This is a genomic window from Halioglobus maricola, from assembly GCF_009388985.1.
Classification (GTDB): Bacteria; Pseudomonadota; Gammaproteobacteria; order Pseudomonadales; family Halieaceae; genus Halioglobus; species Halioglobus maricola.
Map to the genome: position 1 here is coordinate 115343 of NZ_CP036422.1, position 56823 is coordinate 172165.

At 58.2% G+C, this 56823-nt stretch carries 55 protein-coding genes and 1 tRNA gene (2 of these 56 only partly in view); 20 read left to right on the forward strand and 36 right to left on the reverse strand.

Annotation, left to right across the window (positions count from 1 at the left end; all coding sequences use genetic code 11):
* Nucleotides 1–1240, forward strand: partial view of an FAD-binding oxidoreductase gene (locus EY643_RS00510; RefSeq protein WP_153240845.1) — the 3' portion only. Its footprint begins 137 nt before the window's first position; only the last 1240 of its 1377 coding nucleotides appear in the window; its start codon lies off the left edge, out of view; its stop codon occupies nt 1238–1240.
* Here the strand turns inward: EY643_RS00510 and EY643_RS00515 are convergent.
* From EY643_RS00515 to EY643_RS00535, 5 genes are read right to left on the reverse strand one after another with little or no spacing between them, the layout of a single operon-like run.
* The gene (locus EY643_RS00515; RefSeq protein WP_152660361.1) at nt 1235–2224 is read right to left on the reverse strand and encodes a serine/threonine protein kinase; all 990 of its coding nucleotides are present in this window, start codon (nt 2222–2224) and stop codon (nt 1235–1237) included. The two genes, EY643_RS00510 and EY643_RS00515, sit on opposite strands and share 6 nt — an antisense overlap.
* On the reverse strand, nt 2221–3300 hold the full coding sequence (gene modC / locus EY643_RS00520) for a molybdenum ABC transporter ATP-binding protein (protein WP_152660362.1): 1080 nt from the start codon (nt 3298–3300) through the stop codon (nt 2221–2223). Before modC ends, EY643_RS00515 begins: the two co-directional genes overlap by 4 nt.
* Nucleotides 3300–3980: a molybdate ABC transporter permease subunit gene (modB, locus tag EY643_RS00525; RefSeq protein ID WP_152660363.1), complete on the reverse strand. Its 681-nt coding sequence runs from the start codon at nt 3978–3980 to the stop codon at nt 3300–3302. The genes modC and modB overlap by 1 nt, the downstream gene beginning before the upstream one ends.
* Complete coding sequence (modA, locus tag EY643_RS00530) at nt 3971–4651, reverse strand: molybdate ABC transporter substrate-binding protein (RefSeq protein WP_152660364.1); 681 nt, start codon at nt 4649–4651, stop codon at nt 3971–3973. The genes modB and modA overlap by 10 nt, the downstream gene beginning before the upstream one ends.
* 14 nt (nt 4652–4665) lie before the next feature.
* Nucleotides 4666–5388 carry a ComF family protein gene (locus EY643_RS00535; RefSeq protein ID WP_152660365.1) on the reverse strand — a complete coding sequence of 241 codons (723 nt, stop codon included), beginning with the start codon at nt 5386–5388 and terminating at the stop codon, nt 4666–4668.
* Nucleotides 5389–5472: 84 nt separating this feature from the next.
* Between EY643_RS00535 and bioB the strand changes: the two genes are divergently transcribed.
* The 7 genes from bioB (at nt 5473) to EY643_RS00570 (ending at nt 12382) form a co-directional block, all read left to right on the forward strand.
* Nucleotides 5473–6513 carry a biotin synthase BioB gene (gene bioB, locus EY643_RS00540; RefSeq protein WP_152660366.1) on the forward strand — a complete coding sequence of 347 codons (1041 nt, stop codon included), beginning with the start codon at nt 5473–5475 and terminating at the stop codon, nt 6511–6513.
* A gap of 8 nt (nt 6514–6521) precedes the next feature.
* The gene (gene bioF / locus EY643_RS00545) at nt 6522–7694 is read left to right on the forward strand and encodes an 8-amino-7-oxononanoate synthase (RefSeq protein WP_152660367.1); all 1173 of its coding nucleotides are present in this window, start codon (nt 6522–6524) and stop codon (nt 7692–7694) included.
* Nucleotides 7691–9262, forward strand: coding sequence for a malonyl-ACP O-methyltransferase BioC (gene bioC, locus EY643_RS00550; RefSeq protein ID WP_152660368.1), 1572 nt, complete (start codon nt 7691–7693; stop codon nt 9260–9262). Before bioF ends, bioC begins: the two co-directional genes overlap by 4 nt.
* Nucleotides 9259–9936: a dethiobiotin synthase gene (bioD, locus tag EY643_RS00555; protein WP_152660369.1), complete on the forward strand. Its 678-nt coding sequence runs from the start codon at nt 9259–9261 to the stop codon at nt 9934–9936. Before bioC ends, bioD begins: the two co-directional genes overlap by 4 nt.
* A 209-nt stretch (nt 9937–10145) precedes the next feature.
* Nucleotides 10146–11939 carry an acyl-CoA dehydrogenase C-terminal domain-containing protein gene (locus EY643_RS00560; RefSeq protein ID WP_152660370.1) on the forward strand — a complete coding sequence of 598 codons (1794 nt, stop codon included), beginning with the start codon at nt 10146–10148 and terminating at the stop codon, nt 11937–11939.
* 92 nt (nt 11940–12031) lie between these two features.
* Nucleotides 12032–12244 carry a DUF3094 family protein gene (locus EY643_RS00565; RefSeq protein WP_152660371.1) on the forward strand — a complete coding sequence of 71 codons (213 nt, stop codon included), beginning with the start codon at nt 12032–12034 and terminating at the stop codon, nt 12242–12244.
* 61 nt (nt 12245–12305) lie between these two features.
* Nucleotides 12306–12382 (forward strand) — tRNA-Pro (locus EY643_RS00570).
* A gap of 12 nt (nt 12383–12394) precedes the next feature.
* On the opposite strand, the gene EY643_RS00575 is transcribed toward EY643_RS00570, so the two are convergent.
* From EY643_RS00575 to EY643_RS00585, 3 genes are all read right to left on the reverse strand, one after another.
* Entirely contained in the window at nt 12395–13417 is a 1023-nt protein-coding gene (locus tag EY643_RS00575) for a hypothetical protein (protein WP_152660372.1), read from the reverse strand.
* Between the two features lie 99 nt (nt 13418–13516).
* Nucleotides 13517–13900 carry a VOC family protein gene (locus EY643_RS00580; protein WP_152660373.1) on the reverse strand — a complete coding sequence of 128 codons (384 nt, stop codon included), beginning with the start codon at nt 13898–13900 and terminating at the stop codon, nt 13517–13519.
* A 12-nt stretch (nt 13901–13912) separates the two neighbouring features.
* Nucleotides 13913–14275 (reverse strand): hypothetical protein, encoded by a 363-nt coding sequence (locus EY643_RS00585; RefSeq protein ID WP_205743111.1) that lies wholly within the window; start codon nt 14273–14275, stop codon nt 13913–13915.
* A 149-nt stretch (nt 14276–14424) separates the two neighbouring features.
* Between EY643_RS00585 and EY643_RS00590 the strand changes: the two genes are divergently transcribed.
* On the forward strand, nt 14425–16059 hold the full coding sequence (locus tag EY643_RS00590) for an AMP-binding protein (RefSeq protein ID WP_152660375.1): 1635 nt from the start codon (nt 14425–14427) through the stop codon (nt 16057–16059).
* On the opposite strand, the gene epmB is transcribed toward EY643_RS00590, so the two are convergent.
* Entirely contained in the window at nt 16060–17094 is a 1035-nt protein-coding gene (epmB, locus tag EY643_RS00595; protein ID WP_152660376.1) for an EF-P beta-lysylation protein EpmB, read from the reverse strand. It lies immediately after the preceding gene.
* 55 nt (nt 17095–17149) lie between these two features.
* On the reverse strand, nt 17150–18433 hold the full coding sequence (locus EY643_RS00600; RefSeq protein ID WP_152660377.1) for an NAD(P)/FAD-dependent oxidoreductase: 1284 nt from the start codon (nt 18431–18433) through the stop codon (nt 17150–17152).
* Nucleotides 18434–18557: 124 nt separating this feature from the next.
* Between EY643_RS00600 and EY643_RS00605 the strand changes: the two genes are divergently transcribed.
* The 3 genes from EY643_RS00605 to mtnA are packed head-to-tail and all read left to right on the forward strand — an operon-like array spanning nt 18558 to nt 21867.
* Nucleotides 18558–19907, forward strand: a complete 1350-nt coding sequence (locus EY643_RS00605; protein ID WP_152660378.1) for a glutamine synthetase family protein — start codon at nt 18558–18560, stop codon at nt 19905–19907.
* 8 nt (nt 19908–19915) lie between these two features.
* Entirely contained in the window at nt 19916–20785 is an 870-nt protein-coding gene (locus EY643_RS00610; RefSeq protein ID WP_152660379.1) for a hypothetical protein, read from the forward strand.
* Between the two features lie 2 nt (nt 20786–20787).
* Nucleotides 20788–21867, forward strand: a complete 1080-nt coding sequence (gene mtnA / locus EY643_RS00615) for an S-methyl-5-thioribose-1-phosphate isomerase (protein WP_152660380.1) — start codon at nt 20788–20790, stop codon at nt 21865–21867.
* A 97-nt stretch (nt 21868–21964) separates the two neighbouring features.
* On the opposite strand, the gene EY643_RS00620 is transcribed toward mtnA, so the two are convergent.
* Together EY643_RS00620 and EY643_RS00625 are read right to left on the reverse strand one after the other, a co-directional pair.
* Nucleotides 21965–22186, reverse strand: coding sequence for a PA3496 family putative envelope integrity protein (locus EY643_RS00620; RefSeq protein ID WP_152660381.1), 222 nt, complete (start codon nt 22184–22186; stop codon nt 21965–21967).
* Nucleotides 22187–22479: 293 nt separating this feature from the next.
* Nucleotides 22480–23007 carry a shikimate kinase gene (locus EY643_RS00625; protein WP_152660382.1) on the reverse strand — a complete coding sequence of 176 codons (528 nt, stop codon included), beginning with the start codon at nt 23005–23007 and terminating at the stop codon, nt 22480–22482.
* 114 nt (nt 23008–23121) lie between these two features.
* Between EY643_RS00625 and gcvT the strand changes: the two genes are divergently transcribed.
* Nucleotides 23122–24231 carry a glycine cleavage system aminomethyltransferase GcvT gene (gcvT, locus tag EY643_RS00630; RefSeq protein ID WP_152660383.1) on the forward strand — a complete coding sequence of 370 codons (1110 nt, stop codon included), beginning with the start codon at nt 23122–23124 and terminating at the stop codon, nt 24229–24231.
* On the opposite strand, the gene EY643_RS00635 is transcribed toward gcvT, so the two are convergent.
* The 10 genes from EY643_RS00635 to EY643_RS00680 form a co-directional block, all read right to left on the reverse strand.
* Nucleotides 24203–25294, reverse strand: a complete 1092-nt coding sequence (locus EY643_RS00635; RefSeq protein WP_170287212.1) for a BatD family protein — start codon at nt 25292–25294, stop codon at nt 24203–24205. The two genes, gcvT and EY643_RS00635, sit on opposite strands and share 29 nt — an antisense overlap.
* Nucleotides 25291–26928 (reverse strand): vWA domain-containing protein, encoded by a 1638-nt coding sequence (locus EY643_RS00640; protein WP_152660385.1) that lies wholly within the window; start codon nt 26926–26928, stop codon nt 25291–25293. Before EY643_RS00640 ends, EY643_RS00635 begins: the two co-directional genes overlap by 4 nt.
* Entirely contained in the window at nt 26918–27910 is a 993-nt protein-coding gene (locus tag EY643_RS00645; RefSeq protein ID WP_170287213.1) for a vWA domain-containing protein, read from the reverse strand. The genes EY643_RS00640 and EY643_RS00645 overlap by 11 nt, the downstream gene beginning before the upstream one ends.
* A complete protein-coding gene (locus tag EY643_RS00650; RefSeq protein WP_152660386.1) occupies nt 27903–28403 on the reverse strand; it encodes a DUF4381 domain-containing protein in 501 nt (166 codons plus the stop codon). The genes EY643_RS00645 and EY643_RS00650 overlap by 8 nt, the downstream gene beginning before the upstream one ends.
* Entirely contained in the window at nt 28400–29332 is a 933-nt protein-coding gene (locus tag EY643_RS00655; protein WP_240732782.1) for a DUF58 domain-containing protein, read from the reverse strand. Before EY643_RS00655 ends, EY643_RS00650 begins: the two co-directional genes overlap by 4 nt.
* A gap of 4 nt (nt 29333–29336) precedes the next feature.
* Complete coding sequence (locus EY643_RS00660) at nt 29337–30305, reverse strand: AAA family ATPase (RefSeq protein ID WP_420841632.1); 969 nt, start codon at nt 30303–30305, stop codon at nt 29337–29339.
* 79 nt (nt 30306–30384) lie between these two features.
* Nucleotides 30385–30936, reverse strand: a complete 552-nt coding sequence (locus EY643_RS00665) for an HNH endonuclease (protein WP_152660387.1) — start codon at nt 30934–30936, stop codon at nt 30385–30387.
* A gap of 75 nt (nt 30937–31011) precedes the next feature.
* A complete protein-coding gene (locus tag EY643_RS00670; RefSeq protein ID WP_152660388.1) occupies nt 31012–32241 on the reverse strand; it encodes a putative bifunctional diguanylate cyclase/phosphodiesterase in 1230 nt (409 codons plus the stop codon).
* A complete protein-coding gene (locus EY643_RS00675) occupies nt 32241–33413 on the reverse strand; it encodes an HD-GYP domain-containing protein (RefSeq protein ID WP_152660389.1) in 1173 nt (390 codons plus the stop codon). Before EY643_RS00675 ends, EY643_RS00670 begins: the two co-directional genes overlap by 1 nt.
* Before the next feature lie 131 nt (nt 33414–33544).
* A complete protein-coding gene (locus EY643_RS00680; protein ID WP_240732783.1) occupies nt 33545–34090 on the reverse strand; it encodes a fumarylacetoacetate hydrolase family protein in 546 nt (181 codons plus the stop codon).
* 240 nt (nt 34091–34330) lie between these two features.
* Between EY643_RS00680 and EY643_RS00685 the strand changes: the two genes are divergently transcribed.
* The 3 genes from EY643_RS00685 to EY643_RS00695 are packed head-to-tail and all read left to right on the forward strand — an operon-like array spanning nt 34331 to nt 35668.
* Entirely contained in the window at nt 34331–34546 is a 216-nt protein-coding gene (locus EY643_RS00685; protein WP_152660391.1) for a DUF6316 family protein, read from the forward strand.
* 58 nt (nt 34547–34604) lie between these two features.
* Nucleotides 34605–35009 carry a DUF1761 domain-containing protein gene (locus EY643_RS00690; RefSeq protein ID WP_152660392.1) on the forward strand — a complete coding sequence of 135 codons (405 nt, stop codon included), beginning with the start codon at nt 34605–34607 and terminating at the stop codon, nt 35007–35009.
* A gap of 56 nt (nt 35010–35065) precedes the next feature.
* On the forward strand, nt 35066–35668 hold the full coding sequence (locus EY643_RS00695; RefSeq protein WP_152660393.1) for a LysE family translocator: 603 nt from the start codon (nt 35066–35068) through the stop codon (nt 35666–35668).
* Between the two features lie 3 nt (nt 35669–35671).
* Here EY643_RS00695 and EY643_RS00700 read toward each other — a convergent pair whose 3' ends face one another.
* Nucleotides 35672–36649 (reverse strand): dienelactone hydrolase family protein, encoded by a 978-nt coding sequence (locus EY643_RS00700; protein WP_152660394.1) that lies wholly within the window; start codon nt 36647–36649, stop codon nt 35672–35674.
* Between the two features lie 196 nt (nt 36650–36845).
* The gene (locus EY643_RS00705; RefSeq protein ID WP_152660395.1) at nt 36846–37448 is read right to left on the reverse strand and encodes a DUF899 family protein; all 603 of its coding nucleotides are present in this window, start codon (nt 37446–37448) and stop codon (nt 36846–36848) included.
* A 122-nt stretch (nt 37449–37570) separates the two neighbouring features.
* On the opposite strand from EY643_RS00705, the gene EY643_RS00710 reads away from it, so the two are divergent.
* On the forward strand, nt 37571–38800 hold the full coding sequence (locus EY643_RS00710; protein ID WP_152660396.1) for an alpha/beta hydrolase family protein: 1230 nt from the start codon (nt 37571–37573) through the stop codon (nt 38798–38800).
* On the opposite strand, the gene EY643_RS00715 is transcribed toward EY643_RS00710, so the two are convergent.
* From EY643_RS00715 to EY643_RS00730, 4 genes are read right to left on the reverse strand one after another with little or no spacing between them, the layout of a single operon-like run.
* Nucleotides 38787–39587 (reverse strand): thioesterase family protein, encoded by an 801-nt coding sequence (locus EY643_RS00715; RefSeq protein WP_152660397.1) that lies wholly within the window; start codon nt 39585–39587, stop codon nt 38787–38789. The genes EY643_RS00710 and EY643_RS00715 overlap by 14 nt on opposite strands.
* A 52-nt stretch (nt 39588–39639) precedes the next feature.
* On the reverse strand, nt 39640–40503 hold the full coding sequence (locus tag EY643_RS00720) for a DMT family transporter (protein WP_152660398.1): 864 nt from the start codon (nt 40501–40503) through the stop codon (nt 39640–39642).
* A gap of 2 nt (nt 40504–40505) precedes the next feature.
* A complete protein-coding gene (locus EY643_RS00725) occupies nt 40506–41066 on the reverse strand; it encodes a cupin domain-containing protein (protein WP_240732784.1) in 561 nt (186 codons plus the stop codon).
* Nucleotides 41063–42463, reverse strand: coding sequence for an amidohydrolase family protein (locus tag EY643_RS00730; RefSeq protein ID WP_152660399.1), 1401 nt, complete (start codon nt 42461–42463; stop codon nt 41063–41065). The genes EY643_RS00725 and EY643_RS00730 overlap by 4 nt, the downstream gene beginning before the upstream one ends.
* A gap of 206 nt (nt 42464–42669) precedes the next feature.
* Between EY643_RS00730 and EY643_RS00735 the strand changes: the two genes are divergently transcribed.
* Genes EY643_RS00735 through EY643_RS00745 form a run of 3 tightly spaced genes read left to right on the forward strand, consistent with a single transcriptional unit; the run spans nt 42670 to nt 46394 of the window.
* Nucleotides 42670–44820, forward strand: a complete 2151-nt coding sequence (locus EY643_RS00735) for a TonB-dependent receptor (RefSeq protein ID WP_152660400.1) — start codon at nt 42670–42672, stop codon at nt 44818–44820.
* Nucleotides 44821–44826: 6 nt separating this feature from the next.
* Nucleotides 44827–45900, forward strand: coding sequence for a purine nucleoside permease (locus EY643_RS00740; protein ID WP_152660401.1), 1074 nt, complete (start codon nt 44827–44829; stop codon nt 45898–45900).
* Nucleotides 45901–45911: 11 nt separating this feature from the next.
* Nucleotides 45912–46394: a hypothetical protein gene (locus EY643_RS00745; RefSeq protein ID WP_205743113.1), complete on the forward strand. Its 483-nt coding sequence runs from the start codon at nt 45912–45914 to the stop codon at nt 46392–46394.
* Nucleotides 46395–46421: 27 nt separating this feature from the next.
* Here EY643_RS00745 and EY643_RS00750 read toward each other — a convergent pair whose 3' ends face one another.
* The 8 genes from EY643_RS00750 to EY643_RS00785 form a co-directional block, all read right to left on the reverse strand.
* Nucleotides 46422–49046, reverse strand: a complete 2625-nt coding sequence (locus EY643_RS00750; protein ID WP_152660402.1) for a nitrate reductase — start codon at nt 49044–49046, stop codon at nt 46422–46424.
* A 21-nt stretch (nt 49047–49067) separates the two neighbouring features.
* Nucleotides 49068–50276, reverse strand: a complete 1209-nt coding sequence (locus EY643_RS00755; RefSeq protein WP_152660403.1) for an NAD(P)/FAD-dependent oxidoreductase — start codon at nt 50274–50276, stop codon at nt 49068–49070.
* Nucleotides 50277–50281: 5 nt separating this feature from the next.
* Complete coding sequence (locus EY643_RS00760; RefSeq protein ID WP_152660404.1) at nt 50282–51172, reverse strand: ABC transporter ATP-binding protein; 891 nt, start codon at nt 51170–51172, stop codon at nt 50282–50284.
* Between the two features lie 18 nt (nt 51173–51190).
* Entirely contained in the window at nt 51191–52135 is a 945-nt protein-coding gene (locus EY643_RS00765) for an ABC transporter permease (RefSeq protein ID WP_420841659.1), read from the reverse strand.
* 97 nt (nt 52136–52232) lie between these two features.
* Entirely contained in the window at nt 52233–53624 is a 1392-nt protein-coding gene (locus EY643_RS00770; RefSeq protein WP_152660406.1) for a CmpA/NrtA family ABC transporter substrate-binding protein, read from the reverse strand.
* A gap of 287 nt (nt 53625–53911) precedes the next feature.
* The gene (locus EY643_RS00775) at nt 53912–55093 is read right to left on the reverse strand and encodes a CmpA/NrtA family ABC transporter substrate-binding protein (protein WP_152660407.1); all 1182 of its coding nucleotides are present in this window, start codon (nt 55091–55093) and stop codon (nt 53912–53914) included.
* Nucleotides 55090–55710, reverse strand: a complete 621-nt coding sequence (locus tag EY643_RS00780) for an ANTAR domain-containing response regulator (protein ID WP_240732785.1) — start codon at nt 55708–55710, stop codon at nt 55090–55092. Before EY643_RS00780 ends, EY643_RS00775 begins: the two co-directional genes overlap by 4 nt.
* 57 nt (nt 55711–55767) lie before the next feature.
* On the reverse strand, nt 55768–56823 hold the 3' portion of the coding sequence (locus EY643_RS00785; protein ID WP_152660408.1) for an alginate export family protein. 180 nt of this gene lie beyond the right edge of the window; only the last 1056 of its 1236 coding nucleotides appear in the window; its start codon lies beyond the right edge, outside the window — the gene reads right to left on this strand; it ends in the stop codon at nt 55768–55770.

A 56823-nucleotide genomic window follows, 5' to 3' on the forward strand; every position in this document is an offset into this window, starting at 1 on the left:
AGTGCAGGATATCGTGCGCCTGGCCGCGAAGCACAAGCTTGCGATTGTCCCCTCTGGTGGCCGCACTGGCCTCAGTGCCGGCGCTGTTGCCGCGAACGGTGAGTTGGTGCTGGCCCTGGATCGGCTGAATACGATTTCTGACTTTAATCCGGTGGACCGCACCGTGCGCTGTGGTGCCGGAGTGATCACTGAGCAACTGCAGCAGTTTGCGGAAGAGCAGGATCTTTATTACCCGGTTGATTTTGCCTCTGCTGGCTCCAGCCAGATCGGCGGCAACATCGCCACCAATGCCGGCGGTATCAAGGTGATCAAACACGGCATGACCCGCGACTGGGTGGCCGGCCTCAAGCTGGTGACAGGAACCGGTGAGCTGCTTGACCTCAACCGTGGGCTGATGAAGAACAATGCGGGCTATGACCTGCGTCAGTTGGCTATCGGTGCAGAGGGAACTCTGGGCGTGGTGGTGGAAGCCACCATGTCACTGACGCGGACACCAAAAAACCTGGCGGTACTGGTACTTGGCGCGCCAGACATGCAGGCGATCATGCACGTACTCGCCACTTTCCAGAGCGAGATCGAACTCTCGGCCTTTGAGTTTTTCTCCGAACTTGCTCTGGAGAAAGTGGTTGCTCATCAGGATCTGCCGCGGCCGTTTGAGACCGTCTGCGACTACTACGCCCTGCTGGAGTTTGAACAGCCCGATGACCAGGCCATGGACGACGCCATGCGCCTGTTCGAACACTGCATGGAGCAGGGCTGGGTTTACGATGGCACGGTCAGCCAGAGCCTGGCACAGGCCCAGAATCTTTGGCGCCTGCGTGAAGACATCTCCGAAACGATCACGCCCTGGACGCCCTATAAGAACGACATCTCCACCCTGATTGCCAAGGTCCCCGACTTCCTGGCTGAGGTGGAGGCAGTGGTGAACAAGCACTACCCTAATTTTGAAATTGTCTGGTTCGGTCATATAGGCGATGGCAACGTGCACTTGAATATCCTTAAACCGGAAGACCTGCCCATCGACGAATTCAAAATCCAGTGCGGAGAGGTTTCTACATGGGTGTTTGAAATTGTGCAGCGCTATGGTGGCTCTGTTTCTGCCGAACACGGTGTGGGCTTGCTCAAGAAGGAGTACCTGGAGTACTCCCGATCGCCGGTGGAAATCGAAATGATGAGGGGCATCAAAAAGGTGTTCGATCCACAGGGGATTATGAACCCCGGTAAAATCTTTGACCTATAAAAGCCTCAACGGCTCCTCCTGAAGCGCCGCGAGCTGTTCCCGAAGCTCGAGGATGTGCTCTGCCCAGTAGCGCTCGCTATTGAACCAGGTGAAGGCGCGGGGAAAGGCTGGGTCGTCCCAGCGACGGGCAAGCCATGCGGCGTAGTGCACCAGGCGCAGGGTGCGCAGGGCTTCAATCCAGCGTAACTGGCGTGGGTCGAAGTCACAAAATTCGGTATAGCCTTCAATCAATTCAGAAAGCTGCAGCTCTCGCTCGTGTCGTTCGCCATTGAGAAACATCCATAAATCCTGCACGGCGGGTGCCATCACGCAGTCGTCCAGGTCGACGAAATGAGCGACATCGTCGCGCCACAGAATATTGCCCACATGGCAGTCGCCGTGAACCCGAATTTCGTCCTCGGGTTTGACGTTGTAAATTTCGGTGATCGCTTGCAGCAAATCTGCCGTCAGTGAGCTGTAGGCAGGTTCCAATTCTTTCGGGATGAAACCCTCCAGCAAGAACTCGCGACTCTGGGTGAGCATGCGGTCCACATCGATGCGCTGGCGGTGGGCAAACCTGGCGGCTCGCCCGGTGGCGTGAATGCGTCCGAGGGTGCGGCCGAGAACCAGTTGATTGTCGAGGTTGTCGAGCTCAGGGGGGTAACCTCCGCGGCGCTGGAACAACGCGATGAGAAAGCCTTCGTACTCATGCAGTGTTTGGCCGTTTTCATCGACCATCGGTGCCACCACCGAGATCTCCGCATCCTGCAGTTCCAGGCTGAAGCTGTGTTCTTCCTCGATCTGGGCGCGAGACCAGCGACCGGGGCGATAGAACTTGGCGATCAGGGGCTCACCGTCTTCAATACCAACCTGATAGACCCGGTTCTCGTAGCTGTTCAGCGCCAGTAGTCGCGCGTCTGATAGACGACCAGTGGATTCCACGGCGTCAATGACTCTATCAGGTGTCAGGCGGTCGTACGGATGGTCGTTGCAATCGTCGCTCATGGTGTGGCCTCACTGAGCAGGGCGGCGCTCTTTATCTGTGCGAAAACTTCGTCACCCACTTTGAGCTCAAGCGCTTCGGCGGATTTGCGGGTGATGCGCGCGAGCAGGAATTGCGAGCCGAGGGCGAGGCGCAGCAGCAGGCGCGCATCCGAGCAGCTTTCAATTTCGGTGACTGTAACCGGCAGGATGTTGAGAATACTGCTGTCTTGCGCTCGAGTGCGGCAGACACTGACGTCTCGTGCGGGGATGCGCACCCTGCGTTGGCTGCCGATGGCCTGGTTCAGGTGATTGACCAGCAGGCGCTGGCCCGCCACCTCAATCTCGGTGAGGCCATAGCTGCTGTCATGGCCGGAAATCTGGCCGAGCAGAATCGCGGCGGCCTTTGCTTCGTGGGAGAGCTGGTTGTCCAGCCGTGAGGCCAGTTCCAGGAAGGGCCCCTGAGCTATGGCGCGGCCGTTCTCCAGCAGCAGGACGTGATCCGCCAGGCTGCCTACTTCCTCGATATCATGGCTGACATACAGAATAGGTAATTCCAGCCGGTCTGCGATGGTCTGTAACAGGCCGAGGCATTCAAGACTGGCTGCCTGATCGAGATTGGCGAGGGGCTCATCCAGCAGTAGTAAGTCCGGCGCGCCGGATAGTGCTCTGCCGATGGCGACCCGCTGGCGCTGGCCCGCTGATAGTGTGTCCGGCATTTGTTTCAGCAATGGCCCCAGTGCGAGCCATTCAACGAGTGCAGCACGCTCGACCGAGGCCTTGCTGCGAGCGCGTTGCGCCGCGTAGTCGAGGTTGCCCTCTACGCTGAGTTGAGGAAACAGGCGCGCGTCCTGGAACACATAGCCGATGTTGCGTTGCCAGGGGGGCAAGCTGCTGTCTGAGTTCTGCCAGACCTTGTCACCAAAGCGTATTTCACTGCCAGCCTCGGCGCTGCGCAAACCAGCGATACAGTCCAACAACGTGCTTTTGCCACTGCCGCTGGGGCCATAGATCGCGGTCACACCTTCCCCGGGCAGTGCCGTCTGCAGTGCCAGTTCGAATCCGTTTTCGCCGCCGCAGCGCAGGTCCAGGAGCAACATCAGCTACTCACCTTCCAACCGGCGCCCTTGCGGTAGACCACAAACAGCAGTGCCAGCGAGAACAGCAGCAGGCCGGCGGCCAGGCGATGGGCCTCGTCGAATCGTAGCGACTCAACCTGATCGTAGAGGGCTATCGACAGAACCTGGGTCTCGCCGGGTATGTTGCCGCCGATCATCAATACCACGCCGAACTCGCCTATCGTGTGAGCAAATCCCAATACTGCCGCAGCGACGAAGCTGCGTTTGGTCAGGGGCAGGACCACGGAGCGAAACTGGTCGGCGGGCGTCGCCCCCATGGTTGCGGCGGCGTCCAGCAAGCCGTTCGGTACTCGTTGGAAAGCGGCCTGCAATGGCTGCACCACGAATGGCAGAGAGTAGATGACCGAGCCGATCACCAGGGCTGAAAAACTGAACGCCAATTGATCACCTGACACGGCCTGCCAGGCTTTTCCAACCGGCGAGTTTGGCGCCAAAGCGAGCAAGAGGTAGAACCCCAGGACGGTAGGAGGCAGTACCAGAGGCAGGGCCACCACCGCTTCGACCATGGCCGCCAGGTTGCCGCGCCGGCGCGCCAGCCACCAGGCCAGTGGGGTACCCAGTAGCAGCAAGATGACGGTAGTCGTGGTGGCCAATGCCGCAGTGAGGGCGATGGCGTCAAGCTCGGCGGCGCTCAGGGGCAAGGTTGGTAACCCGAATCCAGAATCAGTGAGCGCACGGTATCACTTCCCAGCCATGCTAGGTAGGCGGAGAGGTCTGGGTGTTGCGCCAGTACCACGGCGTGCTGCGCTAGCTCACGGTGCCAACTGGCGGGAATCGGTGCTCCCTCCGCTCCAGCGAGGGAGCGGGAGACAATCGCCATGTCGACTGTGCCGCTGCGCCAGAACTGGTAGGCCTGCAATACGTTGTTCCCCCGCACCAGTTTGCGCTGGGGGCTGAAATTCTCCCGGGCCAATACGTCTTTTGCCGCGCGGCCATAGGGGGCGGTATCCGGGTTGGCGATGGCGAGACTTCTGTCGCTTTCGGCAAGCCGTTCCGTCGGGCCACCGACCAGGGCCAGTTGGCCGACGGCGTAGCAGAACGGTTGTTGACCAATGCCTTGCGCGAACAGGCGCGCAGGGGCCTCGGCATCTGCGGCGAGCAGTAGATGGTAGGGCGCGCCATACATCGCCTGACTGGTCAGGATGCCGGTTGAGGCGCTGCTCAGGGTGACCTCGCGTCCGCTGCTCGCAGTGAATTCGGCGTTAATGCGTTCGATGGTTGGCCGAAAATTCGCCGCTGCGGCAATATTCAGCGGGCGTTCGGCAAGGCTTGCCATGGGCAGGAGCAGCAGCAGGGCGAACAGCAATGGCACGAAGAGGTCTCTCGTCAATCAATCGGGGTGCGGGCCAGGCACCAGATTTCCACGCCCGCAGCGCCCGCGTCGAGGAGGGCAGAGGCGGCGGCATCAGCCGTGGCGCCGGTGGTCATCACATCATCCACCAGGGCGATGCGCAGGCTGTCACAGCGCCGGCGCACTGTAAAGGCACCCCGCAGGTTGGTGGCTCTGGCCCGCGCATCCATGCCGGACTGGGCCGCAGTGGCGCGGTTACGTCGAAGGAGGCGCCTGTCCACTCTTACCCCGCCGAGAGCCGGCCCGTGGCTGACGAGAGCCCGGGCAAGCAGTTCCGTCTGGTTGTAGCCGCGTCGCAGTTGCCTGCTCCAGTGCATGGGTACGGGCACCAGCAGGTCGGGTCTTGTGACATGGCTTCGGTGTAGCCAGAGTGATGCCAACAAGGGTGTAAATCGCTGTTGCCCATGGTATTTCCACTGTTGGATCAGATACGCCAGATATTCGCCGTAAAGCAGGGGGACCGCTGCGCGTTCGAAGGCCGGGCGATGCTGCTGGCAGCGGCCGCAGAGTACCGCGGGTGAACCCTCTGGCAGCGGCAGGGCGCAGCATGGGCAGTGGCTGGTATTGAGAGGCATCTCCCGCTGGCAGTGTTCGCACAGTGGCAGCGGCGAGTGGCTGAACAAGCCGCAAAGAGCGCAGTACTGGGGCAGAAGCCCTTCGAGCAGGAAGTGCGATACGGCTTTTAGCTTGTTAACCATCCGGGGCCCTCCAGGTTGACAGCACTTTTGTTGGGGGTATCATTTCGGTCTCCAAACTTTGCCAGTTGAAAATCCAGGTTTGCCATGAGCATTGCTACCGTTATCGCCGAGCCCACTTCCCGGGACATTCGCCACAATTGGACCCGCGAGGAAGTTGAGGCGTTATTCGCCCTGCCGTTCAACGACCTGTTGTTCGAGGCCCAAAGTCTGCATCGCAAGTATTTTGACCCCAATAAGGTCCAGGTGAGCACATTGCTTTCCATCAAAACTGGCGCCTGCCCCGAGGACTGCGCCTATTGCCCCCAGAGCACCCGCTATGACACGGGCCTGGAAGTGGAAAAGTTGATGGAAGTGCAGAAAGTGCTAGAGCAGGCCCGCGCCGCCAAGGCCGCCGGCTCTACCCGTTTCTGTATGGGTGCCGCCTGGCGAAGCCCCAAGCAAAGGGATATGCCTCACGTTGTCGCCATGGTCAAAGGTGTGCGCGAGTTGGGTCTGGAGACCTGTATGACCCTGGGCATGCTGACCGAGGGTCAGGCTGCAGAGCTAGCTGAGGCGGGTCTGGATTACTACAACCATAATCTGGATACCTCACCGGAGTACTACGGCGACATCATTACCACTCGCACCTACCAGGACCGTCTGGATACCCTGGACCATGTGCGGGACTCGGGTATGAAAATCTGTTCCGGCGGTATCGTTGGTATGGGTGAGCAGCAGGGCGACCGCGCCGGGATGCTGCAACAGCTGGCAAATCTGTCCCAGCACCCGGAGAGTGTGCCCATCAATATGTTGGTGCGTGTAGAAGGGACACCGCTCGAGGCCGAGGACGACCTCGATTCTTTTGAATTCATCCGTGTCATTGCGGTTGCCCGCATCATGATGCCTGCTTCCCACGTGCGCCTATCCGCCGGTCGCGAAGAAATGAATGAGCAGATGCACGCACTGGCCTACTTCGCAGGGGCAAACTCCATCTTCTACGGTGAAAAGTTGCTGACGACACCCAACCCGCGAGCGAACAGCGACATGGCCCTGTTCGGCAAACTGGGAATTAATACTGAAGAGTTGGCGCTGGAGCAGCCGCCCGAGGACCCAAGCCCTCAATTCTACGACGCTGCCCGCGCCTGAGTGGTGCGGTGCCAGGCTTCAACGAGCGTATTCAAGCTGCCCTCGAGCAGCGCCGTCGCGACGACCTTTATCGCCAGCGCCTGACTCTGGAATCCAGCCAGGGCCCAACGGTGCGCGTTGAAGGGCGCGAGGTTCTTAATTTTTGCAGCAACGACTACCTGGGCCTCGCCGCCCACCCAGAGGTGGTGGCCGGCTTGTGCGAAGGAGCTGAACGCTACGGTGTGGGTAGTGGGGCATCGCATCTGGTGTGCGGCCACTCGGCGCCTCACCATGCGCTGGAAGAGGCTCTCGCTGAGCTGACGGGGCGGCCTCGGGCCTTGCTGTTTTCTTCCGGCTACTCCGCCAACACCGGCACGCTTGGCTCCCTTCTGCAAAAAGGTGATTCAGTTTTCCAGGATCGTCTCAACCACGCCTCGCTACTGGACGGCGGCCTCCATAGCGGGGCGCGTTTCCAGCGCTTCCGGCACAGCGATGTGCCACACCTCGAACACAAATTGGCCGGCGTGACCGAGGGCGAGAAGCTCGTGGTGGTCGATGGGGTGTTCAGCATGGATGGCGATGTGGCTCCGCTCACCGATCTCGCCGCTGCGTGCCGGCGTAACAATGCCTGGTTAATGGTAGATGACGCTCACGGTTTTGGTGTCATGGGCCCCGGTGGTGCCGGCAGTGTTGCCGCCGCCGGCCTGGATGTCGATGATGTGCCGGTGCTCATGGCCACACTGGGCAAAGCATTGGGCTGTGCCGGTGCTTTTGTCGCTGGCGAAGCGCCGCTGATTGAGAGCCTTGTCCAGAGTGCTCGCAATTACATCTATACCACGGCACTGCCGCCTGCTGTGGCCTCAGCTGCCCTGGCTGCAGTGCGTCTGCTGACCACAGAGGCCTGGCGCCGCGAACATCTGGAACAACTGATCCGGCGTTTCCGTGCGGGAGCAGAAGCTGTTGGCCTGCCACTCATGGCGTCTACGAGTGCTATCCAGCCCTTGTTAGTGGGTGACGCCGGCAAAGCACTCGAATTGAGCGCAAGGCTGCGCGTGGCCGGTCTTCTTGTGGGCGCGATTCGCCCACCTACCGTACCCGCTGGTACCTCTCGTTTACGCATCACATTGACGGCGGCTCACTCAGAGCAACAGGTGGATCGCCTGCTGGAAGTACTGGCTGAAGAGGCGGCTCAAGTACTGTGAAGCTGGTCCCCGAATATCTTCCTGCCAACAGTGAGCCCGGTTTGGACTTGGTCCTGTTACACGGCTGGGGCGCTAACCGAGAGGTATGGCGACCATTGCTCGCATACCTGCGCAGCTGGGCTAACGTCACCTTGCTGGACCTGCCCGGCCTCGCACCGGATTGTGATGGATTGCAACCGGAGCTCGACGCACTGTTGGACTCGATTCTTGAGGCGACCCCGCAGCGAGCTGTCTACCTGGGCTGGTCCCTCGGCGGGCAACTTGCCCTTGCTCTGGCGGAGCGAGCAGAAAACAGAGTAGAGGCAGTGATAACACTGTGCAGTAACCCCCGCTTTGTTGCCGATGAAAATTGGCCGGGCATGGCCGCTCCAGAATTGGCGGAATTCCAAGCCGCCTGCGCGGCAGATCCTCGGCGTACGCTGCGCCGTTTCGACAGTTTGCAGGTGGCCGGCGCTTTGGTGCCTCGACCCTTGTTGCGCGCGCTGCAAGCCTCGCGTCCAGCCGAGACGTCAGACGCGCTTGGCACGGGCCTGAGCTGGCTGGCAACGCTGGATCAGCGGATTGTCTTGAGCGGCCTGCAGATACCCCATTTGCATCTGCTTGCGGCTAACGATCAACTCCATCCTCCGGGTCTGGCAGAGGCATTGCGAGGTATTGCGACCGGCGAGGTCGAAGTCTTGCCAGACTGCAGCCATGCTGCGCTGCTGGAGCAACCCGCGACGATTAACACTCGCCTGCAGGCCTTTTTCCGGCGCTGCGAATTACTGCCGGGGCAGGGAGCACCAGTTGCACTGGCTAAATCTGACGTGGCTGATTCCTTCAGTCGCGCGGCTGCGCAATATGACAGTGTGGCGCAATTACAGCGAGATGTTGGCGAACGCCTGCTGCAGCAGATCGGCGATTTGCCTGAGGCTCCCGCGACGGTGCTGGACCTGGGCAGCGGTACGGGCTATTTCTGTACTGCGCTCAAGGCGGAGTTTCCCGATAGCGAATATATTGGGCTCGACCTTGCCGAAGGCATGGTGCGTTTCGCACGCGAAGCTCACCCCGCGGCTGGCCAGTGGTTGGTCGCGGATGCTGAGGCCTTGCCGCTGGCCGCCAACTCGGTGGATTTGGTTTTCAGCAGCCTCGCCATTCAGTGGTGCCTGCGCCCAGAGCTGTTGTTTGCGGAAATCGCGCGCGTTTTGCGCCCGGGCGGCCGCTGCGTATTCACTTCGCTGGGACCGGCCACATTGCACGAGCTGCGCAGCGCGTGGGCAACCGTGGACGAGCATCAGCATGTAAATGCGTTCTTGCCCCTGACCCGGCTGGAAAGCGCTGCGGTGCAAGTACCGGGTATTTCCCTTACAGCGAACGTGGAGCCGTTCCGCATGGAATATCAGCAGGTACGAGAACTATTGAATGAGCTAAAAACCCTGGGTGCACATAATGTAAACCGCGACCGCCCCGCGGGCTTGACCGGACGACGCGCCTTGCAGGGGATGTTGCAGGCTTACGAAAAATGGCGCCAGGATGGTGTGCTACCCGCCAGTTACGAGGTGTTTTTTGGCACCCTGGAGAAATTGTGAGTAAGACGTATTTTGTGACCGGTACCGACACCGAGGTCGGCAAAACGGCGGTAAGTTGCGCCATTCTCGAAGCGGCTGCGGCTGCAGGTTTAAGCACCGCCGCCGTCAAACCCGTGGCGGCAGGGTGTGATGAGCAAGGGCAGAACGAAGACGCGCTGCAGTTGATGGCGAGCATGACGGCCGAGATGGGCTACGCCCAGGTAAATCCGGTGGCGCTGGCTCCAGCGATAGCGCCGCATATTGCGGCTGCGCAAGCGGGCAGGAATCTCAAAGCTTCGCAGCTGGCTGGCTTCTGTCGCGGCGTTATGATGTCGCCGGCTGATCTCGTGCTGATCGAGGGAGCTGGTGGCTGGCGTGTGCCAATCTCGTCGCGAGAGACGCTGGCCGATCTGGCCCGAGAGCTGCAGGCAGGTGTCATCCTGGTGGTTGGCATGCGTCTGGGCTGCATCAATCACGCCGTACTTACCGCTGAGGCTGTCATCCGCGATGGCCTGCCGCTGGCGGGATGGGTGGCTAATCAGCCCGGTGAGCGCATGGGATGTCACGAGGAGAACCTGGACACATTACGGAACCTGTTACCCGCGCCGCTGCTCGGCGAGATTCCCGAAATTTCGCCATGGGACCCAAAGAAGGCATCTTCGTTTATTGATATTAGTCGTCTTACAGGTAAGTAAGTGCTTACTATGTTCGTTATCCAGCGCTAGCCATCGCACCTTGTTTGGTCGCTTTATAACCAGATTATCGCCTCCACACTGGTCTTTACCGTAAAAAGGTATTTGACTTCGGGGGCATTTTCAGCAAAATGTGTGCACTGCTTACATGGCCTCATTGGCGTGGCAACTGCCACAGCCCCGGGCCGGACTAACGAGAGAGGTAAAGGATCATGCCAGAGTATAAGGCCCCCCTGCGCGACATCGGTTTTGTTGTTAACGAAGTACTGGAAGCGGAAAAAGTTTTCCAGACCCTGCCTGGCTACGAAGAAGCCACCACCGATCTGATGGACGCTATTGCCGCCGAAGGCGCAAAGTTCTGTGAAGAGGTTTTGCAGCCCCTGAACCAGGTCGGCGATGAAGAAGGTTGCACCTGGAGTGAAGAGGGTGTGACTACCCCCACGGGATTTAAAGAAGCCTACCGGCAGTACGTTGAGAATGGCTGGGCTTCACTTGCCGCAGACACCGAGTACGGTGGCCAGGGTATGCCCAATCTGCTGGGCATCGTGAACACCGAGATGGTAGGAAGCGCGAACTGGGCTTGGGGTATGTATCCCGGCCTGAGCCATGGCGCTGTCAAAACCATTGAAGAGCACGGCACCCCCGAGCAGAAAGAACAGTATCTTACCAAGCTGATTTCCGGTGAGTGGACCGGCACCATGTGCCTCACTGAATCTCACTGTGGTTCTGACCTGGGTCTGCTGCGCACCAAGGCCGAGCCCAACGCTGACGGCTCTTATGCCATCACTGGCCAGAAGATCTTCATCTCTGCCGGTGAGCACGACATGACCGACAATATCGTGCACATCGTGCTGGCACGCCTGCCAGACGCGCCTGAAGGCACCAAGGGTATCTCTCTGTTCATCGTGCCCAAAGTGAATGTGAACGAGGACGGTTCTCTCGGGGATCGCAACGGCGTTCACTGTGCCTCGATTGAGCACAAGATGGGTATCCATGGCAACGCTACCGCGGTTCTAAACTTCGACGCTGCCAAAGGCTATCTGATTGGCCCTGAAAACCGTGGCCTGAACTGCATGTTCACATTCATGAACACCGCCCGCGTGGGCACCGCAGCCCAGGGCTTGTCTCACATGGAGCAGAGCTTCCAGGGCGCGCTGGTCTATGCCAAAGATCGTCTGGCCATGCGCAGCCTGACCGGCCCGAAGAACGCCGACGGGCCCGCTGACCCGATTATTGTGCACCCCGATGTCCGCAAGATGCTGCTGACCCAGAAGGCCTTTGCGGAAGGAAGCCGTGCTTTCTTGTTCTACCTCGCCATGCTGGGCGACATTGTCGACAAAGGCACTGAGGAAGAAGCCAAGAATGCGGACGACCTGATGTCGCTGCTGACGCCTATCGCCAAGGCCTTCATGACCGAAACCGGGTTTGAAGCGGCCAACCACGGTGTGCAGATATTTGGTGGTCACGGCTTTATCAGCGAGTGGGGTATGGAACAAATCGTGCGCGATTGTCGTATCTCCATGCTGTACGAAGGCACCACCGGCATTCAGGCTCTCGACCTGATTGGTCGTAAGATTCTGGGCTCCGGCGGTAAGCTGCTGCTCAACTTCACCAACATGATCGATGAGTTGTGCCAGGCCAACAATGACGAAGCGGACAAACCTTTCACAGACGTGCTCAATGCCAAGAAAGATGAGTGGCTGGGGCTGTCCATGCAGATCGGTGAAGCTGCGATGAGCAACCCGGACGAAGCGGGTTCTGCCTCGGTCGATTACCTGATGTATTCCGGTTACATCACCCTGGCGTACTTCTGGGCCAAGATGGCTGTTATCGCGCGCCAGAAGATCGCAGAAGCAGATGGCGACACCTCTTTCTACGAGGCCAAGCTGATGACAGCACAGTTCTACTTTGAACGCCTGTTGCCGCGTACCGAGTCACTCAAGACCACGATGCTCGCCGGCGCTGACAATCTCATGCAGATGCCTGAAGAAATGTTCGCGTTCTAAACGATTGCTGCTGGGAATCATCCCCTTGTGGGGGTGACATTCCCTTTGTACAAGGGGAGAATACGCACTGTATTCTCCCCTTTTTTTTATTTATGGATAAGTCAGAAGAAACGCCAGATCGCAGCTACCAGAACTCCCTCTACCCAGAGGATCAGGAAAAGGTAGACGGCTTCCTCAAACGCGGCGTGAATTCGGTTGAGCGTAAGCCCTTCCGCCCGCTGTATATGATTATTCTGCTGATTGTTGCGGTAACCAGCCTCAGCATTCTGAGCCAATGGATCGCCCGCGCGTCGGGAATATATTAGGGGTAGTGCCCGTTCATTGGCCGCCTGTATCTGTTTTGATATAGTTCTCGCCTCAAATTCACGGTGTGTAGCGCAGCCTGGTAGCGCACTTCCTTCGGGAGGAAGGGGTCGGAGGTTCAAATCCTCTCACACCGACCATGTCCTTGACCGCTACTCGATCAGATTCAAGTAAGTCGTCATATCGCGAAACTCCTGTGAGCCCGGTGCTAGCCGGGTCCCGCCGCCATGCCTGATCTGGTTACTGGCCTTGCCGGTAACGTAGTCGCTGAGGTCCTGACTGCTACTCAGTCGATCTCCCAGGCCTCTAAATGCCTGGTCGTTGATTGCCATGAAGTTGTTGGTGTTGTTGCCGGCCAGAATGAGTCTCGCTCCGCTGCTGGGCGCGATACCGCCAGCATCGTGGCATGTCACGCAACGGGCCTGAACGATCGGCCCGGAAATTTTGCTTGAGAAGAACGCCAGAGCATCGGGGGCGGGATCGGTGAAGATTTCTTCAGCAAGCGTGCGGATCGTCGCCGGCGCCTCCCCCTGGCGGATACCCTCACTGAGAGCGGTGACGGCGCCAAAGTCACGCAGATAGGCGTCGCGCGATAGAAGCACGGTCCACGCCAGAGTATCCAGATAATTGACACTGCCGTCTTCGTTGATGTCGGGCAGTAAGAGCCGCGTTTGCTGGTTGAGAAGGGATTGAAGTTGCTGGTCATTGAGGCTGTCGATGTCAGCCAGGACCCGCTGGTAGAGGGCTTCGGTGAGCGCGGAAATCATGTAGCCGCCATCTTGCAACTGCCGGCCGGTCATTAGTGCATGCCATGAACCTGAGACATCGACGAACGGAGCATCAACTGTTCCATCCGAATCACGATCCATGTCAGCGCCGCCGGTTGCGGTGACCAGATACCAGCGATTGCGGGTGTAGAGGGGGTCATCAGCCTCGAAGTTGCCAAGGTTGATCATTTTTCCCAGATCGTCCAGCTGGTCCCACTTGAGTCGGGACTTGGCAGCGAAAAATTCTTCCAAAGTGCCAGAGCTGCGCATCTCAACGAGTTCGCCAGTGCGCAGATCAGTAATAGTAATTTCAGCGCCGGCGACGGGGCCGCCAAGCTCGGTCTGGAAACAGCCTGCCAGCGTTGAGCAGACCAGGCAGGCTCCCAATAGGTTCAGATACTTTGTCATGAGCCTTCCTCATCAAGCACGTGTGCTTGATAGGTACGCTCTGAATGCCGCTTCAGATCGTTTGGACTCGCGGCTTAGCGGGAAGCTGGAGCGCGAGCTTTACAATGTCACTGCATTAAAGCAAAACGCGTTCAGCTTATTGCCGTCAAGGTCGCGGAAGTAGCCCGCGTAAAAATTGTCGATTCGCTGCCCAGGTGGACCCTCGTCTGTAGCCCCCAGTTCCAGCGCCTTGTTGTAGAACGCCTTTACCTGCTCTTCGTTCTCCGCCTGCAGGGCGACCATCACGCCATTGCCGATGCTGGCGGCTTCATCGTTAAACGGCGTGGTAACCCCTACTGACGCTTCTTCCAGGGACGGCCCCCATACGATGAGCTTGCCGTCATCCCAGATACGCGAGAAGCCGACCTCTCCCATCAACGCATCGTAGAATGCGCAGGCCTTCTCCAGATCATTGGTGCCGAGTGTGACGTATCCGACTTTCATTTGCGGTCTCCCTTAGTTGTTTTCTACTCCGGCCATACGCGCCAGCTGTCGGTACGTACTCTCGGCCTGGTTACATTGCGTGTCGAGCTGTGCCAGTGTCTTGTTCAGCCGTTTTGCCTCTGCTGCGAGAAACCGCTGGGCAAATTCATCGCCGCCTTCGAGTTGGGCGGACTTCTGGAATACCTGGACTTGCTTCAGGCCCTCACAGAGGCCCGCAATCCTCGATACGACCATAGCTTTGCCCATGATGTCTTGCCCCTGCTGCGGGGCCGCCGGTTTTTGCAGGGCCTGGGCGTGTGTTTGAGAGCACGCGACCAGTAACAAAAGAGTGGATAAATAGCGCACGAACATATCTCCGTTTGATTTGGTGTACATCGTATCATCGCAGGGCGTTGCTGCATTCTGTCTGTGTCGCTACTTTCTCGGCCAATGTTGGCTAATATGTCGGGAATGTGCGCCAACCTTGGCTACACTATAGTCCATAGCTCTTACCTGACTAATTCAAATAATTGAGGAGGACCGCGATGTCTGAAGCGCCCAAATCCCCGTTGGAAATGTTCTACCACTGGGAGCAGGAAACCCCCGATAAAGTCTACCTGCGGCAACCAAGCAATCTGGCGTGGTCTGAATACACCTGGAGTGAAGTCGCCGATCGTGTTCGCCGTGTCGCTACCTTTCTGAAGTCCAAAGGCTACCCGGAAGGAAGCCGCATTGGGATCTGGTCGTCTAACAGTATGGATTGGCCCATAGTCGATCTGGCCATCATGCTCAGCGGGCACATCAGCGTGCCTATTTATCCAGGGCAGGATATCGCTTCGGCCAATTACATCCTCAACCACTCGGAGGTCAGGCTGGTGTTCTGCGGTGACTTCGATATGCACGCGCGGGCGGCCGAAGCTCTGCCGGAAGGCGTTGAAACGGTGGCTATGCTCGGCTGTAAGATCGATACCGGGACCAGTCTGGATGCGATCTACGGTGACTACGAGGCCTATGCTGAGTCACCTGTGCCCAACGGTGACGACGTGTTTACCATCATCTACACCTCGGGAACCACCGGCAACCCTAAGGGTGTGATGCATATGTTCAAAACCCCCGGGCATGTCGTGCCCGGGTTGGTGAATAAATTCGAACTCGCTGATGGTAGCAATGAATTTTTCTCCTTCCTGCCCATGTCCCACGCTGCTGAGCGCATTGTTGTTGAAATGTGCAGTCTGTATGCCAACGCGAGTATCTCCTTCTCCGAGGGCCTGGAAACCTTCGGCGACGAAATCCGTTCAGTACAGCCCACACTTTTCTTTGCGGTGCCGCGCCTGTGGGTGAAGTTCAAGGCAGGCATCGATGCCAAGATTCCGCCCGAGGCGCAGGCTGGCCTCAACGAGGAGCAAAAAGCGGGTATAGCCCAGGCCCTGGGTTTGTCCCGCGCGCGCTTTATTCTTACGGGCTCCGCCCCTTGCCCGGTAGATGTGCAGGACTGGTTCCTGAGCATGGGGATAGCGCTGCGCGATGGCTATGGCATGACCGAGAACTTTATCCATGGCTGCGCCTGGAGCAAGGACGATCAACCCATCTCCGGCTGCGTGGGGCAACCCATGGACGACTCGGTAAAGGTGCGGCTGTCGGACACGGGAGAGATTCAGTTCAAGAGCCTGGGTTTGATGAAGGGCTACTATCTAAATGACGAAAAGACTGCTGAGGTGTTTGACGACGGCTGGTATTGCACCGGTGACTCGGGCAAGTTCGACGAAGACGGTAATTTGTGGGTGACAGGCAGGGTCTCGGAGGTTTTCAAAACATCCAAAGGCAAGTTCATCGTTCCCATGAAATTAGAATCGCTGTTCGGACGCAACCCGAATCTTGCCCAGTTCTGCTGCATGGGTCATGGCCTCAACCAACCCATCGTGCTTGTCACTCTTTCGGAGCTGGGGCTGGCGAAAGATAGGGATGTTGTTAAAGCGGAACTGGAAGCCTTGTTGGACGAGATAAATGGTGAAGTGCCGCCCTACGAACGGATTTCGAACATTTTTGTCTGCGATGAGTGGACCATTGAGAACGCGCTGCTAACCCCGACCATGAAACTCAAGCGCAAGCAGATCGAAGATGAGTACAAGGCGCTTGTGCAAGAGCACATGGACGCTGGCGCTGTCAGCTTCCTTGGCTGATCAGCAACGGTCGGCGGTCTCGGTGGCCAGGGGCGCGATGGCACTCTTGGCCGGCTGACCCGCCTCTTCACGTACCAGTTTCGGCACCAGATACCCAGGCAGCAGAGCGCTGACCGCTGCGATCAGCGCCTTGCCGGCTTGCTCACTAACATCGAAGTGGCTGGCACCGCGCACCTTGTCCAGCAGGTGCAGGTAGTAAGGCATGACACCGATGGCAAAGAGCTGCTCGCTCAAGGCAGCGAGCGTTGAGGCGCGGTCATTGACCCCTTTCAGCAGCACTGATTGATTCAACAAGTCGACGCCGGCAGCGCGCAACCTGCGCATGGCGGCACCGACTTCCTCATCCAGTTCACGGGCATGATTGCTGTGTATCACCAACACGGAACGCAAGCGCGTGGCTGTGAGCGCTGAGACCAGGCCTGGAGTCACCCGGCTGGGAATCACCACGGGCAAGCGCGTGTGCACGCGCAGGCGTTTCACGTGGCCGATATCTGCGATTGCCTGAATCAGTTCGGTCAGGCGCTGGTCCGAGACGAGCAGTGGGTCGCCGCCACTGAGAATAACTTCAGTAATGGAGGTGTCGGCCGCGATGGCGTCCAGAGCCTGCAGCCACTCGCGTCGGCTTTGGCGGTTGTCCTCGTAGGGAAAGTGGCGCCGGAAACAGTAGCGGCAGTTGATCGCACATCCACTCGCGAGAATCAGCAGTACTCGGCCATGATATTTCTGGATGATGCCGGGATGGCGAATAGTGTCGCCGGTCTCGCCTACCGGATCGTCGCTGTACCCCGGTTTCACCAGGGTTTCTTCGCTCGTGGCTAGCACCTGGCGCAATAGCGGATCGTTTGGATCGCCGGGCGTGATGCGTTGGAGATAGGGCAGCGGCACCAGCACCGAAAATTCCCTGGCGGCGACCGCCGAGAATCCCATCTGCCTGGGGGTGAGGTTTAGTCTGGCCAACAAGGCAGTGCCGTCGGTCTCGGCCGCGCGCAACTCGGATTGCCAATCGGCGCTGTGAAGTTCTGTCTGTGGGATCACGCCAGGCGTTCTCGCTGCGATAATGTGACTAGTCTAACAGCCGCGCGGGCATATCTCAGCCGAGCCTGTCCCGCAGAGCGTAGAACAGCATACCGGCGACAAGACCGGGCCACCGCAGCAGGGTGCCACCAGGGAATGTCATCGAGGGCACCGTTGCCATCACATCGAAGCGCTCGGCATCGCCAGAGATCACTTCTGCGAGTAGTTTCCCTGCGAGCGTTGCGATAGGCACCCCGTGGCCGGAATAGCCGTGAGCGTAGAACACCTGTGAAGACAGGCGGCCGAAATCGGGCATGCGGTTCATGGTGATGGCGAGGGTGCCGCCCCAGCCATAGTCGATCCGGGTGTCGGCCAGTTCGGGGTAGATGCGCAGCATGTATTTCCGCACAAAGCCGCCGATATCGTTGGGGAATTTACGGGTGTAGGATTCGCCGCCGCCAAACAGCATGCGGTTGTCGGCTGAGAGTTTCCAGTAGTCGATCACGAACAGGCTGTCCGACATCGAGGTGTCATCGCGAATTAGCTGGCGGCACAATTCTTCAGGCAGAGGTTCAGTGGCGAGCATGTAGTTGTTGATCGGCATAATGCGCCCAGCGGTGCGCGGCTCAAGCTTCTCCAGATATCCATTGCACCCCAGCACCAGGTATTTGGCTTTAACTGAGCCGTTGTCGGTGTTGACGGTGACTTGATTGCCCTCGGTGTACGAGGTTACGCGGCTGCCCTCGTGCAGGGTCGCCCCCAGGTCGTGGGCCGCTTTCGCCAGGCCGAGGGCGTAGTTGAGCGGATGCAGGTGGCGCGCGCCGGTATCGAGCGTGCCGCCGTGAAAGCCTTGACCGGAGGTCATGTCCGCAAGTTCATCCGGTGCGACGTAGCGAATTTTGTCGTAGCCGTAGACGCCAGATAGGTGTTCGACCTCGGCGATGAGATCGGGCTGTTCCTTGGCCTTGGAGGCAACGTGCAGGTTGCCGTGTTTCAATTCGCAGTCTATCTGGTGTTCGTCGATCAACGCACACACGGTGTCAACGGCTTCAAGGCCCAGGTGCCAGAGCGCCTTAGCCTGATCGAGGCCCACAAGATCTTCCAGGACTTCCTGCTCGGCACGCTGGCCGGTGCCCACATGGCCGCCGTTGCGGCCAGATGCTCCCCAGCCGATTTTATTGGCTTCCAGCAGTATCACGCTGTAGCCGCGCTTGCGCAGGTGAATGGCGGTGGAGAGGCCGGTGTAGCCGCCGCCGATGACGCAGACATCGGCAGTTGACTCGCCTTTCAGAGGCTCAAATGCGAGCGTCTGATTGGCTGAGGCAGCGTACCAGGATTCGACATGAGGTAGATTTTGCATGCTGGAACTATACTCCCGCAGGGGTGCGCAGCTGATAACACGATAGGGTTAGCATAGCTGCTGGCCTCTTGAACCGCGCGCTTTCGGCCGCGATACTCGGACCTTTGGGCAATATGGATAATTTATGAGCACTGATACGCAGGCGATCAAGGACTGGCTCAAGCAGCACCAGATTTCAGAAGTGGAAGTTCTGGTGCCGGACATGACCGGCAATGCGAGGGGCAAGTTTATCCCCGCACACCAGTTTCTTGAATTGGGAGAACCCAAGCTTCCTGAAAGCATCATGGTGCAAAGCGTCACCGGTGAGTATTCTGACGAGCACTGGGATCTTGTTGAGCCTACCGATACCGATATGATCCTCAAGCCCGATCCCAACACCATGCGCCTGGTGCCATGGGCCCGGGAGCCCACTGCCCAGATTATTCACGACTGTTACAAGCAGGATGGTGAGCCCCACCCACTGAGTTCGCGCAATGTGCTAAAGCGCGTGCTGGAATTGTATGAGGCCGAAGGCCTCAAACCCGTGGTGGCGCCGGAAGTCGAATTTTTCCTGGTGGATCGCAACACCAATCCTGACCATGTGCTTATCCCCCCGAAAGGCCGCTCCGGGCGTCGCGAAACGTCGCGCCTGTCTTACAGCATCGACGCTGTCGCAGAGTTCGAGGATTTCGTTGAGGACATGTATGACTACGCCGAGGCACAGAATCTCGCTGTCGACACTTTGATTCATGAAAACGGTGCCGCCCAGATGGAGATCAACTTTCTCCATGGCGATGCGATGGACCTGGCCGACCAGGTGTTTATCTTCAAGCGCACGATTCGTGAAACTGCCCACAAGCACGGTATTTATGCCACCTTCATGGCCAAACCCATGCAGAATGAGTGTGGCAGTGCACTGCATATTCACCAGAGTATTGTGCAGGCTGATACCGGCAAGAATATTTTTGCCGAGGCCGACGGCACTCATACTCCGGCCTTCCTCAGTTATATCGCTGGCCTGCAGCGTTACACGCCCGAGCTGATCGCTTTCTACGCTCCCAACGTGAATTCCTACCGCCGCCTGGCTCCCGATATTGCCGCCCCCATCAACCTCTGCTGGGGGCTGGACAATCGCACCACAGCGTTCCGCGTACCTGAGAGCAGTACTGCGGCAACCCGGGTGGAAAATCGATTCCCGGGAGCAGACACCAACCCCTATCTGGCTATGGCTGCCACCCTGGCCTCGGGATACCTCGGCATGAAGGGCAAGCTGACGCCAACCGAGCCTCACCAGGGCACTGCGAATGAAGATGAAGTTGAGATAGCACGGTCGCTGGAAGAGGGACTGCGCAGCCTCGATAACTCGCCAGAAGTGCGCGAGGTTTTCGATCCGCTGTTCCTCAAGGCGTTTACCGCTGTGAAACGCGATGAGTTTGAGGAGTTCAACAGGGTGATATCTTCCTGGGAGCGGGAGCACCTGCTGCTGCAGGTATGATGGCCTAGATGACCAAAGATTCGGACACATTGCTGGGGCGTAGCGACCTCAATTACCGGGTGTTTACTGCGGTGAAATACGTTGTCTACGTGCTGCTCACGTTCAATGTGTTTCTGTTTTTGCAGGAGGAACTCAGCGCGCTCGAACACACTTTCGTGGACGGTTTTGAGCTCTCCCAGATTATTCAGGTGTTCTCGGCCACGATCGATACCGCAGCCTGGGTTTTGCTGCTGCTGTTGTTCGAGCTAGAGACGTCTGTACTTGATGACAATCGCATTCAGGGTTGGGTCAAGCGAAGCCTGCACTGGGTGCGGCTTATCTGCTATGCGGCGGTGTTTTACGCCTTCACAGGTTACTACGCTGAACTGGCGATGCTCTATGATGCCACTGCGCTGCCTGGCTTTGATCCCTGCGCTGCGTTGGATCGGGGGCTATCCTTGCACGTGGATATGGATGAGTACGTGCCCCTGGATGCGGCTAATTGCGCGGTAAACAGTGGCGAGTGGTTTCAGCTAACCGGGTTTGAAATTGTATCTGAGAGCCAGGTGCTGACATCGGCGCGCTGGCTTGCCTGGACGGACGTGGTCAACTCTGCGGCGTGGTTGCTGGTCGTTATTGTGCTGGAAATCGAGGTCCGCCTGCAGCTGCGCGGCAATCTCTCCAACCAGATCATGGCCTTCACCAAGTGGATCAAGATCGCCTTGTACGGGACGCTCTTTGCCGCGGCGGGATACTGGGGTGTCGCCGGCGACTTTCTCGACTTCTGGGACGCCGCTCTTTGGTTGTTCGCTTTCATCTTCATTGAGCTGAACGTGTTTGAGTGGCAGCATGAAACCACTCAGGAAAGTAGCGACGCTGCCGCCGCACAGGAAGCATAAGCATGTTCAGCAACGACGACCTTTCCAGCTTGCGCTGGGATGCGACTTCTGGCGCCGTCGAGATTATCGACCAGACCCTGCTCCCACATACCCTGCGCTGGGTGCACCTCGATTCCCTTGATGCTTACTGCCACGCCATCAGCTATATGCAGGTGCGTGGCGCACCTTTGATCGGCATCACCGCGGCTTTTGGCCTCGCTCATGCACTGCAAGAAAACCCGAGCGATGCAGGCATGGCGGAGGCGTTTGAATCCTTGCTTGCGACACGGCCTACCGCGGTGAATCTGCGTTGGGCACTGGAAAAAATTCTCGCCGAAGTGACAGAACTCCTGCCTTTTGCCAGAGCCGAGGCGGCACTGCAGTGTGCGGTAGAATTGCGAGCGGAGGACATCGCCAATTGCGCGCGCATAGGTGATAACGGGCTTGCCCTGCTGCGCCAACTGGATGCTGGCGATACCTTGAATATCATGACCCACTGCAATGCGGGTTGGCTCGCTACTATTCAGTGGGGCACTGCGCTGGCGCCTGTTTACAAGGCGTTGGCAGCGGGGCTGAAGCTGCATGTGTGGGTGTCCGAGACCCGGCCGCGCAATCAGGGCACGAATCTCACCGCCTGGGAATTGGGCCGGGCTGGGGTGCCGTGCACCGTGGTGGCAGATAACAGCTGTGGTCAGTTGATGCGTCAGGGTCAGGTGGATTGTGTGATTGTCGGTTCTGACCGCACCGCAGCCAATGGCGATGTTTGCAACAAGATTGGTACTTACCTCAAGGCACTGGCGGCAGCAGACAACAACATTCCTTTTTATGTAGCCGTGCCGGAGTCCACCATCGACTGGCGGTGTCCCGCGGGCGATCAGATTCCGATTGAAGCGCGCGATGCGGCGGAAGTCCTGGCCATTGCCGGCATCGACGCAGCGGGCGAAAACCGCGAGATCAATCTGGCCGCGGCAGGAACGCGGGCGGCGAACCCGGCCTTCGATATCACCCCGGCAAAATGGGTGACATCATTGATTACCGAGCACGGCTCGTTCGACGCCAGCGAAGAAGCACTTGCTTCATTGCGCGTTCAGCTGGGATGTTGAGCTAATTTTGCGGCGCGAAATGCCTAATGCCACCCATTGGCCGGTGGCAGGTATTGGCTGCGCCGGACTCTGACGATGCTATAACGGCTGAAACCGTCTAGAAGTCGTCCAGGTCCAGATCGTAGTAACCCAACTCATCGCGTAGCCGTTTTTCTTCCAGACGTTGCTCGGCGCGGCGGCGTTTAGCCGCCAGGCGTTGCTTGTCTGAGGCCACGGGACTCAGTTCGGCAAAATCCTCTTCGGACAAGTCACCCAATGCGGGTTCAAACAAGTCCTCCAGTGGTTCCGGGGAATTCGGTTCCTGGTTCCGCTCTCCCATAAATCACCTCCCGATGATTTACACAAAACAAGGGCAGCTTCTTTTGAAGCGGCCTCACGGCGGAGTTAAGCAAAAAATTTCTGGATTGGGAATACTAATTTTTCGCACAATTTTGCGGGGCGACCCGCAGCCTTCCCTGGCCTCATCCCGCACGCCGCCGACGTCCCTGTCGAGTGGTGTCCTGTTGTGCGGTATAGCGGGCCGCCTCGCAGGCTATAAAGCAATCAGCGTGCCAGCTTTAACCCTTGGTCGGGTGGGCACAGGCACCTCTGGCCTGTGTCCGGACATGTCCGTCAGGCCTGTTCCAGTTGTGTCAGAATAGCCTCGGCTATCTGGTCTGCGGTACCTGCAGCGGCGTCCACGGTGATGTCGGCGTATTGTTCGTACAGCGGAGTGCGCTCAGCAAAGATGCCCGCGAAACCGTCATTGCTGTCGCTGGCGATTCCCCGCGGCGGTGCGCCGGCGATGCGCTCCTCGAGAGTGGCGAGGTCCGCCTTGAGGTAGACCACCGGGCCAGCGGCAGCGAGACGGGCCATGACGTCTGGGCTGTAGACTACGCTGCCTCCGGTGGAAACGAGGGCGCGGTCCAGGTTTACCGCCATGAGCACCTCGTGTTCAATCCCGCGCAGCTGCAGATAGCCCTTGCTGTCGACAATTTCCTGCAAGGTCGCCTGTTCCTGCACCTGTATGTCGAGGTCTGTGTCAACAAAGCGCAAGCCGGTCTGTTTGGCGAGAATGACACCGACGGTGCTTTTGCCAGCACCGGGCATGCCGATCAGATTGATGGTATTGAACTTGTTCACGTTGGGGGCCGCAGTCATTGGGGGCGGGCATTATCCCCGATGCCTGTCACGCCTGCCAGTGGCACCGCGGTTGCGCCAGCGCTGGCCTGTGGGTAGAGTGCCGCTTTCCGCCACTTCCCTGGAGCTATTGCCATGAGCCTGCTGACTACTCCCCTGGACGCGTTGCATCGCGAGTTGGGTGCCAAGATGGTGCCCTTTGCCGGTTATGACATGCCGGTGCAGTACCCTGCCGGCATTATCAAGGAGCACCTGCACACGCGGGGGGCCGCGGGCCTTTTTGACGTGTCCCACATGGGCCAGGTGGTTATCACCGGAGACGGGGTGGCGGCGATGCTCGAGACCCTTGTGCCAGTCGATGTCGAAGGCCTGGGGATCGGCAGCCAGACCTACGCCCTGTTCACCAATCCAGCCGGTGGCGTGCTGGACGACCTGATTATCACCCGCTGGGCGGAAGACACTTTCTTCCTGGTCGTGAATGCCGCCTGCAAGGAGCAGGATATTGCCCATCTGCGCTCGCACCTGAGCGGCCAGCAACTCGACGTTCTGGAAGATCAGGCACTGCTGGCCCTGCAGGGTCCGCAGGCACGCGCTGTGATGGCCGAACTCTGTCCGGCGGCAGCCAGGCTGACATTTATGCATGGCTGTCGCGCAGATACTGATGGCACCGAGATTTACATTACCTGTTCTGGCTATACCGGCGAAGACGGTTTCGAAATATCGATGCCGGCCTCTGCTGCGGAAGGGCTGGCACGTCGCCTGCTCGATTTCGATGAGGTTGAGCCGATCGGTCTGGGAGCGCGGGATTCACTGCGTCTGGAGGCGGGTCTCTGTCTCTACGGCCACGAGCTCGATACAGAGATCGACCCCGTGCAGGCTGGCCTGATGTGGTCCATCAGCAAGGCACGCCGCGCTGATGGTGCGCGCCCGGGGGGCTTCCCCGGTGCTGACGTTATCTTTGATCGGATGCTTAACAAGCCGCCGCTGCGCCGGGTCGGCCTGGCGGTTGACGGAAAACGACCTGTGCGCGAAGGCCAGACAGTGGTTGATGGTGAGGGGCGCCAGATAGGTGAAGTCTGCTCCGCCGCCTTTGGTGCCAGTTATGGTGGACCGATCGCGATGGCCTTCATCGAGCGCGAGCTGGGTGAGCCGGGCACTGCACTGGCGGTAGAGGTGCGCGGGAAGCTGGTGCCTGTGACGGTCACCAAAATGCCCTTCAGCCCGCAGCGTTATTATCGCGGATAGTGCGGGGGGGTTGTTCCCGCCCAGGATCGGGGTTCAACTGCGGCGGTAGGCCCGGCTTGCGCAGAGCCAGGTAGCCGGCCTTTGCGGCGCGCAGCGGTGTGGCCAGTGCCCGCCAGGGGCGGTAGCGCAGCAGCAAAAATGCCAACGCTGCTAACGCGGCTAAGCCGCCTAGGCCGAGTAATTGTTCGCGGTAATGGGTGGTCTCGCCAGCGGCCTCTGTGGCCACATCTCCAATGACAGTCACTGGCAGTGCCGGCAGGGTGATCACCTCCAGCGTGCCACTGCGTGTGTTCCACCAGAAAAAATCTTCCGCCGGCAGCGTGTAGTTACCCGGCTTCTCCGCCACATAGCTGATGCTCTGGATTCTGCTGGCTCGGGTCTCGCCCCGGTTCAAGCGATTGCTCAGCTCCGGTGTGCCGGGATAGGCCGCCAGGCCGGGGATGTCTTCAGGGCTGAAGTCGGGCAGCATCATTGCCTGCACGTCGCTGGCGAGAAACTCGACCTTGCGCTCGAATGCCTCTCCAGGCTCCAAAGCGTCGACGTCCCGATCGATGGATTGCTGGGCACTGAACTGGGGAGCCGCAACCCAGAAATCCGCTTGCTCCAGTGCCTCTGGCAGGGTGGCGCTGAAGGTCACCGCGGGTGCCATTGCCGAGCCTGCGAGGTTGCCCAGCTCGCCGCCGTTTACCTTGAGCGAAATCTCGATGGGCCCGACCGAGAATTCGCCGGCGCGCTGGGGGTAAATGTCGATGGTCCAACGTTGCACGACCCAGGTCTGGCCGTTGCGCCTTTCGCTGGAGTTATTGGCGAATTCCTCGGTCTGCAGAATAACCAGACCCGGCACTTCAGGCAGACGGATGCGCGCTCCACCGGTGAACCAGGTGCTGGTGGCGATCTCAATCTGGAGGTTGGTTCGCTGCCCGGGGACCAGGCCCTCGGCGGGCGCTATGCTGCTGTCGATCGTGAGCTGGCCACTGTCCAGTAAGGGAGCCAGTGGTTCCTCTGCGTGGGCAGGCAGTGCGAGCAGGGCACAGAGAGCGACAATCGCCGCGGCAAGCTTCACTTGGGTTGCTCCCGCTGTTGTAGCTGCATGTTGAACTTCGCTGCGAGGAAATTGGAGGGATCTTTCTGCACCCCCTTTAGCCACATATCACGGGTGGCTTCGCTGCCCAGAATTTCCTCGGCGGAGTACTGCTTGAGCTCCACCTGCTCAAAGCTGAGCTTCTCTGCGCCTTCGGCGGGAACGGCGTCATCACCACCCATTTCCCGTTCTTCAGAGCTGCCTTCTTCGCCCTGTTGGGACTCACTCATGCGGTTGATGTCGTCGATGATGCTTTGCACCTTGTCGCGGTTCGCCTGGGCGCCCGGGTAGTCCGGGTTTCGGGCCAGCAGACGATCGTAGCGCTTTACGGCGCGCAGGAAGTCGCGGGCGTGGGAGCGAGCATTCGCCTCGTTGAACAGTGCATCGTCGCTGTCGGAGCGGGAGAAGTACTCTGCCGCCTGCATGAAGTCTTCGTTGTAGTAGGAGGCGATGCCTTTCCACATGGGGTTGTCGAAGTGTCGTGCTGAGGCGCGGTAGTCGCCAAACTGTAATAACAAGCGGCCTTGCTGATCGGGCGTGAGCCACAGGTCGGCAAACCATTGGCCCAGTGCGAAACCCTGTGCTTCGACAGTGGCCTCCTCTTCGGGAGGCGCGGTTTCTGCGTTTGCTGGTTGTGGCTGTCCGGCAAGTATTAGCGGCAGCAACAACCAACTCCAGCTCAGGGTCCAGCCCTTGCGGAACCACATCAGGAACAGCGCCAGAGCGACGAAAACCAGGGGGTAGCCGCTGTCCAGCCAGGGCAGGGCATCGTCGTCAATGACCACGTAGTGAGATTCAATGCGGCGTTCGATGGCGCGCACGTCGCTGTCATCGATGGTCAGGTCGAAGTAGTGACCACCGGCGTCGTCTGCAAGATTGTCCAGGGCGCGCTTGTCGAGAGGCACAGCGCCATCACTGTCCAGACTGCTGCCAATTCCCAGCACGATGAGCTGGTGTGGCCGGGTAGCAAAGTACTCGCTGAAGGCGGCCTGGGAATCGGCGCCGAGACCATCGCTGAGCAGCACAACGGTAGCCGGTGAATTGGTGTCACGCAGGATATCGTCTACCAGCGGCAGGGCGTACTCGGGAAATTTGCCTCGCCGAGGCATCATCTCGGGTTTGATGGCTTCGAGGTACTGATTCAGCACATCCTGGTCTGCAGTCAGTGTGAGCACGGTGTGGGCGGAACCGGCATAGGCGATGACTGCCGAGCGCTTGTCCGGTCGCAGCGCCAGTAAGTCGGAGGCCTTGTGGCGTGCTCGAGCGACCCGGGATGGCTGGATGTCCCTCTGGTTCATAGATGAGGAAGCATCCAGCAATAGCACCAGAGCTGATTCGTCTTCTGATAGAGGCGAGGGCTGCTGGCGCCAACTGGGGCCGGCCAGCACGATGGCGGTAGTGAGAGCAAATACGAGACCGAAACTGGAGGGGTTGATCCAGCGTGAATCGTTTTTCTCCAGGCGCAGGTGAGACAGTAGATGGGGCGCGATGATGCCACTAAACATGTCGCCCTGGTCCTTGCGCGTACGCATCACTGCAGCCAACACCATCCAGGCCACTATTATCAGCAGCCACCAGGGTCTGAGCAGGTGAAAATGCTCGAGATCAGGTAGCACGGCTTTGCCTCCCCTGGCGCCAGGTCCACAACGCCATAAACAGGTGGTAGCAGAGGAACAGCACGACCGCGGCCGCCACCGGAACCCAGTGCAGGCTCTGCTTTGGGCGGAAGGAGACGCTCTCGTAGAGTTCGGGCTCCATGCTTGCAATTGTCTCGTAGGCAGCGTGCATCTGATCCTGATCAAGGGCCTGGAAACTCGCGCCCCCGGTCAATTCGCTAACGCGTTCGATGGTCTGCATATCCAGAGCGTCTTCGCCCACGGTGGCTGGGTCGCCGATGGCGATAGTGTAGATTCTTATCTCGTTGGCGGCGGCGACCTTGGCTGCGTCAATGGGCGGGACTGTACTGCCAGTGTCATTGCCATCGGTGAGCAGAATCAGTACACGATTGTCTGACGCATTTTCCCTGAACAGTTTGATCGCGAGGCCGATGGCGTCGCCGAATACGGTGCTGGGGCCTGCCATACCAATTTCGGTTTCTCCCAGAAGCTGACGCCAGACTTCATGATCATCAGTAAAAGGGGTTTGCAGGTACGCGGCAGCGCCGAACACGATCAGGCCAAGGCGGTCCGAAGCGCGCTGACGTGCCAGTTCGTCCAACACTCGCTTGACCGCTTCCAGCCGATTGAGTGTGGTGCCGTCGGGAAGAGAGAAGTCTCTCGCCTCCATTGAGCCTGAGAGGTCCACAGCAACCATCAGGTCGCGGCCTGACTTCTGCTGTTCAATGGGTGCGCCTATCCACTGGGGCTTGGCAGCTGCCAGTACCAGGCAGAGCCAGGTGGTGGTGACAAGAATTTTCTGAATACGACTACGACGAAGGATGCGCGCGCCTTCTTCCGGGCGCTGCTCACTGAGCTCAACCAGCTTGTCAAAAAATGGCACTTTTACCGAGTCGCGGCTTTCCTTGTAGGCCGGCATGAAGCGCATCAAGATGGGCAGGGGGAGCAGTGCCAGCGCCCAAGGCAACGCGAGTTCAATCACCGAAACGATTCCTGTGCGCACTGAGCCAGCGCACGCTGGCCTCGATCAGGGCGCTGCGGTCGTTTTTGTCGAGGGCATCTTCGGCGTAAATACCCTCTGCCAGGCACTGGCATTGGGTCGCGTCGAAGGCAGGCTCTGAACAGCGGCTATTGAGGAAGTTGATCCACTCCTGTCCCGACAGGCTTGCCACGTCCGTGCGCGAATACGCCGCCAGCGCTGCGCGCTTCAGTATCTGGTTGATCTCCCTCGCATGATTGCCGGCTTGCGGCAGACTCTGAAGTTGCAGGCGGGCCTCTTTGCGGTATCGATTGCGGTACCAGTAGCGAATTCGGCGCCAGCTGTATCGCCCCAGTAAGACCAGAATAACCGCCCCCACAGCATACCAACCCGGGGTCTGCGGCCACCAGTTGACGGCCTCCGGTGAAACGACTTCATGGAAATCGTCGCCCAGAACGTAGTTGCCGAAGATGTCCGGTAGCGGAGGCAGACTCACTGCAGCACCCGCTGGCCGCCCAGCTGTTTGCGCAGTTGGGCCGCGGTGGAGTCGCTGGTATGAACGGGGATGACAGGAATCTGGTGGCGCAGGAGTTCGGCCTGCACATTGGCGTACGAGCTCTCGACACTGGCTTCAAAGCGCTGGCCCAGATCCTCGCGAACCGGGTCGATCTCCAGTTGGTAACGGCCGTCGCTCACGACCAGCTGGTCTGCGCTGGAAATGTCTCTTTCCAGAGGGTCGTACACCATGGTGCAGATGATGTCATTGTGTTCGCCGATGCGACGGATGCCCTGCAGGCTTCGTTCGTCCCAGCCAAAAAAGTCAGAAACGAGAATCACCAGGTAGTCGTGGCTGATCATGCGCTGGGTGGCATCGAGGGCTTCGGCCAGTGCTTCTGGGCGGGCTATGGTGCCTGAGTTGACCGACAGCTGTCGGTTCATGGTCTCCAGGTCGCCAAGCCAGGCCATGACTTTTTTCTCACTGCGCGAAGGCCGTACGTCCAGAATGCGTTCGTCATTGAACAGGATGGCGCCGATGCGATCGCCGACGCCGAGTACGCGCCACGCGGTCATTGCCGCGACCTCTGCGGCGACCACGGATTTCATCTTCAATTCGCTGCCGAAAAACATCGGCAGGCGCTGGTCGACAACGACGATCACTGGCCGATCCCGCTCCTCGGTGTACACCCGCACATGGGGCTTGCCAGTGCGGTTGGTAACCCGCCAGTCCATGGTGCGGATGTCGTCTCCTGGCCGGTAGTGGCGCAGCTCATCGAAATCCAGGCCGCGCCCGCGCAGCTTGCTGCGCTTGCGGCCAGCGAGCAGTGAGCGCACCGGCTGTTTCGGCAAATAGCTGAAACCACCGGCGGTGTAACGCAGGCGAACCAGAGATTGCAGGCTGGTATAAATGCCTTCTTCTTCAGTCACGATGTCAGCCCACGGCCACCTGGGCAATGATTTCGTCGATGACATCATCGGCGCTCACGCGGTCGGCGAGGGCCTCGTAACTGAGAATCAGGCGGTGGCGCAGCACCGCGTGTGCGACCGATTGGACGTCGTCAGGGGTGACATGATCGCGGCCATCCAGCCAGGCGCTGGCACGCGCGGTGCGATGCAGGGCAATGGTTGCTCGGGGGCTGGAACCAGTGTCCACCCATGACGCGAGTTTCTCGCAGTAGGCTTCCGGCTGACGAGTGGCCATGACCAGATCGACCAGATACCGCTCCACCGGTTCGGCTATTTTCATAGCGCCTATGGTGTCTCGCGCCGCGAAGATATGGTCTTGCGAGATGGCCGTTAGTTCGGCACCGGCGGCGGCTTCTTCCGCCTGTAACATGCGCACAATAGCGAGCTCTGCGTCGCTGGTGGGGTAGTCGACAGATATTTTCATCAGGAAGCGGTCCATCTGTGCTTCCGGCAGAGGGTATGTACCCTCCTGTTCAATCGGATTTTGTGTGGCCAGGACCATAAACAGGGCAGGTAGTTTGTAGGTTTTTCCCGCCACGGTAACCTGGCGCTCTTCCATCGCTTCCAGCAAGGCGGCCTGCACTTTGGCGGGTGCGCGGTTGATTTCATCAGCCAGGACCAGTTCGTTGAAGATAGGCCCCTGCTGGAAGATCAGTTCAGATACCCCTTGATTGTCCTGATATACCTCGTTTCCCGTGACGTCTGAGGGGAGCAGGTCGGGAGTGAACTGGATGCGACCAAGATTTGCTTCCAGCACGCTGGAGAGTGTTTTGATCGAGCGGGTCTTGGCCGTTCCCGGCAGGCCCTCTAGCAGGACATTGCCATTACACAGCAGAGCCAGGGTCAGCGTTCGCACTACCTGATCCTGACCGATAACCGAACGAGCCATTTGTTCCATCATCGAATGTATTGCGCTGAGATTTTCCTGGGACAAGGGAGGCTTCCTTATTCATCGAGGTGTCTGCTGCAAGTATAGCCAAGGGCGGCCGTTGGTGTTGCCTGAATATTGCGCGCTAGTGGGCCCAGTCGCGCTGGGCGCTGAACTGTTTTGAGAGATACTCCATCTGGTCGGCGAGGATGCGATCCTTGGCCAGATAGTGCCACTCGAAGGGATTGGGGCGAAACGGTACCGCCAGTAAGGGCATGTTCGCTTCTTCCGGCGTCAGATTGTCCTTCTGCCAGTTGCAGCGACGGCATGCAGCCACCACATTTTCCCAGCGATCCCGGCCGCCACGCGATGTGGGCTTGACATGGTCGCGCGTGAGTTCGCCACGTGTATATTGCTGGCCGCAGTACAGACAGCGATGACCGTCACGGCGAAACAGCGTGCGGTTACAAAGAGGAGGGCAAAAATTCTGGACGACCCTGCCCTGCAGGGCAATGATGGGTTGCAGGTCTATTCTTGAGCGGATACCGGTGAGCCTTTGTACACCACCAAAAACGGGGGGAAGAGGGTCCCCGATGCCCCATATGACATCGCCTTTGGCGTAGGCAGAAACTGCCTCTTGTGCGCTGATCCAGCCACGGGGCTGGCCCGCAATGTTCAGTCGCAGAATCGTTTGCATGAGTGCTCACTCGCAGACCTGCTTTCACGCTACTGCAAAACTGTGACGATAACAATCGTCAATTTAACGGCGAGATCAATTCAATTGCGAGGAGGGTCGTGCTCTCGATTTGCTCGAAGACTCTTTGCTGATGCCGTAATCCAGCTCGAATACCTGAACCGGTAATGGCTTGTCGAAGACATAGCCTTGCAGCACGTCGCAGCCCAGGTCCGACAGACGCTGGGCAATCTCCATCGACTCCACACCCTCTGCGACAACGCGCATGGAGAAGTTGTGCGCAAGGTCGATCACGGCTTTCACGATGGCGAGATCTTTTTTGGAGTCCAGCATCGAGCTGACGAAGCTTTTGTCGATCTTGATTTCATCGACTGGCAGGTCGCGGAAATATGATAGTGAGGAAAATCCGGTACCGAAGTCGTCCAGCGAGATTTTTACACCCAACTCACGCAGGCGACTCAGCTGCTGCAGCATCACCTGGGGGTCGTCGATCATAACGCGCTCGGTCACCTCGATGGTGAGCCTGCCGGGTTTGACCCCGTAGATATCGAGCGCGTCGTGCACGACAGAAACGATCTGGTCGTTCAGAAGCAGGTTTGGCGCGACGTTGACGGCGATACTCAGGTCTCCCGGCCAGCGCGCCAGACGGGCCGTCGCCGACTTGATGGCGAACCAGGTAATGTGGGTGATGACATCGTGTCGTTCGGCGATCTGAATGAACTTGTTAGGGCCGATCAGCGCGTCGCGGGTGTGCCAGCGAAGCAGTGCCTCGGCCCCCACCAGTGAGTGATACTGAGCGTGAACCTTGGGCTGATAGTGCAGTTGCAAGTCGCCTACTTCGAGGGCGTTTTCCAGTTTGCGGACCAGTTTGCGCTCGGCGTCCGGGTCCATCTCCTCTTGCGGTTGGTAGAGATCGAACGGGCGGGAACTGCTGCGAGCCTGGCGCAGAGCCAGGCCTGCTTCGCGCATTGCGTTTTCACGATTGGCCTCACCCGCTGACACCTGGGTGAAGCCGGCGGTGAATTCGAGATTAACCGGGCGGCCGAACTGGTAGTGCGGTTCCTGAAAAATACGCTGTAGTTTGGCGGTGGCAAGTTCGAGTTCGCCGCGGCTGCCAACACCCTTCAGTTCGACGCAGAAACGGCCGTCCTCGAGTATTTTCAGTTCGTCTTTGGAGCGAATCCAGCCTTGGAGTCGCTTGATGAAAACTTCCTGCAGTTCGCTGAAAGAGGCGCGCCCGTGGCGGTTCAGCAGTGTCTCAGCGTCTGCCAGTTCTACCAGGCCGATCATGTTGCCACGTGAGGCCATTAGATAAAGTATTCCTCACTGTCCAGGCCATAGCTGCCCGGCAGGAGTTCGCGGGTTATCCAGCGCTCTGAGCCCGTGTCCTGCAGGCTCAGGTCGACGATGCAGGGGTCGCGCTCTTTTTGCTCTTCATCGAGTACGATAATAATTTCTGGCTTAAGCCTGCGGGTGTCGTTCTGGCGTGTGACTATACCTACCTCGCCGGAATTCAGTTCTACCAGTGTTCCTGTGGGAAACAGGCCGATGGCCTGGATAAATTGTTCTACCAGAGATTCCTGGAACAGGGTGCCCTTGCCGTCCATGAGTTCCTGGATCGCTTCGTGGGATGTGCGGGCAGGAGCATAGGGACGGGGTGTGATCATGGCGTCGTAGGCATCGACCAAGCCGGCGATGCGTGCCAGTACCGGTATTGAGGAGCCCTCCATGCCGCGTGGGTAGCCGGAGCCATCCACCCGCTCGTGATGGTTCTCGACGATCGCCAGGACCTCAATGCTCACATCGCTGTTTTTTGCCACCAGTTCCGCGCCCATCTTGGGGTGGGCGTGGATGATACGCAGTTGTTGATCGCTGAGTGCCTGGGGCTGGCTCAGCAGGTCTGCCGGTAATTGGGTCATGCCCACATCACACATGGCACAACCCAGAGCAAGAGTTTCCAGTTCGTCCCTGTGCAGGCCGATTTGCCTGCCCAGAATTGCGGCCCACACGGCCATGGAAATACCGTGTTGGTAGCGGTAGTCGTCGCTCTCGCGCAAGCGTAGCAGGGCGGCAACGGCTTCCTTGTTGTTGAACACGCTCTCGATGAGCGGGGTGATGGATTCCTGTACCGTCTCTATGTCTCCAGTGCGCCCACTGCGCAGAGACTCGTAGACCTTATCCAGTGTATTGGCCGCGTTGTCGAAACAGATTCTGGCGTGGGCGAGGTCCTCTTTGATCTCGAGGCGCTTCTTGCCCTCGCCTGCGGTAGGTTCCAGTGCCAGATTGAGGAAAACGGGCCGGCCGCTATACTCGGCATCGACGAAGACGTGCTCGACGTATTTAGAGACGTAGAGCACTTCGGAAGTGTTCTGGATGACAAAGCCCTGCAGTGAAAATGGCGTCTCCAGCCACGGGCGATCCAGCTCGGCTACGAACATACCGGGCTGTAAACTCATGGCTGGCATCTTTACAAGACGCATCTTCGCACTCCGTGCGTATTTGTCAGAAATAGCAGGCTATTTGCCCTAATCGTCCAAGTCGATTAAAAATCGGACAATTCGTGAATGAGTTCTCTTTCTGGTCGCAAAACTGTGAACCAGGTCGCATTTTTTCAAATTGCTTGCCAGGTGTGACTCACGAGTGTCCGCCCCTTGCTTGCAATGGTTCCAGTATAGCTCGTGCCTGGCTGGACAGGGCCAACCCCGGCGGGCGTCCCAGTCATTACAACGTCGCCGTCTTCCAGGGTCGTGAATTTTGCGAGCTGCTCGAGGATGGTCGCAGGGGGGTACATCATGAGATCGCAGTGGCCTGACTGGCGCAGTTCATTGTCGACAGTGAGCGTCAGTGCCAGCGTGGCAAGGTCTGACTCCAGGGGGATAAATTCGCTGAACAAGGCCGCGCCATCAAACGCCTTGGCCCGCTCCCAGGGGAGCCCATTTTGCTTCAAACGCCCTTGTAGCGCGCGTTTCGTAAGGTCCAGGCCGAAGCCCGCGGCGCTGAATTTTCCGCCCTCTACCAGGAGTGCAATTTCACCTTCGTAGTGCAGGGCCTCGCCGTCGGATGCGCTCTGCAGCGTTGAGCCAATCGCCGAGTTGGGTTTCATGAACACCACCATATCGTCGGGAATTTCATTGCCAAGCTCTTCGATGTGCGCCACATAGTTACGGCCTATGCAGACAATTTTCGAGGGGACGAGGGCGCGATCTTGGCAGTAAACAGAATTCATACAGATCAATATCGAAAGCGATTGTAATTGCAAGTATACCTTGCGAGCAGCACAGTGAGGCTTCAGCGGCATTGAATATCGCTGGACCGCCCATGGCGCTTGCGCACATAATAGCGCATTGGTCTAGCGGCCCTGCCGTGAAGCTGGCAGCACACCCGATGGAATCAGACAATGAGTAACCGCAGTACCGACACAGGTGGACATTCCCACTTCCGCTCCGAGCGCATGATTCTCGAGGGTGACAAGTGGTTTTTTCATACCCGTGAAGGCACTATCGAAGGGCCTTTCACCTGCAAGCACGATGCTCTGATCCAGCTGGATATGTATATTCGAGTACAGCAGCAACATTACCTCTCCAGGGAATACGACCAGCTCCAGGTCAGCTGACCTGCCTCTGCCCGCCTGTGCTACGCTGCTGGTACAATTCCAATAACGGGTGAGCGCCATGGATTTTTCCTCTCTCAACTGGCTGGCTATAGTGGTGGCCGGTGTATCTGCATTTGTGGTGGGCGGTATCTGGTACGGCCCGTTCTTTGGCAAGCGCTGGCAGGCTCTGGTGGGTCTTTCCGACGAAGATATACGAGCCAAGGGTCACCCGGCGGTGATTATGGGCAGCGCCCTCGTGCTCACTCTGGTGCAGGCTACCGCGCTGGCACTGGTCATCCCTGCAGGCAGCGGCATCGGTAGTGCCCTCGGCAGTGGAGCTCTCATCGGCTTGCTGTTTGTGGCCACGGCATTTGGCGTCAACTACCTGTTTTCACGCAACGCATTGGGCCTTTGGGGCATCGATGCCGGTTATAACGTCGCCCAGTTCGCGCTCATGGGCGCTATTATCGGAGCTTTTGGCTGACAGAAATCCAGGGCCCGTTCCAGACAGAATGGGCCCGGCTGTCGCATAATTTCGCCATGTCGTACGAATTGTTTGCAGGCCTGGCGATGTTCTCTTTCGTCAGCTCCATTACCCCCGGCCCCAATAACCTGATGCTGATGGCTTCAGGCGCAAACTTTGGCCTGGCCCGTTCGCTGCCGCATATGGCGGGGGTGGCGCTTGGCTTTACTGCCATGATTGTTCTGGTGGGCTTGGGTTTGCTGGGTTTGTTTGATGCCTACCCTGTCAGTTACGAGATTCTCAAGGTCCTGAGCGTGGTGTATCTGCTCTATCTCGCGTGGAAAATAGCCACTGCAGGAGCCACTCCGGGAGCAAGTGAGTCCGGCGAAAAAGCGGGCACGCCGATGACGTTTATCCAGGCGGCCCTGTTTCAATGGGTGAACCCGAAGGCCTGGACCATGGCCCTGACCAGTCTTAGCGTGTACGCGCCCAGCCAGGACCTGACGGCCGTCTTGCTGGTCGCCGTGGTATTTGGCGCTATCAACCTTCCCTGTATTTCGGTGTGGACCCTGGCCGGCCTTCAGCTCCAGCGTTTGCTCACCAGCCGGCGCCGCTTACTTGCGTTCAACCTGGCGATGGCATTGTTGTTAGTGGTGTCGCTCTATCCCGTGGTGCTTTGATCGCTACTCCGCAGTGTCGCTGGATGTGATCTGATGCCGGCTGGGGTAATGCTCAACCTCAGGTGTTAGCAATTTGCGATCGAGAAACTCGAAGATATCGCGGCTGAGCACATTGCGTCCCACGGGGGTCATCGATAGAAACGGCTGCCAGTGATTGTAGGGGTACACTATGCGCTCCGGTTCCCCGGTGGCAGTGAACAGGAGTTCTCTGGAGGCCTGCGGAATACAGTCGTCCTTGCTGCTTTCGATAATCAGGGTGCCCTCAGGGCGGTAGTGCCCTTGCCAGTTAGCGGGGTCACCCTCGGCCAGCATTTGGTGAAAGTAGTCCCGGTATTGCTCCTGACTCCAATCCAGAGTCTTGGTCACACGCTTGCGCATGTACTCTACGACCAGATTGCATTCTGCCATCATGTCGCCTGGTCTGGCGCCGCCGAGCACGTAGACCGCCGTGCTTATGCGCGGGTCATTGCCGGCCACATTGGCGCCGACCAGGGCGCTCATGCTGAAGCCGATAATACCGATGCGGCTAGTGTCGATCTCCGGCTGGCTTTCCGCCCAGTCAATAAGGCGACGGACATCAATGACGACGGCCCGAAAACGTTCACTGGCAGCCTCTACTTCGTGTCGAAATTCGGCTTCGCTGTCCACTTCTGCAATATGGAACCAGTCAAAAATCGCGCCGTCACCCTGCATCCACAACACATTGGCCTCGCCCTCGCTGTGCAGCGCGTAGCCATTGGCAACCACGGTGGAGGGGAAGGTATGGGTGGCCCAGATTGGCAACACAATCAGCAATGGTTTTTTACCCATGCCGTGCGATCGAAAGTAGCGTGCGTCCACCAGATTGTCGGGTTGGCCGTTGCGTTCACTTGAGGGGAAGCGAATGCCGCTGACGTGATAGCCATCAATCTGCTCAAAAGGTAACGCGTAGGTATCGGGTTGGACCAGAGCCGGCGTGTAGTCGTAGAAGCCTGATTCCATCGACACCTTCATTGCCGATGCAGCGCTTGAGCTTGTGTGATTGTATGGCTGGTGTTCATGAGTAGTGCACGCCGTTGCCAGCGCTGCCAATATCAGGGCCGGGATACAGTTGAATATGCGTAGGTGTGTTTCGATGCTGGCGGTCAATGCTTAGTTCTCTGGAATCCTCAGGTCGAATTTAGGCGATGCGGGCGAATCAATCCACAATATTCTCCCCGCCGTCATCCATCTTCTGTGGTCGTTTCCAGTAGGAATATTGGGGCGTCCAATCTTCATTGCCAATGCGCGCCAGGCTTAATAGCTGCCACATGCTGCAGTACTGGTCGCCGGGGCCAAAGCTGCTGCCACCGAGTCGTTGGATACGATCGCCATTGAGTTGGTAGCACACGGCGCCTGGAGCGTTGCCCTGCTCCGGCTCGGTACTTTGTTCCTTGATATACAGGCCGCCACCGTGGGAAGCGGTGCGGAAGCGCCAGCCACGGGCGTTGGCCATCCGACGTTGTTCGCCCGGTTCGTCGCGCGAAACCAGCACCACACTCATGGCGTTTTCCAGGTGGGGTAAAAAAGCGTTTATGCCATCTGCCCATAGTGTGCAGTAGCGGCAACCCTGACCCATGTTGTGAATAACCAGCAGTTTGTCGCGGCCGGAGAACAGTTCCCTCAGGCTGGTGGTCCCTTCCAGCGTCTGGAACGGATAGTCGGCTACCTCCGGTGTGTCCGATTGCAGTCGCAAGCTGTGCAGCTCCTGACCCAGTTCATAGATCTGCGCTTCGAGTTTCCGTATCTGATCGCTGCTCATGGGCTTCCTCCAGGATTGCCAGATCAAGTATAGACCGCTGCAGAAAAGCGATGTCTGGTTACTGCTAAATCGAGCTCTGTTCGATACACTGGAAGCATAAAAAATAAAGCGGAACTGCCTATATGTACGATGTGGCCAATACGGTTTCTCGGGTTGCCAACGAGACTTACACGCACAGTCGCCGGATCATGCCGGCCCAACCCTGGTGGGACAATCTCGAGAGCAGTTTTCACAAGTTCCCCGACGATTTCGAACTCGACCTGCGCACGGAGTTGACGGTGGATGCGACCGCCTTCGGCGATGTGCTGTTGCGCACGGCTGGGGCGAGTATGTTGAGTGGCCTCGCCGTTCCGCGCAGTTTTCAGCCCATGCAGTTGAAGCGCGATGCAGGGTTGCGCGCCTATTACCAGCGCAAGGCCACCCGGGCTGACCCGGATGTTTTCTTCAAGCGGCCTGATTCCTCGCGCGTGGAGATGCAGACGTCCAGCGCTGGCCCGATGCGCTTTCGCCCGAAAGATGGTAGTTGTGAACTGCTCAGTTTCGAAAGCCCGTTCCGCGCGGTAAACCCCAAGATGCGTGAGCGTTATGCGCGACAAAAGCGCAATGCGCGGGCAGTGGCCCAATACTGGCGTCACAATGACGGCCCACGGCCTACGATCGCCGTGATTCACGGTTTTATGGCGGACCCGTATTGGCTCAACCGGATGTTTTTCGCTCTGCCGTGGTTCTACAAGCAGGGCTACGATATTTTGCTCTACACCCTGCCGCACCACGGCAAGCGTGCTGAGCGCCTGTCACCTTTCAGTGGCCACGGGTTCTTCTCCCACGGCACGGCGCATATCAGCGAGTCCTTCGCCCACGCGGTGCATGATTTTCGGATATTCCTGGATTGGCTGGAGTCTGAGGGTGTGAGCAAGGTCGGTGTTACTGGCATTAGTCTCGGTGGATATACCTCAGCCTTGTTAGCTTCGGTTGAGGAGCGCCTGGAGTTTGCGATTCCCAACGTACCTGTGGTCAGCCTGGCTGACCTGGTGATGGAGTGGTTCCCGGTGAGTGTCCCGATCAAGGCTGCGCTCAAAGCGACCGGTACCAGCATCACCCAGATCCGCCATGAACTGGCTGTACACTCGGCACTCACTTACCAGCCAAAATTGCCACGTGAGCGATTGATGGTAATAGCCGGTGCCGGCGATCGTCTTGCACCGCCCAAGCATGCCCGGCTGTTGTGGGACCATTGGGACCGGCCGCGAATTCACTGGTTCCCGGGCAATCACCTGGTGCATCTGGACAAAGGTAAATACCTCAAACAGATGGCAGCTTTCATGACCGAGATTGGCTTTAACCGGATGTAGGGTTGCGCGGGGTGAGGGCCAGCTGACGCGAAAGCGCGACAAGTCGCCCGCTCTGGTCCCATATCTCCCCGTCTTCTTCCAGCATGCCTCCGGTGATGAATCGTGTGCTGAAGCGGCAGCGCAGCCAGCCCGGCTCGGGCAGACCCCGGACCTGCGTGGTCATTTCCACGGTGGGCACCCAGCCTATTGGCAGCGCGGTGTTGAAGATTGTCGGCGGGAAGGCGTCAGCAAATAGCATCAGTGCGAAAGCATCGACCGGCTGCTCTTCCGGTAGCCGGATCCAGCCGCGGGTCTGGGGCTCGCCCGTGGGCTTGCCGGCGAGGCCGCCAGCGTCCTCCGGGTGCATGCGCATATCGAGATTGGCCATCAGCGGCGGTGGAAATCCCTTCGGGCTGGGCTCCAGTTTCACACAATCCTCAGGCGGGGGCATTTCGGGGGGTTCGGCGTCTATCAGGACCGCGCCAGCGACATTGGCCAGCTCGCCAAAACAACCCAGCAATTCCAGAATCGGTTTGTCCGGGCCCATCATCGTGGCGCGTGCGGTGGTAAAGGTGCGCCCGGTTTTGACGATATCGGTGCTTATATGGACCGGACCCGGTCTGCCGGGTGAGAGATAGTGAGCGGTGACCGATACCGGGTGCGGCCTGCTTGCGGCCGACATGGCTCGGGCAGCCAGGGCCATCAGGTATCCGCCGTTGGCATTGCCGCCGATATCCCAGCCACTGTGGATTTCGGCATCAAATCCGTTGCTGCTGGGAGTGACGTTGGTGGCTTTGGCAAAGTCCATAGCGGAACCTCAGGAAAATGGCGTTCTACTTTGAAACCGGATAGCCGTCAGGTCAAGCCTCGAGCTGGCGCCGACGGTAGCGGTAGAGCGAGAGCGACGCACTTGCGACGAGGACGATAGCGCAGCCCAGCAACTTGCGCGCCGTCAGTTCCTCATCCAGGAACAGCACAGAGCCGATGACTGCCCCTGGCAGGTAGAGGAAGTAGATCATGCTCGAATAGATCGCCGGCAATTCGGTACTGCTTTTGACCCATAGGCCGTGCGAGACCACAGTGCAGAGGAGGCCAAGGGCCAGCAGCTGATAGATGTCTGTTCGCTGCAGAGCCCAGTTGGCTTCGCTCCACAGCGGCAGGAATACCACGAGGGCGAAAAAGAACTGGCCGAAGGTACGCTCCAGGGTGCTGATGTCGCTGGCGCGCTGATGCAGGAGAGGCATGGCCGCATACAGCAAGGCCGCGAACAGCCCAATCGCAATCCCCAGGGTCACGTCGTTCTCCAGCGATAACTCCGGGGACACGATGATACAGCCACCGAAAGAGATGGCGATGGCCAGCCATTCCACCGGCTTGATGCTTTCGCGGTTGAAGAAGTAGGCGAGTATCAGATACTGCACGCTGTATGTGAGTACGGTGAGCGTGGCGATGGACGCTGTGGCGAGCTTGATACTGAGGAAATAAGCGAGCCAGTGAAACCCGAAAGTGCAGCCTATCAGGGCAAGTTGCAGCCACTGTTTGCGCGTAAAACTAAAAACGTGGCCGCGGAATAAAACCAACGGCATAAAAGCGAGCACAGCAATTGCGAGGCGTACGATGCCCACGGTCACGGCGTTGGCATCTGTGGATTTTACCAGCACGGGGACCGCTGACATGGTCAGAACGGCGACAACCCCCACCAGAATCAGCCGAGAGCGGTCCATTGCTAGCGTGTATAGGCCTGAATCAGGTCGGCGTGCTGTGGAAAAGCGTCGAGTAAGGGAGCGCGCTCGCCGAGTGTCATGTCACTGTATTCAAACCCCGGTGACACCGCTTCACTGACCAACCCATAGTCGCCCTGTGGCAGGTGGGAGGCTTTCCATATCCCCCCGCGCACGGTGAGCTGGAGCTGCTGCCCGGCCGCCAGGTCCGGGCCAAGAACGGCCGTTTCCAGGTGGCCATCCGGGTGCAGCATGTAGTAATGCACCGGCGCCCCAAGGTGGTAATAATGGACGATATCGGAGCGATTCAGGTGCCAGTGGCCGGTAGGGGAGTCGGCGGTGAGCAGGTAGTAGATGGAGGTCATCGTATAGCGCGGACCGTCGCCGATATCGACCTTGGGACGATCGTCGGCCTGGAAGGTACGTTTGAAATACCCGCCTTCGACATGTGCTTGGAGGCCGAGATTCTCGATGACAGTGGCACGATCGGGGTAATTCACAGGTGGCTCCTCGCTCGCCTGAAGGGTGGAGGCCAACGCCAGCAGCATGGTCGGGCCCCATTTCATTGACCGGGCGCCTGCGCTGTCAGCGCACTGCGCACTTTATCTGACGCTTTCTGCACATCACTGCGAAGCGCCGCGTTGTTCAGCGTCAGCACCTCGCGGTTCTGCATCAGCAACTTGCCCGCGACAATGGTAGTGACAACATCGCTCGCATCCAGCGTGTAAACCAGGTGCGAGCGGATATCGTAAAGCGGTTGTCGCGCGAGACCGGTGTAATCAACCTGAATCATATCCGCCTGCATACCTGGCTTCAGCTGGCCTATGGTATCTGCCATGCGAATAGCCGCTGCTCCGGTGCGGGTGGCCATGGCAAGTGCGGTCGTGGCGGGGAGGGTTGTGGGTTCGCCACTGGCAACTTTGTGCAGCAGAGCCGCCATACGTACTTCCTCCCACATATCCAGGTCGTTGTTGGATGCGGCGCCATCGGTTCCCAGGCCAACATTGACCCCTGCCGCGAGCATTGCCGGCACCGGCGAAATGCCGGCGCCCAGCTTCATATTGCTGGTGGGGTTGTGGATTGCACCGACCCCGGCCGCAGCGGTCAATGCGATGTCTTTGTCATCGAGCTGCACCATGTGGGCGGCAATCAGGCGGCGGTCGTACAAGCCTAGCCCGGCCACATGCTGCACCGGTGTGGTGGCAAAGTGTTCGCGAATATACGCTGTCTCGGCTGGCGCTTCAGCCAGGTGCATTGAGATCATCGCGTCGCTGCCAGCAGCGGCCTCGACGGTCGCCTGCAGGTGTTTTGCCGACACTGTGTAGGGAGCATGGGGGGCGAAGGCGGGGGTAATCCGTGGGTGCTTGCCTGTCCATCGTGTGACAAAGTCTTTCGCAGCTGCGAACGAGTCGTCCCAGCCGGAGAAGCCCGGGCTGGGGTAGTCGATATGGGGTGCGGCCACGACTGCGCGCAGGCCGCATTCATCCACCACGCGAGCGATTTCATCGGGGTAAAAATACATATCGACAAAGGTGGTGGTGCCGCCGCGAATCATTTCCCAGCATGCTAGCTGGGTGCCGGTGCGCACAAACTCCGGCGTGACAAAGCGCCCTTCCATCGGAAACACATAGTTGTTCAGCCAGGTCATGAGGTCGAGATCATCAACCATGCCGCGAAAGAGGGTCATAGCGGTGTGCGTGTGGCCGTTGATCAGGCCCGGCATCAGAACCCGGCCAGCGCCCGGAATCGTTTTGGTGGCGACGTACCGACTGTCGATGTCACTGCGCTTGCCCGCCGCGATAATACGGCCGCCACTGATGGCGACAGCGCCGTCTTCTATCAGGCCAGTCTCAGGGTCCATGGTGAGGAGATAATCGCCGTAGACAATCAGGTCGGGTGGCTCGGCTGCGACTGCACCAGAACCGAGCACGGACAGAAGTATTATTGTCAGGAATGAGCGCAAGCGGAGCTCCAGAACATTTTTCGCGAGATGAGGAGCATATCACCGTGGGCTGTGAGCCGGTAATTCTGGTATTTTTGCTCACCTTGGCCGTTCCGGACTGTACCCGCAATCCATTCGGCGTAAAGTTTGCATTGAAAACACGATAAGCCGTCGGTCACAGGCGGTAGCAACCACACTGAATACGCCAACCCTTTAGGGAGATCTCCATGAACGCACCCCGTCTCGCCATCGCTACCGCTGTTGCGACCATCATTGGTACCAGCGCACCGGCTATGGCCCAGCTCGAAGAAGTAGTGGTAACCGCACAGAAACGTGAACAGGGCATTCTGGATGTGCCATTGTCTATTGCGACGCTTTCCGGTGAGCGCTTCACGTCGATGTTCGAAGGGGGCGCTGACATTCGCGCTCTATCTGCGCGAGTACCCGGCCTGTACGCCGAGTCTTCTAATGGCCGTGTCGCGCCGCGTTTCTATATCCGCGGCCTTGGCAATATCGACTTCGATCTGGCGGCGTCCCAGCCCGTGTCCATCATCATGGATGAGGTTGTGAAAGAAAATGTGGTACTGAAAAGTTTCCCCCTGTTCGATATTGAGCGTGCTGAAGTGCTGCGCGGCCCCCAGGGTTCGCTGTTTGGGCGCAACACCACCGCAGGCATCGTCAAGTTCGACTCCTACAAGCCCACTCAGGAGTTCGAGGGCAGGGTGAAAGTCGACGCCGGCTCTCTGGGTACGATTAATGTCGAGGGTGCTGTTGGTGGCGGTATCACCGATAGCTTGTCAGGCCGCATCGCAATGCTGGTGCAAAACCGCGATGACTATATCGACAACGACTATACCGGCGAGAGCGATGCCCTCGGCGGGTTTGAAGAAAACGCTGCGAAGGGTTTCCTGCAGTGGGACGCTACCGACTCCCTCACCTTCCTGTTTGGTGCACACTACCGCGATCTGGATGGTACCTCCGCTATATTCCGCGCCAACGTTTTCGACCCGGGCAGCAACAGTCTCAATGGCAACTATGATCGCGAGACTGTCTACTTTGATGAAGGCGACAACAACCCGCAAGAGTATGAAAGCACCGGCTACAACATGAAGATCGACTGGGACCTGGGCGGCCTAACCCTGACCTCGATCACGGCCTATGATGAGGCCGACGGTTACTCACTGGGCGACATCGATGGCGGTTTCGGAGCGGTGTTCCTCCCGGAAATGGGGCCGGGTTTCATTCCTTTCCCTTCACAGACCGCAGACGCGGCAGACACAGACCAATTCACCCAGGAGCTGCGCCTGTCGAGCGCTTACGGCGACCGCTTCAATTGGCAGGTCGGCGCGTTCTACTTCGACTCCGAGCTTGAAGTGGAGACCAATCCGTTCTTTATCCCGGCGACGACGGTGTTACACGAGAACACGACCTGGGCTGTATTCGGGCAGGGCGACTATGCGATCAGCGACGCCTGGACAATTACCGCGGGCCTGCGTTGGACCGATGATGAGAAAGATTTCAGCGCTCCAGGCTATACAGAGAGCGCTGCTGATGACCAGGTAAGCGGTGATATCGCCATTTCTTTCGCCGCAGACGAGCGCTCGCTGTTCTGGGGTAAAGTCGGAACCGGCTTTCGAGCGCCGACTATTCAGGGGCGCGATGTAGCCTTTGGTGCTCCGCCCTCTGTTGCTGATTCCGAAACCATTACCTCCTTTGAATTTGGTTACAAGTCGCAGTTCTTCGACGACACCATGCGCCTGAACGCCGCCCTGTTCTACTACGAAGTAGATGATATTCAGTTCACCGCAGTCGGCGGTTCGGGTAACAATATCCAGCTGATTAATGCCGATACCGGTACCGGTCTGGGCATGGAGATGGATGTTGAATGGTTGCTGACGGACAACTTTGTTATGACCTTCGGCTTTGCCTACGCTGACACCGAAATCGAGGATAGCGGCTTGCGTGTGGGTGCCTGCGGCAGCGGCGCGTGTACCGTGACCAATCCGGTGGATGAGAATGGCTTTGTGCTGATTGACGGCAATCCATTCCCCAATGCCCCGGAGACTACGTTCAACGTTACCGCCAGCTATAGCTATCCTATCAGTGATGCGTCGGAGCTCTTTGTGTTTACCGACTGGTCCTACCAGGGTGACACCAATATCTTCCTGTACGAGTCCAAGGAATTCCAAACTGATGGCCAGTATGAGGGAGGCTTTCGCGCCGGCTGGCGTCGCGCGGATCGCGGCCTTGAAGTCGCTGTGTTCGGCCGCAACATCACCGATGAAGAGAACGTGATGGGTGGGATCGATTTTAACAACCTGACGGGCTTTACCAATGAGCCGCAGGTGTTTGGCGTTTCCGTCTCCTCGGAGTTCTAAGAGCCTATGTCTAACTTACTCCCCAAAGCCCTGCTGCTACTTGCAGCCGGGCTTTTTGCTGGCTGTACCGTCAGCGTCGATGTCGACACTCATGAGCCCGTACCGGTCAAGGTGGTTGTCGTTACCATGTTTGAAAGCGGTGAAGACAGCGGCGACAAAGCCGGTGAGTTTCAGCGCTGGAACGAGCGCCTGCCGTTGGACAAGGTCTATCCGGCCCCTCATATGCACCACGACATTCACTTCAACGAAGCGTCTGGTGTATTGGGTATTGTCACCGGTATGGGTACTGCCAACTCGGCCGCGAGTGTTATGGCTCTGGGCATGGACGAGCGCTTTGACCTTAGCAAGGCCTACTGGCTGGTAGCAGGCATATCGGGTTTTGATCCGGCGGATGCCTCACTGGGTTCCGTCGCTTGGGCGCAGTTTCTGGTAGATGGTGACCTGGCGCACGAAATTGATTCTCGCGAAAAACCGGACGATTGGGAGCACGGCTACTTTCCCCTGTTTAGCCAGGGCCCTGATGATTCGGAGCGACTCAGTTACAGTCTGGGTGAAGTGTTTGAGTTAAATGGCGATCTGGTGGAGTGGGCCTTCCAGTTCACCAAGGATATGGAATTGCCCGATCACCCGACCCTGGAAGCCACGCGCAAGCTGTATGTGAACCATCCAGTGGGTCAGCGCACACCCTTCGTTCTGAAAGGTGATCAGCTGGCGGCCATGACCTTCTGGCACGGTGAGATACTCAACGACTGGGCGAATGACTGGGTAGACTACTGGACCGAAGGCGAGGGCAACTTTGTCAGTTCCGCGATGGAGGACACAGGCACCTATCAGTCCCTGACCTATCTGCACAACGCAGGCAAGGTAGACAAGAACCGGCTCATGGTTCTGCGCACCGCGTCTAACTACACAATGCAACCGCCCGGCAAAACAGCTGCGCAAAACCTGCTCGAAGAGCAGCACGATAGTTATGCAGGCCTGGACGCTGCTTTGGAAAATGCTTACCTGGTGGGTAACGCTGTGGTGCAGGAACTGGTGAGTAACTGGGACCAGTACCGGGATAACATACCCAGCCCCTGAGTAAGTTTGCCGTGGCTGATCGCGAGTTGTATCGAGGAACAGATGTACTGATGGAAGTCGCTGATCAATCGCCCGGAACTGACCCTTTCGTCCGCCGCTATGTTATCGGGCTCTGCGCCGTAGCGGTGGTGGTTCTGTTCTCGTGGCTACTGAACATGGACACCCGGGTCGGCGAGTTGAATGATCTGCTCGACGCTGATGCTGAACTCGCGGCTTATCCCTATTCCTTTCGAGTGTTGTCTCTTGAGGAAGGGGTAGCCAGCATGTCCAGCCCTCGCTCAGCCCAATTGTCAGCTATTCAGGGCCTGCGCATCCTGTTCCCTGAGCTCGAGACTGAGAGTGCTATCTCTCCGGCGATGATGGCTGCGCAGGAGCAACTTGCCGCAGTGCAGTCGCGTGCGGGAAAGCTGGTGGGGGCCCATGAAAACGTAAACCGCGTTCGATGGGTTCTCGATGAACGCTGGCTCGCCAGGCATGGCGTATATGTGCAGTAGCGAACCTCAGAGGATTTGCATGCATATCTAACCGGCGTTTCGAATTTGTTCGTCTTCCGAGTAGAGAATCGCTTTGAGTTCAGGAATACAGGAGCCACACTGGGTGCCACATTTGAGAGCGTCGCCCAAAGCCTCGACGCTGCTTGCTCCCGCTGCGATGGCGGTCACAATTTCCGTTTCGCCCACTTCCCAACAGCTACAGATCATTTTTCCTGTGTCCGGACGTTCGCTGCTGAAGCCGGCGAGCAGTTCCCAGCCTGGCGTCTGGTCTGCGAGGGTCGACAGCCAGGCTCGCAGGGGTAGGGCGTTGCGGTCCGGGTGCAGGAACAGGGCGTGGCTGATACGGCCATTGTTTGAACTGACTTCTCGCAAGTCTCCGTGCTCTGCGTCGCTGTAAGCAGATACCGATTGCTTCTTGTCGGCCAGTGCCTGTTTTAGAAACTCGGCCACCCGGGCTGGGCTGCGACCATCAGCGATGATAGTCAGATACCCTCCTTTGACCGCGATCCGAGACCAGTAGTCGATACCCTCTGCCTGCAGTGGGTCCTTGCTGAACACCATCCCCCAACATGCAACCGGGACGGCAGCGATGTTTGCGCATGAAAACTTGGATTGGGGTTGGCCCGATACCGGGTCGGTCACTGCCGGTATCAGTTGACTGACCTTGCCCAGAGTAGAAAATTGTTCGCTCCAGTGAATAGGGATAAAGCTCTGGCCACGGGCTATACCGGGGTCCAACATGACCAACCCGCGCACCATACCCAGTGAGTTCTCCAGTTGCGCCAGATCGCCCTCGACGAGCCCGGCTTTGGCGGCGTCTTCCGGATTAACACTGATGCTGAAAAAGTCCCGATGCTGCGACAGGCGAGGTACCCGGCCAGTGCGCGTCATGGAGTGCCATTGATCGCGCAGGCGACCTGTATTCACGGTGATGTCGTTCTGGGCTTGAGGCAGCTCGGGTACCAGTGGAACAATTTTTGCGCGGCCGTCAGCTGTGTAGAACCGGCCGTCCGCGAGTGGCTCAGAATCATCGTCGTTGGTCCGCACTGGCCAGCGAATCGGCTCCATGTTTGCATATTCTTCATCGCTGAGCTGGGCCAGGGCTCCAATATCGAAAGCCCTGCTACCCTCATTTTCAAAACCGGAAAGTGCGGCATGTTCGCGAAATACAGCGGCTGGATTCGGGTAGTCAAAGTATTGTTTTAAGCCGAGGCGTTGGGCCACATCAGTAATGATTTGCCAGTCAGGTCGGGCTTCGCCGGTCGGCGCCACGAGCTTCCGTTGGCGAGAGATAACACGTTCGGAATTGGTCACAGTCCCGTCTTTCTCGCCCCAGGGGGCAGCGGGTAGCAGGAGATCGGCGTGAGTGGCGGTATCGGTTTGCTCAGTGCAGTCGGATACCACGACAAACTCACACCGCTCAAGTGCGCGTTTTACCATGTCCGAGTCTGGCAGGCTCACGGCGGGGTTTGTTGCCATGATCCACAGAAACTTGATCTTGCCATCCGCTGCGGCCTGGAACAGATCTACGGCCTTCAGACCGGGCGCGTCGATCATGTCTGGCGCTTCCCAGAAACGCTGCACCCGATCGATCTCTGCGGGGCTGAAATCCATGTGTGCTGCCAGTTGATTGGCGAGGCCACCGACTTCGCGACCGCCCATCGCATTCGGTTGGCCTGTGATGGAGAAGGGCCCGGCTCCGGACTTGCCTATGCGGCCTGTAGCGAGATGGCAGTTGATAATGGCATTGCACTTGTCCGTGCCAGTCGCGGATTGCTTGACGCCCTGGGAGAACATGGTGACGGTGCGATCAGTGTTGGCGTACCAGCTGTAGAAACGATTGAGCTCAATGGGATCCAGTCCACAGCTTTCGGCGACCGTATCCATGTCCAGATCGCCAATAGCGGCTAATGTGTCAGGCAGACCGCGGGTATGGCGCGCCACGTACTCTTCGTCGATGGCGCTGTTGTTTTGCAGATGGTTTAGCAGGCCGCTGAACACGTAAGCGTCGGAGCCCGGCTTTATTTGCAGGTGCAGGTCCGCGATGTCACAGGTGGCTGTGCGCCGGGGATCGATAACGACAATACGTTTGTCAGGATTGTCTTTCTTAGCTGCCACTATCCGTTGATAAACCACCGGGTGGGTCCATGCGGCATTGGAGCCGACCATTACCAGCAGATCGCAGGTATCAAGATCTGCATAAGTGCATGGCACGATGTCTTCACCGAAGGCCCGCTTGTGGGCCGCCACCGCAGAAGACATACACAGGCGTGAATTGGTGTCTACATTGGCGCTGCCAAGAAAGCCTTTCATCAGCTTGTTGGCGACGTAGTAGTCTTCGCTGAGCAGTTGGCCTGAGAGATACATGGCGATGGACTCGGGGCCGTGCGTCTCGATAGTCTGGCGTATTTTGGTGGCGATGGTATCGATGGCGTGGTTCCAGCTGACCCGCTCTCCCGCCAGTTGCGGATGTAGAAGCCGTCCCTCGTCTCCAAGGGTCTCAGCCAGTGCTGTCCCCTTCACGCACAAGCGGCCGGCGTTAGCGGGGTGGTCCCCATCCCCCACGACTTTGATGACTTTTGCCCCCTCGACCTCGGCACGAACGCCGCAGCCGACACCACAGTAAGGACAGGTTGTATTGCATTCTTTCATAGGAATCTACAGAGTTTCGCTTCAGGCGGCAGCGCCCAGTTGGGCTTCGGCCACTTCCTTACCATAGATAAGAGAGTTGCGTAGAGCACTGATATCGCAGCCCTCTCGTATTAGTTCTGAGTACCAGGTGCCGCCGCGTTTGTCGCCAACCAGGACGGCGCCCACAAGGCGATTGTCCCTGACGACAAGGCGTCGATAGAGCCCACTGGCGCTATCGCGCAGCACGATTTGTTCTGCATCACTGTCGAGTTCACCCGCGCGGTAGATGTCCACGCCGGAAATTTTCAATTGGGTTGGATAGTCTTCGATAGCGAAGCCTGATGTTGGCGTATCGCACAGGTAACGGGCCAGTACTTCAGCCTGGCGACGGATCGGCGCCACCAGACCGAAGCCCTGCTGGCCAAATTCGCAGCACTCGCCCAGGGCGAATACACCTGGTTTGGAAGTGCGCAGATAGGCGTCTACCAAGATACCTCGGTCGGCATCGATTCCCCCACGTCGGGCCAACTGGACATTAGGGACGATACCTGAGGCGAACAGTAGCAGGTCACACACTTCGACCGAGCCGTCGTCCAACTCTATGGCGGAGACTCTTCCGTCGTTTGCGCGGATCTCTTTGAGGGAGGAGCTGAGACGAAACGCTATTCCCTTGGCCTCCAGCTCCTGTTGTAAGTGTGATCCGCCCTCGCTGTCCAGTTGACGATTCATGATGACTGGGTTGCGGTGAACCACGCAGGTTTCGAAGCCCAGTTTTACCAGCCCGTGGGCTGCTTCAAGCCCAAGTAGTCCAGCGCCTATCACCACTGCGCGTTTGCCGCAGGTCTCGAGCGTATGGAGTTCTCTGGCATCTGCCAGGCTGCGAAATACCATTGATCCTTTTAGCTCGGTACCGTCAGTGTCTGGTCGGGCGACGCTTGAGCCGGTTGCTAGTACTAATTTGTCGTAGGGGAAGGATTCGCCGTTTTCGCTGAAGGCGATTCTGGCGGTGGTGCCAAGGTCGGTGATGCGGCTTCCAGGTATGAATTGGACTCGCTCCATCGCTTGCAGCATGTGCAAGTCGTCTTCGCTGTTTTCACCTGCCAGCAAATTGGAAAGCAGAACCCGGTTGTAGCAAACATCCTCCTCATCGCCGACAACGGTAATGCAGTAGTCATGAATCTGTTGATCTAACTGCTGCAACAGGTAGGCCGTGGCCATACCGGCACCGACGATGAGGAGGCGCTGCTTCATGGAGATCAGGCCGCCTCGATTTTGGTTGCGCCAGCCTCGGTAGCTACTGCTCCCTCGATAGCGGTTTCGAGCACGACTGCTTCGGCAACTTCCGTTGATGGTTTCTTTTCGGGATGGCTGTGCTTGGCATAGAGGAATTCCAATACCTGCTGTCGCAGGTGAACAAACTCCGGATCCTCTGCGAGTTCCAGGCGGTCGCGCGGCCGCGCCAGATTCACATCGAGTATTTCTCCAATGGTGGCCGCTGGGCCGTTACTCATCATGACAATGCGATCTGACAGCAGTACAGCCTCATCTACATCGTGGGTAATCATAATCACGGTGTTGCCGAGTTCGGCTTGAATTTCCATCAGCGAATCCTGCAATTGGGCTCGCGTCAGGGCGTCCAGTGCGCCGAAGGGTTCATCCATGAGTAGCACCTTGGGCTGCATGGCAAGGCAGCGTGCAATGCCCACGCGCTGCTTCATGCCACCTGAGATTTCACCGGGCAATTTGTGCAGGGCGTGGTCCATGTTGACCAGTTTCAGGTTGTGTTCAATCCACTCTTTGCGCTCAGCCTTGGTTTTGGATTTGCGAAATACCTGATTTACCGCAAGTTCAACATTCTCGTAGACGGATAACCAGGGCATGAGTGAGTGGTTCTGGAACACAACAGCGCGATCGGGGCCGGGCTCAAGAACTTCCTTGCCCTCGAGGACGACACCGCCCTCTGTCGCGTTGTACAGGCCCGCGACAATGTTCAGTACAGTGGACTTGCCGCAGCCAGAGTGTCCTATCAGGGAAACAAATTCCCCTTGGTCCATTTTCAGATTGACGTTCTGCAGTGCGCGAAACTTGGTGCCGTTGGTATCGAATTCGATGCCAACGCCGGTAATGTCGAGATACTTCATTGCCATTTGTCGGTTCCTTGTGAGTTAGCGCAGTACGGCTGTTTTGTCCCAGCTTGCCCGCTTTTGCAGGGTCAGCATAAGGCGGTCGAGCATGAAGCCAATCAGGCCAATGGCCAGTACGGCAACCATGATACGACCCAGCGAGTTGGAGCTGCCGTTCTGGAATTCGTCCCAGACGAATTTGCCGAGGCCGGGGTTCTGGGCCAGCATTTCTGCGGCGATCAGTACCATCCATCCTGTTGCCAGAGACAGGCGCAACCCGGTAAAAATCATCGGTATTGCGGCCGGGATAACGATTTTTCGTACGTGCACCATGGGTGACAGGGCCATTACACGACTGACGTTGACCAGGTCCTTGTCGATACTAGCGACACCTACGGTGGTGTTGATCAGAGTGGGCCAGAGGCAGCACAACGCCACGGTGATGGCGGAGTTCAGAAATGCTTTCTCCAGCATTGGGTCTTCCGCGGTGTAGGTTGCTGACACGACCATGGTCACCAGCGGCAGCCAGGCGAGTGGCGATACCGGCTTGAATATCTGGATGATGGGGTTCATTGCTTTGTACATCCCGGCTGACAGTCCACAGACTATACCCAGCGGAATAGCGATTAGATTGGCGATCAGGAAACCCGCCGCTACTGTGACCAGGCTGGTAAATATCTGGTCGATGAAAGTGGGCTTGCCTGTATAGGGACGTATCTTTATGTCGGCGTCGGGGTTTTTGGCCAGTTTCTTGGCATTGCGCGTGTCCTGACGTTCGTAGAAGGCTACTTCCTTTTCTCGCTCGCGAGTGTGCTCAGCGCCGAGATTTTCTACCTGTTCCCACACCTCTACCGGCCCCGGGAATTGCCCCAGGGATGTATCAATTCGATTGGCCGCAAACTGCCAGACCAGCAGAAAAATGAAGATGCCGACTGCGGGTAGCAGCAAACCTTCGATGAACGACTTGGAACTTATCCGGGACAACATCTGTTGGAATCGGTCGTCGGATTGTGTGGCTACTGCTTCTGACATCGGGGCTTTCCTTGGGTACAGGCCTCCGCAAGCGGAGGCCGGATCATCGTTGTTACTTGACTACTTCATCGCCCTTCAGGCCGATGGGGAACTGTTCCAGGTAAGTATTTGGCTGGCTGCCGTCGAAAACCTTGCCGTCGATAAACTCGGTTTGGGCGGGCTTGAAGCCAGTTTCGCTGGCGAAGCTTGGGAACTCGGAAGCTTTCATTTCGCCTTCTTCGATCAGCGCTTCAGCTGCGGCCTGATAGATATCGGGGCGGTACACGCTCTTTGCGACTTCGAAGTACCAGTCGTCAGACTTGGGCTCGGAGATCTGGCCCCAGCGGCGCATCTGGGTCAGATACCAGATCGCATCGGAGTAGTAGGGGTAGGTAGCGTTGTAGCGGAAGAACACGTTGAAATCAGGAATCTCACGCTTGTCGCCTTTCTCGTACTCGAAAGTGCCAGTCATGGAATTGGCAATCACGTCATAGTCCGCCCCCACATATTCGGAGCGAGACAGGATCTCGACAGCCTCGGGACGGTTGGCGTTGTCGTTCTCATCCAACCACTTGGCAGCGCGCAAAAGTGCTTTGACCACGCGAATTGAGGTGTTTGGGTATTTCTCGGTGAACGCCTTGTTCATGCCGAATACTTTTTCCGGATTGTTCTTCCAGATTTCGTAGTCGGTGATGACAGGAACACCTATACCCTTGAATACCGCTTGTTGGTTCCAAGGCTCACCCACGCAGTAACCATAGATGGTGCCAGCTTCCAAAGTAGCAGGCATTTGCGGGGGAGGTGTTACAGAGAGCAGCGCCTCGGCATCGATCTGGCCGGAGATGTCGCCCTTGTGCGGCGCGTAGTATCCGGGGTGGATACCGCCGGCTGCCAGCCAGTAGCGTAGCTCATAGTTGTGTGTGGATACCGGAAACACCATGCCCATGTTGAAAGGCTTGCCCTCGTCGATGTATTTGTCGACAACGGGCTTCAGGTAATCAGCCTTGATCGGATGAACTGGCTTTCCGTCCTCGTGAGGGATATTTTTCTTCATCTCCTTCCATACAGCATTGGATACGGTAATACCGTTGCCGTTCAGGTCCATGGAGAAGGGGGTGACGATATGGGCCTTGGTGCCGAAGCCGATGGTTGCAGCCAGTGGTTGGCCCGCGAGCATGTGGGCACCGTCGAGCTGGCCGTCGATGACGCCGTCCAGCAGCACTTTCCAGTTGGCCTGGGCTTCCAGGGTTACGTACAGGCCTTCGTCCTCGAAGTAGCCGTTTTCATAGGCGACTGCCAGCGGCGCCATGTCAGTCAGTTTGATAAAGCCAAATTTCAGCTCGTCCTTCTCCGGCTCGCCCAGTTCGGCGTATGCGGAAAAGGGCAGTGTGGCACTAAGTACGGAACCCAGAGCCAACGCGCCCAAGCGGCGGCGAGTTATGGAGAAGATTGTTTTGCGAATCATCGGTTACCCCTCGTGTGAACAAATACGCAATCACTCTCCTCGTACACCGGCGGGTCGGCCAGAGAGGGAGAGCGTCGATGCTCAAGGAGAGATTAGCGATGTAGTTGGTGTTACTGGGCTAGACGGTTACAAAAGCCGCGCCAACTTATAAGAAATCTATTAAAAACAAAGACATAAGGTGTAACGGGGTGGCATTGGAGAAGCATTTACAGCCACCGCGATGGCCTGGCGCACCAAACTGGCACGCGCCGGCTCTAATTTTGGGCGTTCAGTAATTCAGCAAGAGTTCAGCAACTGAGCATGAGATCAGGGCCGAGCTCTATACCGGGTTCAATCTCCCAGTTTTCGCTGTGTTGCCCCAATGGCTTGTAGTCCTGGTTGGGGCAGGGCAGGGCCAGATGGCGCGCTGCCTCGCGGTATAGGTCGGTGCGGAAGGTGCGTTGTACAAGCGATCTCACATCCTCAGCGGGCAAGGTTTTGCCCATCAGGTCGCCGATCTGGTTCAGCAGCCATTCGCCATCTGAACGCCAGGGGAAGCCTGCCTGGAACCGCCCAAACACGTGAAAGTGCGGCAGATCTGCCTCCGCTTCACCCTTGCTGAACGAGAATTGTCCGGTCAGCGCGGGGCGCAATACTTCCGGGGGAAGATCCAGATACTGTGGTTCGGACAAGACCGAGACTGTTTGTTCCCGGTTGAACGGGTGAGATAGCCAGGTGCAGGTTTCCATTAGCGCCAGACGCAGGCGGAGGTGACTGCCGGGATTGTTCTGGTGCCAGTTTTCGGTGACACCCAACACTTTTTCTACGCCGTTGTTCCAGATCTGGTAGCCCGTGGCTTGTACCGTTCCGATGCCGTATTGCACGGCCATACTGTTCCAAGGCTCACCGACGCAGAAGCCGTCGATGATCCCTCGGCCCAGGCTATCGACCATCTGCTCCGGCGGTAGCACGATGATGTGTACGTCCCGTTCGGGGTCTATGCCCCCAGCCCGCAACCAGTGGCGCAGCAACAAGGTGTGGCAGGAGAACGTATGCGCTGCGGCCAGGGTGATTTGCCTATCGCCACTTTTGAGATAGCGGGCAAAAGCGGTTGCGGTACTGCATGCACCCTGGGCGGGGTCGCCGCCATGTTCGGCTATCTGGTGGGCCAGGCCCTGGCCCACCGTGATCGCGTTGCCGTTAAGGCTGAGTGCCAGTCCGGTAATGACTTCCGCGCGCATGCCACCCACGCCGAGCGATGTCGCTAGCGGCAGCGGTGAGAGCATTTGCGCCGCGTCCAACACGCCGGCCACCAGTTTGTCTCGCACGTTGGCCCAGGACACTTCATGCTGCAAATCTACCTGCAGGCCGTATTTTTCGTAGAAGCCGAGTTCCTGGGCCATGATCAGCGGAGCGCTATCAGTGAGTTTGAGAAACCCCAGGCTCAATTCATTTTTTTCTGCCGGTGGCAGGCGTGTCACATCGCTCATCGGCCCTTTCCTTTTAGTTGGGTGCGCTCCAGGATTTCAATGACCTCCCTGGCGACTTCGCCAAGAGTGCGGTTCTTGTCCATAGCGAGTTTGCGTAGGGTGGAAAAAGCTTCCTCCTCGTCGACCTTGTGTACTGTCATTAACAGGCCCTTGGCTTTTTCGACGAGCTTGCGCTCCTCCAACTGGCGCCGGGTTTCATCCAGTTCTTCTCGTAAATTATTGAACGCAGAGAACTGGGCCACGGCGATATCGATGGCCGCGCGCACTCGCTCGGCATTGATGTCCTGGGCCTGGTAGGCCGTGACACCAGCGCGGATAGCATCGCTGATAAAGCTCTGGTCGCCCGCCTCAGAAAACATGACAACCGGTCGTGGGTTATGGCTTGAGGCAATGCTCAATGATTCGAGGACGTCCCGGTCGGGAGAGTCGAGGGCGATTATCACAACGTCTGGCTCCTGTTGGGCCATCTGGTACAACAGGCCCGAGGCCGTGGGAATGACAGAGAGTACTTCGAAACCGACGTCTCTCAATTTTCTTTCTACTATGGTGGCGCGGGAGCGATCGTCGTCGACGAGTATCACTCTCAGCACCGCAGCTGCTTCATCTTGTTTAGGCACGTAAGAAAGTGTGTCGGTGGGGGGTGGATACCCCCACCGATACTGGCATCTCCAGAATCAAATCTTGAAGTTTACCGTCATCCACGCTTTATCGGTATCAGCGTATGCATCCGAGTCAGAAGAGAAGCTGGCGTACTTGAGCTGGAAGCTCCAGTTTTTGTCGTAAGCCCAGGTAGCTACCAGGTCGATTTCGGAACCGTAGTCGTCCGACGAGTCCTCCGCGGCGAAATCGTGGTAGATGCCGGCAAGCTTGACCGGCCCCAGTTTGCCGGCGAGTCCAACGTACATATCCTCGATGCCGTCCCCGGGTGTGATCAGGAACTTGTCAGCCCAACCCTGGAACTTGTGCAGGGTGGCATAGGGAGTTTTGAACCCCACACCGTCGCCGGCACCCAATACCTCATAACCCAACGTGGCTTTGACGCCACTAAATCCGAAAGATCCTTCGAGCATGTAGTAGTCGGCATCGTAGTCCAGCGGGCTGTCGCCGGCGTCTGACTGGGTTGCCCATGCGCCCTTCAGGCCGACGGGGCCAAATGTGCCAGCATATTCAAGCCCGTAGGTGTCGGAAGAGTTACCGACAGTTTTGCCCGCCGCATAGTCGTTGTCCTCGTCGATCTCGAGCCCGTAGTAGAAGCCGGTCAGAGTGTGGCTGTCAGCGATTTTCCAATCGCCGCGAACAAAGTGATTTTCACCGTGGTGGTTGGCCGGTTGTACAGGGCCGTCGTCCGGGCCAAAAATCCGGTTGATGTTGTAGACGTAGGCGTAGTCCAGAGTGATTGCATCGCTTTTGTACAAGGCGCGGAATCCGTCGTAGGTCTGCTCATTCTGACGCCAACCGACACCACCGATGAAGCGCTGGCTACCATGCAGAATGCGTTGGCGACCGTAGGCGCCGGAGGCTTTGTCAAAGCTGTATTTGGCCCAGGCCTGGTTAACCTCAGTGCCTTCCGGATCCGCAACGACAGGATACTGGGTGTTGCCGTTCGCTGTGGAGTTGTAGTCGTCGTCGCCGATGGCAGTGACGTCGTCAAACTCGGTCAGAAACGAGAAACCCTTGTAAGCGGCGGATGTGAAGGTCAGGCGCGAGCGCAAGGTGGAAGCCTTGGCGTT

What these genes read in the sequence shown, in the direction of transcription:
- modC (WP_152660362.1), bottom strand. Translation starts at nt 3,300, where the DNA reads ATGTTGCTCCTGGACCTGCGCTGCGGCGGCGAAAACGGATTCGAACTG.
- gcvT (WP_152660383.1), top strand. Translation starts at nt 23,122, where the DNA reads ATGAGCCTGCTGACTACTCCCCTGGACGCGTTGCATCGCGAGTTGGGT.
- EY643_RS00625 (WP_152660382.1), bottom strand. Translation starts at nt 23,007, where the DNA reads ATGACTGCGGCCCCCAACGTGAACAAGTTCAATACCATCAATCTGATC.
- EY643_RS00765 (WP_420841659.1), bottom strand. Translation starts at nt 52,135, where the DNA reads ATGTTGTCCCGGATAAGTTCCAAGTCGTTCATCGAAGGTTTGCTGCTA.
- EY643_RS00590 (WP_152660375.1), top strand. Translation starts at nt 14,425, where the DNA reads ATGTCTGAAGCGCCCAAATCCCCGTTGGAAATGTTCTACCACTGGGAG.
- EY643_RS00695 (WP_152660393.1), top strand. Translation starts at nt 35,066, where the DNA reads ATGTCGTACGAATTGTTTGCAGGCCTGGCGATGTTCTCTTTCGTCAGC.
- EY643_RS00675 (WP_152660389.1), bottom strand. Translation starts at nt 33,413, where the DNA reads ATGCGTCTTGTAAAGATGCCAGCCATGAGTTTACAGCCCGGTATGTTC.
- EY643_RS00735 (WP_152660400.1), top strand. Translation starts at nt 42,670, where the DNA reads ATGAACGCACCCCGTCTCGCCATCGCTACCGCTGTTGCGACCATCATT.
- EY643_RS00670 (WP_152660388.1), bottom strand. Translation starts at nt 32,241, where the DNA reads ATGGCCTCACGTGGCAACATGATCGGCCTGGTAGAACTGGCAGACGCT.
- EY643_RS00775 (WP_152660407.1), bottom strand. Translation starts at nt 55,093, where the DNA reads ATGAGCGATGTGACACGCCTGCCACCGGCAGAAAAAAATGAATTGAGC.
- EY643_RS00710 (WP_152660396.1), top strand. Translation starts at nt 37,571, where the DNA reads ATGTACGATGTGGCCAATACGGTTTCTCGGGTTGCCAACGAGACTTAC.
- EY643_RS00575 (WP_152660372.1), bottom strand. Translation starts at nt 13,417, where the DNA reads ATGACAAAGTATCTGAACCTATTGGGAGCCTGCCTGGTCTGCTCAACG.
- EY643_RS00750 (WP_152660402.1), bottom strand. Translation starts at nt 49,046, where the DNA reads ATGAAAGAATGCAATACAACCTGTCCTTACTGTGGTGTCGGCTGCGGC.
- EY643_RS00665 (WP_152660387.1), bottom strand. Translation starts at nt 30,936, where the DNA reads ATGCAAACGATTCTGCGACTGAACATTGCGGGCCAGCCCCGTGGCTGG.
- EY643_RS00565 (WP_152660371.1), top strand. Translation starts at nt 12,032, where the DNA reads ATGGATAAGTCAGAAGAAACGCCAGATCGCAGCTACCAGAACTCCCTC.
- EY643_RS00535 (WP_152660365.1), bottom strand. Translation starts at nt 5,388, where the DNA reads ATGGTTAACAAGCTAAAAGCCGTATCGCACTTCCTGCTCGAAGGGCTT.
- EY643_RS00515 (WP_152660361.1), bottom strand. Translation starts at nt 2,224, where the DNA reads ATGAGCGACGATTGCAACGACCATCCGTACGACCGCCTGACACCTGAT.
- EY643_RS00715 (WP_152660397.1), bottom strand. Translation starts at nt 39,587, where the DNA reads ATGGACTTTGCCAAAGCCACCAACGTCACTCCCAGCAGCAACGGATTT.
- EY643_RS00720 (WP_152660398.1), bottom strand. Translation starts at nt 40,503, where the DNA reads ATGGACCGCTCTCGGCTGATTCTGGTGGGGGTTGTCGCCGTTCTGACC.
- EY643_RS00760 (WP_152660404.1), bottom strand. Translation starts at nt 51,172, where the DNA reads ATGGCAATGAAGTATCTCGACATTACCGGCGTTGGCATCGAATTCGAT.
- EY643_RS00700 (WP_152660394.1), bottom strand. Translation starts at nt 36,649, where the DNA reads ATGGAATCAGGCTTCTACGACTACACGCCGGCTCTGGTCCAACCCGAT.
- EY643_RS00610 (WP_152660379.1), top strand. Translation starts at nt 19,916, where the DNA reads ATGACCAAAGATTCGGACACATTGCTGGGGCGTAGCGACCTCAATTAC.
- mtnA (WP_152660380.1), top strand. Translation starts at nt 20,788, where the DNA reads ATGTTCAGCAACGACGACCTTTCCAGCTTGCGCTGGGATGCGACTTCT.
- EY643_RS00605 (WP_152660378.1), top strand. Translation starts at nt 18,558, where the DNA reads ATGAGCACTGATACGCAGGCGATCAAGGACTGGCTCAAGCAGCACCAG.
- bioB (WP_152660366.1), top strand. Translation starts at nt 5,473, where the DNA reads ATGAGCATTGCTACCGTTATCGCCGAGCCCACTTCCCGGGACATTCGC.
- EY643_RS00600 (WP_152660377.1), bottom strand. Translation starts at nt 18,433, where the DNA reads ATGCAAAATCTACCTCATGTCGAATCCTGGTACGCTGCCTCAGCCAAT.
- EY643_RS00740 (WP_152660401.1), top strand. Translation starts at nt 44,827, where the DNA reads ATGTCTAACTTACTCCCCAAAGCCCTGCTGCTACTTGCAGCCGGGCTT.
- EY643_RS00580 (WP_152660373.1), bottom strand. Translation starts at nt 13,900, where the DNA reads ATGAAAGTCGGATACGTCACACTCGGCACCAATGATCTGGAGAAGGCC.
- EY643_RS00620 (WP_152660381.1), bottom strand. Translation starts at nt 22,186, where the DNA reads ATGGGAGAGCGGAACCAGGAACCGAATTCCCCGGAACCACTGGAGGAC.
- EY643_RS00690 (WP_152660392.1), top strand. Translation starts at nt 34,605, where the DNA reads ATGGATTTTTCCTCTCTCAACTGGCTGGCTATAGTGGTGGCCGGTGTA.
- EY643_RS00705 (WP_152660395.1), bottom strand. Translation starts at nt 37,448, where the DNA reads ATGAGCAGCGATCAGATACGGAAACTCGAAGCGCAGATCTATGAACTG.
- EY643_RS00725 (WP_240732784.1), bottom strand. Translation starts at nt 41,066, where the DNA reads ATGAAATGGGGCCCGACCATGCTGCTGGCGTTGGCCTCCACCCTTCAG.
- EY643_RS00770 (WP_152660406.1), bottom strand. Translation starts at nt 53,624, where the DNA reads ATGATTCGCAAAACAATCTTCTCCATAACTCGCCGCCGCTTGGGCGCG.
- EY643_RS00685 (WP_152660391.1), top strand. Translation starts at nt 34,331, where the DNA reads ATGAGTAACCGCAGTACCGACACAGGTGGACATTCCCACTTCCGCTCC.
- EY643_RS00585 (WP_205743111.1), bottom strand. Translation starts at nt 14,275, where the DNA reads ATGTACACCAAATCAAACGGAGATATGTTCGTGCGCTATTTATCCACT.
- EY643_RS00755 (WP_152660403.1), bottom strand. Translation starts at nt 50,276, where the DNA reads ATGAAGCAGCGCCTCCTCATCGTCGGTGCCGGTATGGCCACGGCCTAC.
- EY643_RS00560 (WP_152660370.1), top strand. Translation starts at nt 10,146, where the DNA reads ATGCCAGAGTATAAGGCCCCCCTGCGCGACATCGGTTTTGTTGTTAAC.